Source organism: Pseudomonas sp. Sample_14 (genome assembly GCF_004307515.1).
Lineage (GTDB): Bacteria > Pseudomonadota > Gammaproteobacteria > Pseudomonadales > Pseudomonadaceae > Aquipseudomonas > Aquipseudomonas atacamensis.
Genome location: NZ_RCOC01000093.1, coordinates 123,904 through 180,776 on the forward strand (window position 1 = coordinate 123,904; position 56,873 = coordinate 180,776).

General features: G+C 60.5%; 52 protein-coding genes (2 of these 52 only partly in view). 24 read left to right on the plus strand and 28 right to left on the minus strand.

Going from position 1 to position 56,873, the window contains the following annotated elements; translation table 11 throughout:
• Together betT and epsC are read right to left on the minus strand one after the other, a co-directional pair.
• Positions 1-287 carry the 5' end (the start) of a choline transporter BetT gene (betT, locus tag D8U61_RS22945; protein ID WP_160768576.1) on the minus strand. The gene continues 1,675 nt to the left of window position 1, outside the view, so 287 of the gene's 1,962 nt are visible here — the first part of the coding sequence; the start codon lies at positions 285-287; its stop codon lies beyond the left edge, outside the window.
• A 398-nt stretch (positions 288-685) separates the two neighbouring features.
• A complete protein-coding gene (gene epsC / locus D8U61_RS22950; protein ID WP_130927705.1) occupies positions 686-1,612 on the minus strand; it encodes a serine O-acetyltransferase EpsC in 927 nt (308 codons plus the stop codon).
• Positions 1,613-1,802: 190 nt separating this feature from the next.
• Here epsC and D8U61_RS22955 point away from each other — a divergent pair, with 190 nt between their 5' ends.
• The 13 genes from D8U61_RS22955 to D8U61_RS23015 all read left to right on the plus strand — a co-directional run bounded on the left by D8U61_RS22955 (position 1,803) and on the right by D8U61_RS23015 (position 14,772).
• Positions 1,803-2,801, plus strand: coding sequence for a D-cysteine desulfhydrase (locus tag D8U61_RS22955; protein WP_125925830.1), 999 nt, complete (start codon positions 1,803-1,805; stop codon positions 2,799-2,801).
• A 345-nt stretch (positions 2,802-3,146) separates the two neighbouring features.
• Positions 3,147-3,947, plus strand: coding sequence for a cystine ABC transporter substrate-binding protein (gene tcyJ, locus D8U61_RS22960; protein ID WP_125925831.1), 801 nt, complete (start codon positions 3,147-3,149; stop codon positions 3,945-3,947).
• Positions 3,947-4,612: a cystine ABC transporter permease gene (tcyL, locus tag D8U61_RS22965; protein WP_016772200.1), complete on the plus strand. Its 666-nt coding sequence runs from the start codon at positions 3,947-3,949 to the stop codon at positions 4,610-4,612. Before tcyJ ends, tcyL begins: the two co-directional genes overlap by 1 nt.
• Positions 4,613-4,616: 4 nt before the next feature.
• On the plus strand, positions 4,617-5,366 hold the full coding sequence (tcyN, locus tag D8U61_RS22970) for an L-cystine ABC transporter ATP-binding protein TcyN (protein WP_076565047.1): 750 nt from the start codon (positions 4,617-4,619) through the stop codon (positions 5,364-5,366).
• Between the two features lie 462 nt (positions 5,367-5,828).
• Positions 5,829-6,593 (plus strand): hypothetical protein, encoded by a 765-nt coding sequence (locus tag D8U61_RS22975; protein WP_130927706.1) that lies wholly within the window; start codon positions 5,829-5,831, stop codon positions 6,591-6,593.
• 263 nt (positions 6,594-6,856) lie between these two features.
• On the plus strand, positions 6,857-8,098 hold the full coding sequence (locus tag D8U61_RS22980) for an SfnB family sulfur acquisition oxidoreductase (protein ID WP_125925833.1): 1,242 nt from the start codon (positions 6,857-6,859) through the stop codon (positions 8,096-8,098).
• A 27-nt stretch (positions 8,099-8,125) separates the two neighbouring features.
• Positions 8,126-9,319, plus strand: a complete 1,194-nt coding sequence (locus D8U61_RS22985; RefSeq protein ID WP_125925834.1) for an SfnB family sulfur acquisition oxidoreductase — start codon at positions 8,126-8,128, stop codon at positions 9,317-9,319.
• A complete protein-coding gene (locus tag D8U61_RS22990; RefSeq protein ID WP_125925835.1) occupies positions 9,319-10,677 on the plus strand; it encodes an LLM class flavin-dependent oxidoreductase in 1,359 nt (452 codons plus the stop codon). Before D8U61_RS22985 ends, D8U61_RS22990 begins: the two co-directional genes overlap by 1 nt.
• Positions 10,678-10,802: 125 nt before the next feature.
• On the plus strand, positions 10,803-11,612 hold the full coding sequence (locus D8U61_RS22995; protein ID WP_130927707.1) for a MetQ/NlpA family ABC transporter substrate-binding protein: 810 nt from the start codon (positions 10,803-10,805) through the stop codon (positions 11,610-11,612).
• Between the two features lie 2 nt (positions 11,613-11,614).
• Positions 11,615-12,736, plus strand: a complete 1,122-nt coding sequence (locus D8U61_RS23000) for an ATP-binding cassette domain-containing protein (RefSeq protein ID WP_125925837.1) — start codon at positions 11,615-11,617, stop codon at positions 12,734-12,736.
• Positions 12,726-13,370 carry a methionine ABC transporter permease gene (locus D8U61_RS23005; protein ID WP_083353966.1) on the plus strand — a complete coding sequence of 215 codons (645 nt, stop codon included), beginning with the start codon at positions 12,726-12,728 and terminating at the stop codon, positions 13,368-13,370. Before D8U61_RS23000 ends, D8U61_RS23005 begins: the two co-directional genes overlap by 11 nt.
• A gap of 313 nt (positions 13,371-13,683) precedes the next feature.
• Complete coding sequence (locus D8U61_RS23010) at positions 13,684-14,040, plus strand: hypothetical protein (protein WP_016772210.1); 357 nt, start codon at positions 13,684-13,686, stop codon at positions 14,038-14,040.
• A gap of 105 nt (positions 14,041-14,145) precedes the next feature.
• Positions 14,146-14,772 (plus strand): class I SAM-dependent methyltransferase, encoded by a 627-nt coding sequence (locus D8U61_RS23015; protein WP_016772211.1) that lies wholly within the window; start codon positions 14,146-14,148, stop codon positions 14,770-14,772.
• 1 nt (position 14,773) lies between these two features.
• On the opposite strand, the gene D8U61_RS23020 is transcribed toward D8U61_RS23015, so the two are convergent.
• The 4 genes from D8U61_RS23020 to D8U61_RS23035 form a co-directional block, all read right to left on the minus strand.
• Entirely contained in the window at positions 14,774-17,026 is a 2,253-nt protein-coding gene (locus D8U61_RS23020) for a glycoside hydrolase (RefSeq protein WP_125925838.1), read from the minus strand.
• A gap of 89 nt (positions 17,027-17,115) precedes the next feature.
• Positions 17,116-20,178 (minus strand): efflux RND transporter permease subunit, encoded by a 3,063-nt coding sequence (locus D8U61_RS23025; protein WP_024011164.1) that lies wholly within the window; start codon positions 20,176-20,178, stop codon positions 17,116-17,118.
• The gene (locus tag D8U61_RS23030; RefSeq protein WP_125925839.1) at positions 20,175-21,239 is read right to left on the minus strand and encodes an efflux RND transporter periplasmic adaptor subunit; all 1,065 of its coding nucleotides are present in this window, start codon (positions 21,237-21,239) and stop codon (positions 20,175-20,177) included. Before D8U61_RS23030 ends, D8U61_RS23025 begins: the two co-directional genes overlap by 4 nt.
• On the minus strand, positions 21,236-22,339 hold the full coding sequence (locus D8U61_RS23035) for an efflux RND transporter periplasmic adaptor subunit (RefSeq protein ID WP_024011162.1): 1,104 nt from the start codon (positions 22,337-22,339) through the stop codon (positions 21,236-21,238). The genes D8U61_RS23030 and D8U61_RS23035 overlap by 4 nt, the downstream gene beginning before the upstream one ends.
• Positions 22,340-22,485: 146 nt before the next feature.
• Here D8U61_RS23035 and D8U61_RS23040 point away from each other — a divergent pair, with 146 nt between their 5' ends.
• Entirely contained in the window at positions 22,486-23,646 is a 1,161-nt protein-coding gene (locus tag D8U61_RS23040) for an AAA family ATPase (RefSeq protein ID WP_016772216.1), read from the plus strand.
• A gap of 118 nt (positions 23,647-23,764) precedes the next feature.
• On the opposite strand, the gene D8U61_RS23045 is transcribed toward D8U61_RS23040, so the two are convergent.
• The 11 genes from D8U61_RS23045 to D8U61_RS23095 all read right to left on the minus strand — a co-directional run bounded on the left by D8U61_RS23045 (position 23,765) and on the right by D8U61_RS23095 (position 35,032).
• Positions 23,765-24,637 (minus strand): transporter substrate-binding domain-containing protein, encoded by an 873-nt coding sequence (locus D8U61_RS23045; RefSeq protein ID WP_039756389.1) that lies wholly within the window; start codon positions 24,635-24,637, stop codon positions 23,765-23,767.
• On the minus strand, positions 24,634-25,416 hold the full coding sequence (locus D8U61_RS23050; protein ID WP_130927708.1) for an amino acid ABC transporter ATP-binding protein: 783 nt from the start codon (positions 25,414-25,416) through the stop codon (positions 24,634-24,636). Before D8U61_RS23050 ends, D8U61_RS23045 begins: the two co-directional genes overlap by 4 nt.
• Positions 25,413-26,072 (minus strand): amino acid ABC transporter permease, encoded by a 660-nt coding sequence (locus D8U61_RS23055; protein ID WP_130887587.1) that lies wholly within the window; start codon positions 26,070-26,072, stop codon positions 25,413-25,415. Before D8U61_RS23055 ends, D8U61_RS23050 begins: the two co-directional genes overlap by 4 nt.
• Positions 26,053-26,718, minus strand: a complete 666-nt coding sequence (locus tag D8U61_RS23060) for an amino acid ABC transporter permease (RefSeq protein WP_016772220.1) — start codon at positions 26,716-26,718, stop codon at positions 26,053-26,055. The genes D8U61_RS23055 and D8U61_RS23060 overlap by 20 nt, the downstream gene beginning before the upstream one ends.
• Before the next feature lie 664 nt (positions 26,719-27,382).
• Positions 27,383-28,180 carry a MetQ/NlpA family ABC transporter substrate-binding protein gene (locus tag D8U61_RS23065; RefSeq protein ID WP_016772222.1) on the minus strand — a complete coding sequence of 266 codons (798 nt, stop codon included), beginning with the start codon at positions 28,178-28,180 and terminating at the stop codon, positions 27,383-27,385.
• A gap of 167 nt (positions 28,181-28,347) precedes the next feature.
• Complete coding sequence (locus D8U61_RS23070; protein ID WP_016772223.1) at positions 28,348-29,280, minus strand: sigma 54-interacting transcriptional regulator; 933 nt, start codon at positions 29,278-29,280, stop codon at positions 28,348-28,350.
• A gap of 51 nt (positions 29,281-29,331) precedes the next feature.
• Positions 29,332-29,913, minus strand: coding sequence for an alpha/beta hydrolase (locus D8U61_RS23075; RefSeq protein WP_007918704.1), 582 nt, complete (start codon positions 29,911-29,913; stop codon positions 29,332-29,334).
• A 365-nt stretch (positions 29,914-30,278) separates the two neighbouring features.
• Positions 30,279-30,680: a biopolymer transporter ExbD gene (locus D8U61_RS23080; RefSeq protein WP_007972930.1), complete on the minus strand. Its 402-nt coding sequence runs from the start codon at positions 30,678-30,680 to the stop codon at positions 30,279-30,281.
• A gap of 1 nt (position 30,681) precedes the next feature.
• Positions 30,682-31,407, minus strand: coding sequence for a MotA/TolQ/ExbB proton channel family protein (locus D8U61_RS23085; RefSeq protein ID WP_130927709.1), 726 nt, complete (start codon positions 31,405-31,407; stop codon positions 30,682-30,684).
• A 45-nt stretch (positions 31,408-31,452) separates the two neighbouring features.
• A complete protein-coding gene (locus D8U61_RS23090) occupies positions 31,453-32,262 on the minus strand; it encodes an energy transducer TonB (protein ID WP_016772225.1) in 810 nt (269 codons plus the stop codon).
• Between the two features lie 409 nt (positions 32,263-32,671).
• The gene (locus D8U61_RS23095) at positions 32,672-35,032 is read right to left on the minus strand and encodes a TonB-dependent receptor (RefSeq protein WP_130927710.1); all 2,361 of its coding nucleotides are present in this window, start codon (positions 35,030-35,032) and stop codon (positions 32,672-32,674) included.
• 165 nt (positions 35,033-35,197) lie between these two features.
• Here D8U61_RS23095 and D8U61_RS23100 point away from each other — a divergent pair, with 165 nt between their 5' ends.
• Positions 35,198-36,142, plus strand: a complete 945-nt coding sequence (locus D8U61_RS23100; protein ID WP_130927711.1) for a LysR family transcriptional regulator — start codon at positions 35,198-35,200, stop codon at positions 36,140-36,142.
• 178 nt (positions 36,143-36,320) lie between these two features.
• Complete coding sequence (locus D8U61_RS23105; RefSeq protein WP_130927712.1) at positions 36,321-37,937, plus strand: alkaline phosphatase family protein; 1,617 nt, start codon at positions 36,321-36,323, stop codon at positions 37,935-37,937.
• A 153-nt stretch (positions 37,938-38,090) separates the two neighbouring features.
• Here the strand turns inward: D8U61_RS23105 and D8U61_RS23110 are convergent, their stop codons facing one another.
• A complete protein-coding gene (locus D8U61_RS23110; RefSeq protein WP_024011146.1) occupies positions 38,091-39,011 on the minus strand; it encodes a TauD/TfdA family dioxygenase in 921 nt (306 codons plus the stop codon).
• Positions 39,012-39,193: 182 nt separating this feature from the next.
• Here D8U61_RS23110 and D8U61_RS23115 point away from each other — a divergent pair, with 182 nt between their 5' ends.
• Complete coding sequence (locus D8U61_RS23115; protein ID WP_130927713.1) at positions 39,194-40,114, plus strand: LysR family transcriptional regulator; 921 nt, start codon at positions 39,194-39,196, stop codon at positions 40,112-40,114.
• A 131-nt stretch (positions 40,115-40,245) separates the two neighbouring features.
• Here D8U61_RS23115 and D8U61_RS23125 read toward each other — a convergent pair whose 3' ends face one another.
• Positions 40,246-41,259, minus strand: a complete 1,014-nt coding sequence (locus D8U61_RS23125; protein WP_130887580.1) for an ABC transporter substrate-binding protein — start codon at positions 41,257-41,259, stop codon at positions 40,246-40,248.
• A gap of 396 nt (positions 41,260-41,655) precedes the next feature.
• Between D8U61_RS23125 and D8U61_RS23130 the strand changes: the two genes are divergently transcribed.
• Genes D8U61_RS23130 through D8U61_RS23140 form a run of 3 tightly spaced genes read left to right on the plus strand, consistent with a single transcriptional unit; the run spans position 41,656 to position 45,691 of the window.
• A complete protein-coding gene (locus D8U61_RS23130; RefSeq protein ID WP_130927714.1) occupies positions 41,656-43,254 on the plus strand; it encodes an ABC transporter permease subunit in 1,599 nt (532 codons plus the stop codon).
• On the plus strand, positions 43,251-44,066 hold the full coding sequence (locus D8U61_RS23135; protein WP_130887578.1) for an ABC transporter ATP-binding protein: 816 nt from the start codon (positions 43,251-43,253) through the stop codon (positions 44,064-44,066). The genes D8U61_RS23130 and D8U61_RS23135 overlap by 4 nt, the downstream gene beginning before the upstream one ends.
• 14 nt (positions 44,067-44,080) lie before the next feature.
• Positions 44,081-45,691 carry an arylsulfatase gene (locus tag D8U61_RS23140; protein ID WP_130927715.1) on the plus strand — a complete coding sequence of 537 codons (1,611 nt, stop codon included), beginning with the start codon at positions 44,081-44,083 and terminating at the stop codon, positions 45,689-45,691.
• Between the two features lie 179 nt (positions 45,692-45,870).
• Here the strand turns inward: D8U61_RS23140 and D8U61_RS23145 are convergent, their stop codons facing one another.
• On the minus strand, positions 45,871-46,941 hold the full coding sequence (locus D8U61_RS23145; protein ID WP_130902970.1) for a fatty acid desaturase: 1,071 nt from the start codon (positions 46,939-46,941) through the stop codon (positions 45,871-45,873).
• A 100-nt stretch (positions 46,942-47,041) separates the two neighbouring features.
• On the opposite strand from D8U61_RS23145, the gene D8U61_RS23150 reads away from it, so the two are divergent.
• On the plus strand, positions 47,042-48,046 hold the full coding sequence (locus tag D8U61_RS23150) for an AraC family transcriptional regulator (RefSeq protein WP_125918259.1): 1,005 nt from the start codon (positions 47,042-47,044) through the stop codon (positions 48,044-48,046).
• A 3-nt stretch (positions 48,047-48,049) separates the two neighbouring features.
• Here D8U61_RS23150 and D8U61_RS23155 read toward each other — a convergent pair whose 3' ends face one another.
• From D8U61_RS23155 to D8U61_RS23170, 4 genes are all read right to left on the minus strand, one after another.
• Positions 48,050-49,273, minus strand: a complete 1,224-nt coding sequence (locus tag D8U61_RS23155) for a type II toxin-antitoxin system HipA family toxin (protein ID WP_016772237.1) — start codon at positions 49,271-49,273, stop codon at positions 48,050-48,052.
• Positions 49,266-49,514, minus strand: coding sequence for a helix-turn-helix transcriptional regulator (locus D8U61_RS23160; protein ID WP_016772238.1), 249 nt, complete (start codon positions 49,512-49,514; stop codon positions 49,266-49,268). The genes D8U61_RS23155 and D8U61_RS23160 overlap by 8 nt, the downstream gene beginning before the upstream one ends.
• A 112-nt stretch (positions 49,515-49,626) precedes the next feature.
• Positions 49,627-51,015: a heavy metal sensor histidine kinase gene (locus tag D8U61_RS23165; RefSeq protein ID WP_130902971.1), complete on the minus strand. Its 1,389-nt coding sequence runs from the start codon at positions 51,013-51,015 to the stop codon at positions 49,627-49,629.
• Positions 51,005-51,685: a heavy metal response regulator transcription factor gene (locus D8U61_RS23170; protein ID WP_041477440.1), complete on the minus strand. Its 681-nt coding sequence runs from the start codon at positions 51,683-51,685 to the stop codon at positions 51,005-51,007. The genes D8U61_RS23165 and D8U61_RS23170 overlap by 11 nt, the downstream gene beginning before the upstream one ends.
• A 136-nt stretch (positions 51,686-51,821) precedes the next feature.
• Here D8U61_RS23170 and D8U61_RS23175 point away from each other — a divergent pair, with 136 nt between their 5' ends.
• Complete coding sequence (locus tag D8U61_RS23175; RefSeq protein ID WP_130887573.1) at positions 51,822-52,307, plus strand: heme-binding protein; 486 nt, start codon at positions 51,822-51,824, stop codon at positions 52,305-52,307.
• 11 nt (positions 52,308-52,318) lie between these two features.
• Positions 52,319-52,729: a hydroxyisourate hydrolase gene (gene uraH, locus D8U61_RS23180; protein ID WP_042610175.1), complete on the plus strand. Its 411-nt coding sequence runs from the start codon at positions 52,319-52,321 to the stop codon at positions 52,727-52,729.
• A gap of 159 nt (positions 52,730-52,888) precedes the next feature.
• Here uraH and D8U61_RS23185 read toward each other — a convergent pair whose 3' ends face one another.
• A complete protein-coding gene (locus tag D8U61_RS23185) occupies positions 52,889-53,566 on the minus strand; it encodes a Crp/Fnr family transcriptional regulator (protein ID WP_024011137.1) in 678 nt (225 codons plus the stop codon).
• A gap of 84 nt (positions 53,567-53,650) precedes the next feature.
• On the opposite strand from D8U61_RS23185, the gene D8U61_RS23190 reads away from it, so the two are divergent.
• On the plus strand, positions 53,651-54,175 hold the full coding sequence (locus D8U61_RS23190) for an Mpo1-like protein (protein WP_130927716.1): 525 nt from the start codon (positions 53,651-53,653) through the stop codon (positions 54,173-54,175).
• Positions 54,176-54,257: 82 nt separating this feature from the next.
• On the opposite strand, the gene D8U61_RS23195 is transcribed toward D8U61_RS23190, so the two are convergent.
• The 3 genes in view from D8U61_RS23195 to cysT are tightly spaced (at most 12 nt apart) and all read right to left on the minus strand, a layout consistent with a single transcriptional unit that may run on beyond the window.
• A complete protein-coding gene (locus D8U61_RS23195; protein ID WP_056786991.1) occupies positions 54,258-55,247 on the minus strand; it encodes a sulfate ABC transporter ATP-binding protein in 990 nt (329 codons plus the stop codon).
• 3 nt (positions 55,248-55,250) lie between these two features.
• Entirely contained in the window at positions 55,251-56,123 is an 873-nt protein-coding gene (gene cysW / locus D8U61_RS23200) for a sulfate ABC transporter permease subunit CysW (RefSeq protein WP_041477435.1), read from the minus strand.
• Between the two features lie 12 nt (positions 56,124-56,135).
• Positions 56,136-56,873 carry the 3' portion of a sulfate ABC transporter permease subunit CysT gene (gene cysT / locus D8U61_RS23205; protein WP_016772245.1) on the minus strand. 81 nt of this gene lie beyond the right edge of the window, so only the last 738 of its 819 coding nucleotides appear in the window; its start codon lies off the right edge, out of view; its stop codon occupies positions 56,136-56,138.

Sequence of the window (56,873 nt, forward strand, 5' to 3'; positions counted from 1 at the left end):
GTGATGCTGATCCCGGCGGCGAACAGCATGCCGGCCCAGGACAGGTAACTGAATTCGGGCTCGTCGTGGTCGGCACCGAGTTTTATCTTGCCGTAGCCGGATAAGGCGGTGACCACCACGAAGACCAGATACAGGGTCATCGCGAGCATGTAGTACCAGCCGACCGTGTTGGCCGCCCAGTTCTGCGCTTCCAGCAACCAGGCGCCGGCCTGTTCGGGGATGGCGATGACGACCAGACCAAACAGCAGAATGACCGTCGCGGCGAAGTAGAACACCGGCGGATTCATGCGTACCAGACCGCTGGCGGGGGTAGACGATGCACTCATGAAAGGTGCACCTCGAAGGATTGGAACGTGGCTGAAATGATCGGACTCAGCAAAGGCAAGCCTCCTGTTGTGAGCGGGCAGCGAACCACCGGTTTAACTTGAATGAACGTTCAAGTTAAACATGAATGGGGTGGTAAGGACTAATCGCAGAGCTGGGCGGTAGGTTTCCTACAGCGCCAAAAGAGGGGTATGACGCGGGTTTGGAGGGATTCGTTCACTTATGAATTGGCTGAAGGCCATTACTTCGATCCAGCCTGAAATCTTTCGCGAGCAGGCTCGCTCCCACATATGAAACGCATTCCAATGTGGGAGCGAGTCTGCTCGCGAAGAGGCCCGATACAACAACACAGATTCAAGACTTACTTCTGCGTCCCGTCATCATGCTGCAGATTCGCCTGGGTCAGATTCGCCCCCGCCGGCACGCTGCGTGTCAGCCAGACGTTGCCGCCAATGGTCGAACCCTTGCCGATGGTGATCCGTCCGAGAATCGTCGCCCCGGCGTAAATCACCACGTCATCCTCAACGATCGGGTGACGCGGATGGCCCTTCTGCAACTGGCCGTCCTCATCCGCCGGGAAGCGCTTGGCCCCCAGGGTCACCGCCTGATAAATGCGCACTCGCTCACCAATGATCGCGGTTTCGCCAATCACTACGCCTGTGCCGTGATCGATAAAGAAGCTGCGGCCAATCTGTGCGCCCGGGTGGATATCGATGCCCGTCGCCGAGTGCGCGATTTCCGCGCTGATCCGCGCCAGCAGCGGCAGCCCGGCACGGTATAAATGGTGCGCCAGTCGATGGTGAATAACCGCAAGAATGCCCGGATAGCACAGCAGCACTTCATCAACGCTGCGTGCCGCCGGGTCGCCGTGATAGGCCGCCAGCACATCGGTGTCGAGCAGCGTGCGCAGGCCCGGCAAGGCCAAAGCGAAATTCTGCACGATCTGAATGGCGCGGGTTTCGACTTCACTGTCGTCCTGCGCGCTGTGGCGGGCAACGTAACGCAGCTCCAGGCGCGTCTGCGCCAGCAATGCATTGAGCGCTACATCAAGCGTGTGGCCGACGTAGAAATCTTCACTTTCTTCACGCAGATCGACCGGCCCCAGACGCATCGGGAACAGCGCGCCACACAGCGCCTCGAGGATTTCCGCCATCGCCGCTCGCGATGGCAATTCGCGGCCGCCCTGCTCCCCTGAAGCGCGACCATTCTGTGCGCGCCACTGATCCCGCGCGCTGCGCAGCTGGCTGACGATGGTCTGCAATTGCCAATGGCTGGAACGCTCGCTCACGGTAAAGACTCCTCACGGGCGGCCGGACTGTCTGGCCGCGTCATCGGCGCCTACTTTACGGCATGCCTTTGCCGACGAATTAAGAACCGATAGTGCTGGCCTCAGTCCATTTGGCTATAAGCGATTGGCGGTTGCCCGTGCAAAAACGCGTGCCTATAGTCCTTTCATTCTTCTGCGCCAGTACGGACCCATGATCAAACAACAGCTGCAACGCTTCCCCCGTCTCGAACTGCTGAGCCACCCCACGCCGCTGGAAAAACTCGAGCGCCTGTCCACCTGGCTCGGCCGCGAGGTGTACGTCAAGCGCGATGACCTGACGCCGCTGGCGATGGGCGGCAACAAGCTGCGTAAACTCGAATACCTCGCCGCCGACGCGCTCGCGCAAGGTGCTGACACGCTGATCACGGCCGGTGCGCTGCAATCGAACCACGTGCGCCAAACCGCCGCGCTGGCGGCGAAACTCGGCCTCGGTTGTGTGGCGCTGCTGGAAAACCCGCTGGGCACTGATGACGGAAATTACACCGGCAACGGCAACCGCCTGCTGCTGGATCTGTTCGACACCAAGGTCGAGTTGGTCGACAACCTCGATAATGCCGACGAACAACTGGCCGCCCTCGCCGTGCGCCTGCGCAGCAACGGCAAGAAGCCGTATCTGGTGCCGATCGGCGGCTCCAACGCCCTTGGTGCTCTGGGTTATGTGCGCGCCGGGCTGGAGCTGGCTGAGCAGATCAGGGACAGCGGCCTCGATTTCGCCGCGGTGGTGCTGGCTTCAGGCAGTGCCGGTACTCACAGTGGTCTCGGACTGGCGCTGAGTGAGGCGCTGCCGCAACTGCCGGTGATCGGCGTGACCGTTTCGCGCAGTGAAGAAGACCAGCGGCCGAAGGTTCATGGTTTGGCCGAACGCACCGCTGAGCTGCTGGGTGTCGAGTTGCCGGCCAGCTTCAAGGTCGAGCTGTGGGACGAATATTTCGCCCCGCGTTATGGCGAGCCGAATGCCGGAACGCTGGCGGCGGTGAAACTGTTGGCGGCTCAGGAAGGTCTGTTGCTTGACCCGGTCTACACCGGCAAGGCCATGGCCGGTCTGCTCGACGGGATCGGCCGGCAGCGCTTCGATGACGGCCCGATCATCTTCCTGCACACCGGTGGCGCGCCGGCGTTGTTTGCCTACAAGGATTTTCTGACAAGATGATCACGCCAGATTGCAGTTACCTGTGGCGAGGGGATTTATCCCCGTTGGGTCGCGGAGCGGCCCCTTGCTTTCGCAAGTGAGTACACGTCGCAGAACTTTGCAACTGTTGTGCAGCCGAACGGGGATAAATCCCCTCGCCACAACTGGACGGGCATATTCCAAAAAACTCTAAAAGAAAAATAATCTAGTATTTTCAAGTCTAAAACAGACATCTTATAGTCTCGCCGCAGGCGAATTTCGGGCGAGACGCTTAAGCTGCTTTAAGGCAGGATAGCGCTGTCGTTCAAATCACCAATTTGCCTACATTCCTTAAGCGTCTTCCATAAGAAAACACAGGGGCTTGTCATGAATTTTTCCGCACTACGTCGCACTCTGCTGGTCGGTTCGCTGGGTCTTGCGCTCAGCGCTGGCCTGATCGGTCAGGCAGTGGCCGGTGAGCAGTTGCAACAGATCAAGGACAAAGGCGTGCTCAACGTCGGCCTGGAAGGCACTTACCCACCGTTCAGCTTTGTTGACGAAAACGGCAAGCTGTCCGGTTTCGAAGTGGAGCTGTCCGAAGCGCTGGCGCAAAAGCTCGGCGTCAAAGCCAAGATCCAGCCGACCAAATGGGACGGCATCCTCGCCGCACTTGAATCCAAGCGTCTGGATCTGGTGGTCAACCAAGTGACCATCTCCGACGAGCGCAAGAAGAAGTATGACTTCTCCGAACCGTACACCGTGTCCGGCATCCAGGCCCTCGTGCTGAAAAGCAAAGAGTCGGCGCTGAACATCAAGACTGCCGCTGACCTGTCCGGCAAGAAAGTCGGTGTCGGCCTGGGTACCAACTACGAGCAGTGGGTTCGCGCCAACGTGCCGGGTGCTGACGTGCGCACCTACGATGATGATCCGACCAAGTTCGCCGACCTCAACAACGGTCGTACCGATGCCATCCTGATCGACCGTCTGGCTGCCCTCGAATACGCCAAGAAAGCCCCGAAAACCGTCGCAGCCGGTGAGGCCTTCTCGCGTCAGGAATCCGGTATCGCCCTGCGCAAAGGCGAGCCTGAACTGCTGGCTGCGGTGAACAACGCGCTCGACGAACTGCGTGCTGACGGCACTCTCGAGAAACTGTCGAAGAAATACTTCAACGCAGACGTCACTAAATAATGGAAGAGGCTTTCCAACTCGCGCTGGATTCCGCGCCCTTTCTGTTGAAGGGCGCGTACTACACGGTAGTCCTCAGCCTCGGCGGGATGTTCTTCGGTCTGCTGCTGGGCTTCGGCCTCGCGCTGATGCGCCTGTCGCGCTTCAAATCGGTCAGTTGGCTGGCCCGCATTTACGTGTCGTTCTTTCGCGGCACGCCGTTGCTGGTGCAGCTGTTCGTGATCTATTACGGCTTGCCGCAACTGGGCATGGAGCTTGATCCGCTGCCGGCAGCGCTGATCGGTTTCTCGCTGAACATGGCCGCCTACGCCTGTGAAATCCTCCGTGCCGCGATCGGTTCGATCGAACGCGGTCAGTGGGAAGCTGCTGCGAGTATCGGCATGACCCGCGCGCAGACCCTGCGCCGGGCCATCCTGCCGCAAGCGATGCGCACGGCCTTGCCGCCGCTGGGCAACAGCTTCATTTCGCTGGTCAAGGACACGGCGCTGGCCGCGACCATTCAGGTGCCGGAGCTGTTCCGTCAGGCGCAGCTGATTACCGCCCGGACTTTCGAAGTCTTCACCATGTATCTTGCCGCCGCGCTGATCTACTGGATTCTGGCCACAGTGCTTTCGCACTTGCAGAACAAGTTGGAAGAGCGGGTCAATCGGCACGACCAGGAGTCTTGACGCGATGATTGTCGTGGAAAAACTGACCAAGCAATTCAAGGGTCAGGTCGTGCTCAACGGCATCGACCTTGAGGTAAAGGAAGGCGAAGTCGTCGCGATCATCGGCCCCAGCGGCTCGGGGAAAACGACGTTCCTGCGTTGCCTGAATTTCCTCGAAGAACCCACCAGCGGCCGGATCAAGGTCGGCGATATCGAAATCGATACCAGCCGCCCGCTGAACCAGCAGCAAAGTCTGGTGCGCAACCTGCGCCAGCACGTCGGCTTCGTGTTCCAGAACTTCAACCTGTTCCCCCATCGCACCGCTTTGGAAAACGTCATCGAGGGCCCGATCGTGGTCAAGAAGATGCCGCGCGACCAGGCAGTTGCTCTGGGTAAAAAGCTGCTGACCAAAGTGGGGCTTGCCGGCAAAGAGGACGCCTATCCGCGCCGTCTCTCCGGTGGCCAGCAACAGCGCGTGGCAATCGCCCGGGCGCTGGCGATGGAGCCGGAAGTGATTCTGTTCGACGAACCGACTTCAGCGCTCGACCCGGAACTGGTCGGTGAAGTGCTGGCGACCATTCGCGGTCTTGCCGAAGAAAATCGCACGATGGTGATTGTCACCCACGAAATGGGTTTTGCCCGTGACGTGGCCAATCGCGTGGTGTTTTTCGACAAGGGCGTAATTGTTGAACAGGGTGAAGCCAAGGCACTGTTTGCCAACCCGAAAGAAGAACGCACCAAACAGTTTCTCAGTAAGTTTCTGAATCACGCCTGAGAACTTTCTCAGCAATACCCCTCCACTTCCACGGATGGAAGTTACCTCTCCCCCGGCATTTCAATCTTTTCTACATTTGTTACTAGCGAGCGCAGATATATATTGCGCAACGGTTACGCGCATCTCCGAATCGTCATATTTTCATACGTTTGCCTGCGAACAAACCCGCGCAAAACCCTGCGCAATAGCCATTTATCTGTAGCTGGTTTCGCGCGTACCACTAGGCATATTGCCTAGGTGACGTAGGAGCTTTCTGATTAACTTGTAATTCACGCATTAACTAAGCCGCTCTATTGACACCCCTCTCCGCAGACTTTTATCTAGTCGGCAACCGGCGCCAATTAGTTCAAACAACTCGCACTAAAACCGAACAAATAGTTCTCGCTTTTATTGCCAGTTGATTCGCGTCTTTTTTGTTTTCCAGAAACGGATTTCGCTGCAAGACTTCAAGGAGAGAAACCGATGACCCGCACTTCGCATACACCCGAACTTGCAGCGCCAACGCTGGCATGCGCACAAAAAACCGGCATCAACCAGGCGACAGCGGCCCATCTGCTGATCGATGTACCGCCCTACCGCGACATGGACGTTGGCGATCTGATCGAACTGTTCTGGAACAAATGCTATGTCGCGTCAAAAGTCCTCAGCGCAGACGATGTGGGTGAGTCGGTCAGCCTGCGGGTGCCGGAGAGTTTCATCACCAATGGCACCGCACGCATTCACTACCGCGTGATGCAGGTCGGCCAGGGTCCGGCGCTGTCGGCGGCGACCCGGGTGCAGGTCAAACTCGATTGCCCCGGGGGCCAGCCCACTGGGCAGTGCGAAGACGAAAACCAGCAACTGGCGCCAGTGATCATCCCCGAAGCGATTCGCCGTCAGGGCGTGAATCCCAGCCAGGTCAAACGCGGCGTGCCGCTGACCATCGAGCCTTATCTGAACATGGCAGAATACGACGCCATCACCCTGCGCTGGGGCGATGTGCGTATGGATCTGGCGGTGCTCACTGCGGCCGATGTCGGGCTGCCGATTCAGGTCTGGGTGCCACCGGCGGTCATTGTCGAAGCGGGCGAAGACCTGCGGCTGGACGTGACGTACTGCATCCTCGACCGGGTCGGTAACAACTCGCGCTGGGCACCGCCGCGCACGTTGAAAATCGGTTGCGTGAATCCGTACGTAAAAGTCCCGTTGAAACCCGAATTCAAGGCTGCCGAATCGCGTACCAAGTGATACCTGCCCAAGGTGGGAGGTCAGTCACCTCTCACCCAAAACTCGTTAACCAAGCCGAACATCCTCCCTTCTATGTATATTCCTAAAAGATAGTTTATTTAATTTTTATACACGCTTAGGGTATATGCACCGGACCACCGGACATTCTTTCAATCGCCGCACTTCGCGGCGTTTTTCATGAGATGTGAGGTAGGTATGGTCCGGAACACAATCACCCCAGTGCAGATCGCCAGGGCATTGCGTGCAGCCAGGGAGCGGCACTGATGTCCAGTCTTGCAGATGCGAATCTGCAGTCCGACCTGGACATCGCCCCGCTGTTGTTGCCCGCGCAACTACTGCGCAACGACGCTCAAGCGATCAAGGCCGCCCACGAGCTGGCGCAAGCCGCCCGTGTGCAGGCGGCCAAACGCGACCGGCAGCGCAAGCTGCCGTGGTCGGAAATCGAACAGTTCACCCGCAGCGGTCTGGGCAGTATTGCCATCCCGCGCGAATACGGTGGCCCGCAGGTTTCCTTCGTCACATTGGCCGAAGTATTCGCGATCATTTCTGCCGCCGACCCGGCGCTCGGACAGATCCCGCAGAACCAGTTCGGCATCATCCATCTGCTGCTCGGCACCGCTACCGAAGCGCAGAAAAAGCAGCTGTTCCAGAGTGTTCTGGAAGGCTGGCGCATCGGCAATGCCGGCCCGGAACGTGGCACGAAAAACACCTTGGAACTGAAGGCGCGAATCAGCGCCGACGGCGACGATCACGTGATCAACGGCCAGAAGTTCTATTCCACCGGCGCGCTGTTTGCGCATTGGGTCGCGGTGAAAGCGCTCAACGATGACGGTAAACAGGTGCTGGCCTTCGTCCGTCGCGGCACGCCGGGTCTGCGCATCGTCGATGACTGGTCGGGCTTCGGCCAGCGCACCACGGCGAGCGGCACGATTCTGCTGAACAACGTGCGCGTCGAGTCGAGCCTGGTCATCGACAACTGGAAGATCAACGACAAGCCGAACACCCAAGGCGCAGTGTCGCAGCTGATTCAAGCGGCCATCGACGCCGGCATCGCCCGTGGCGCCATCGACGACGCCATCGACTTCGTCAAAACCCGCGCGCGGCCATGGATCGACGCCAAGGTCGAGCGCGCCAGCGATGACCTCTACGTGATTGCCGATATCGGCAAACTGAAAATCGAACTGCACGCCGCCGAAGCGCTGCTGCGCAAGGCCGGCAAAGTGCTCGATGACGTCCACGCCGCGCCGCTGACTGCCGAATCCGCCGCACGCGCTTCGATCGCCGTGGCCGAAGCAAAAGTGCTGACCACCGAGATTTCGCTGCTGGCCAGCGAAAAGCTCTTCGAACTGGCCGGCAGCCGCGCGACCCTCGCCGAATTCAATCTCGACCGCCACTGGCGCAACGCCCGCGTGCACACCCTGCACGACCCGGTGCGCTGGAAATATCACGCGGTCGGCGCCTATCGCCTGAACGGCACTTTGCCGGCTCGCCATTCCTGGATCTGAGACGACCAGTCATCTGGAGAACCCCCTATGACGCTTTCCCATCACGTCGCGCTCATCACCAGCGATGAGCAAGCCCTGATCGTCGCCAGCGACCTGGCCGAAGATTTCAAACGCGACAGCGCCCTGCGCGACCGTGAACGCCGCCTGCCATTGGCCGAGCTGGAAGTGTTTTCCCGCTCCGGCCTGTGGGGCATCAGCGTGCCGAAAGAATATGGCGGCGCGGGCGTATCCAACGTCACCCTGGCCAAAGTCATCGCACTCATCGCTCAGGCCGACGGCTCGCTCGGGCAGATTCCGCAGAACCATTTCTACGCACTGGAAGTGCTGCGCGTGAATGGCAGCGATGAACAGAAACAGCGCCTGTACGCCGAGGTCCTCGCCGGCCAGCGCTTCGGCAATGCGCTGGCGGAACTGGGCACCAGAACCGCTCACGACCGCGTCACCAGCCTCGAACGCGACGGCGCTGGTTATCGCATCAACGGTCGCAAGTTCTACTCGACCGGGGCGATTTACGCGCAGCGCATCCCGACCTCAGTGGTCGATGAAAATGGCGTGCAGCAACTGGTCTTCGTACCGCGCGAAAGCAAGGGCCTGACGGTAATCGACGACTGGAGCGGCTTCGGCCAGCGCACCACTGGCAGTGGCTCGGTGGTGTTCGAAGATGTGTATGTAGCGGCTGAAGATGTGCTGCCGTTCCAGAGCGCTTTCGAACGCCCGACCACGGTCGGCCCGCTGGCGCAGATTCTCCACGCCGCCATCGACACCGGCATTGCCCGCGCCGCTTACGAAGACGCCTTGCATTTCGTGCGCAGCAAGACCCGTCCGTGGATCGATTCCGGCAACGACACGGCCACCGAAGATCCGCTGACGCTGAAGAGTTTCGGCCACTTGAGCATTCGGCTGCACGCCACCGAAGCCTTGCTCGAACGTGCCGGCGAAATCCTCGATGCCGCGCAAGCCGACACCAACGCGGAAACCGTCGCCGCCGCCTCGATCGCAGTCGCCGAAGCGCGGGCGATCAGCACGGAAATTTCCCTCGCCGCTGGCAGCACCCTGTTCGAACTGGCCGGCAGCCAGGCGACGCTGAGTGAACACGGCCTCGACCGGCACTGGCGCAACGCGCGCGTGCACACCCTGCACGACCCGGTGCGCTGGAAATATCACGCCGTGGGCAATTACTACCTCAACGATGAAAACCCTCCGCTGCGAGGGACGATCTGATGACTGCTGCGAGAAAGAAGATTCTGCTCAACGCGTTCAACATGAACTGCATCGGCCACATCAATCACGGCCTGTGGACGCACCCGCGCGACACCTCGACCCGCTACAACACGATCGAGTACTGGACCGAACTGGCGCAGTTGCTTGAGCGTGGATTGTTCGATGGCTTGTTCATTGCTGACATCGTCGGCGTCTACGACGTCTACCAGAACTCGGTGGACGTCACGCTGAAAGAGTCGATCCAGTTGCCGGTCAACGATCCGCTGCTGCTGGTTTCAGCAATGGCCGCCGTCACCAGAAACCTCGGCTTTGGCCTGACTGCCAATCTCACTTACGAGCCGCCGTATCTGTTCGCCCGACGCATGTCGACGCTCGATCATCTGAGTCGCGGCCGGGTCGGCTGGAACATCGTCACCGGTTACCTGGACAGCGCCGCCAAAGCCATGGGCCTGCGCGAACAGGTCGAACATGACCGCCGCTACGACCAGGCCGAAGAATATCTGCAAGTCTTGTACAAGCTCTGGGAAGGCAGTTGGGAGAACGGCGCGGTGCGCAACGATCGCGAGCAGCGCATCTACGCCAACCCGGACAAAGTGCACAAGGTCGAGCACCAGGGCGAGTTCTATCAGGTCGAGGGTTATCACCTCTGCGAGCCATCACCGCAGCGCACGCCGGTGCTGTTTCAGGCCGGTAGCTCCGACCGCGGCTTGCTGTTTGCCGGGCGCCATGCCGAGTGCGTGTTCATCAGCGGCCAGAACAAACCATCGACCAAAATGCAGGTCGACAAGGTCCGCGCCAGCGCCGTCGAAGCCGGGCGCAATCCTCAGGACATCAAGGTGTTCATGGGCCTCAACGTGATCGTTGGCGCCACAGAAGAAGCGGCGTGGGCCAAGCATGCCGAGTACCTCAGCTATGCCAGCGCCGAAGCCGGCGTGGCGCACTTTTCCGCGTCTACCGGCATCGACTTTGCCCAGTACGAAATCGACGAACCGATCCAGTACGTGAAGAGCAACGCCATTCAATCGGCAACAAAAAACCTGCAGAACAATGACTGGACCCGGCGCAAATTGCTCGACCAGCACGCCCTCGGTGGCCGCTACATCACCGTGGTCGGCTCGCCCGAGCAAGTGGCGGATGAACTCGAATCGTGGATCGCCGAAACCGGTCTGGACGGCTTCAACCTGACCCGCATCGTCACCCCGGAAAGCTATGTCGACTTCATCGAACTGGTGATTCCCGAGTTGCAGCGGCGCGGCTCGTACAAGACTGCGTATGACAGCGGGACCTTACGCGAGAAGTTGTTTCACGGTGAGGCGCAGTTGCCTGAACAACATACCGGCTCTTCGTACCGACGCTAAAAGCATCGCTGGCAAGCGAGCTCCCACAAGGGTCTGCGGCGTACACAAAACCTGTGGGAGCTGGCTTGCCAGCGATGAGGCCACAACAGACACACAAATCTTATGCACTGACTGGAAAACTCATCATGACCAAAAAAACCCTGTCCCACCCAGTCAAAGCACTGGCCTTGGCCTTCGGCCTGTTCAGCTCGGCTATCTTCGCCGCCGACGCCCCGTTGAAAATCGGCACCACCGCCGCTTTCGCCATTCCGCTGGAAGCCGCCGTCGAGGAAGCTTCCAAACAAGGCCTGAAAGTCGAGCTGGTGGAATTCACCGACTGGATCGCGCCCAACGTCAGCCTCGCCGCTGGCGACATTGATGTGAATTATTTCCAGCACATTCCGTTTCTGGAAAACGCCAAAGCCGCGTCCGGTTTCGATCTGGTGCCATTCGCTCCTGGGATCATCAACAACGTGGGCCTGTATTCGAAGAAATACAAAAGCTTCGATGAACTGCCCGAAGGCGCCAGCGTCGCCATCGCCAACGACCCGATCAACAGCGGTCGCGGTCTGCAATTGCTCGCCAAGACCGGGTTGATCACCCTGAAACCGGGCGTCGGCTACAAAGCCACCGAGGACGACATCGTCGCCAATCCGAAGAACATCAGGATTCTGCAGGTCGAAGCCGTGCAACTGGTGCGCGCTTATGACGACGCTGATCTGGTCCAGGGTTATCCAGCCTACATCCGTCTGGCGAAGACCTTCGATGCCGGCTCGGCGCTGCTGTTCGACGGTCTCGATCACAAGGAATACGTGATCCAGTTCGTCATCCAGCCGAAGAGCAAAACCGACCCGCGCCTGATCAAGTTCGTCGACATCTATCAGCATTCACCGGCCGTTCGCGCGGCGCTGGACAAGGCCCACGGCAAGCTCTATCAGGCCGGTTGGGAAAGCTGAACATGACTGCGGCGACCCAACGGCGACTGGAGCTTCCAGAGCCACACAATGCTGAAAAAACCGAGCTGCGCCCCGAGTTGAATCGCGCCCACGTACGCTTTATTGGCGTGGGCAAAACCTACAACGGTCGGCAAGGTCCGGTCGCGGCTTTGCAGGGCATCGACCTGGCGATTCAGCGCGGCGAAGTGTTCGGCATCATCGGCCGCAGCGGCGCCGGCAAGTCGTCGCTGATTCGCACGATCAATCGTCTCGAACAGCCGACTTCAGGACGGGTGCTGATCGATCAGGTCGATATCGGCGAGTTCGATGAAGACCGCCTCGTCGCCCTGCGCCGGCGCATCGGCATGATCTTCCAGCACTTCAATCTGATGTCGGCCAAGACCGTCTGGCAGAACGTCGAGTTGCCGCTGAAAGTCGCCGGCGTGCCGAAGGAGCAGCGCGACAACAAGGTTCGCGAACTACTCGAACTGGTCGGCCTGCACAGCAAGCACAAGGCATACCCGGCGCAACTCTCCGGTGGGCAGAAACAGCGTGTCGGCATCGCCCGTGCGCTGGTGCATGACCCGGACATTCTGCTCTGCGATGAAGCGACATCGGCACTCGATCCGGAGACCACGCAGTCGATCCTCGGCCTGTTGCGCGAGATCAACAAACGCCTCGGCCTGACCATTGTGCTGATTACTCACGAAATGGCAGTGATCCGCGAGATCTGCGATCGCGTCGTCGTGCTCGAGCATGGTCATGTGGTCGAGCAAGGCCCGGTGTGGCAAGTGTTCGGCAATCCGCAACACTTAGTCAGCCAGACCTTGCTCGCACCGCTGCAACACACCTTGCCGGAAGAACTGCAAAGCCGATTGCAGGCGCAATCCACGGCTTCAAATGCAGCGGTGGTGTTGCGTTTGCAGTTCACCGGCAGTGCCGCTGATGAGCCGGATCTGGCCGCGTTGTTTGCGGCGTTGGGTGGGCGAGTGAAGCTGCTTCAGGGCGGCGTCGAACGAATTCAGGGACACGCGCTGGGGCAGCTGTTACTGGCCGTCAGCGGTTCGGCGTTCAGCGCCGAGCAATTGCGCGAGCGCGCCGGGCAGTGGGCGCAACGAGTGGAGGTATTGGGCTATGTGGTTTGATCGCTTGCTGCAGGGTTTTATCGACACCTTCCTGATGGTCGGCGTGTCGTCGCTGATCGCGCTGCTGGCGGGGATTCCCATGGCGGTGATTCTGGTCACCAGTGACAAGGGCGGGATCTATCAGGCGCCGCTGTTGAACCGTGCGCTGGGTGCATTCGTCAATCTGTTCCGCTCGATCCCGTTCCTGATCCTGATGGTTGCGCTGATTCCGTTCACCCGCCTGATCGTCGGCACTACCTATGGCGTGTGGGCCGCTGTGGTGCCGCTGACAATCGCCGCAACGCCGTTCTTCGCGCGGATCGCCGAAGTGAGTCTGCGCGAGGTCGATCATGGTCTGATCGAAGCCGCACAGGCCATGGGTTGCCGGCGCTGGCATATCGTCTGGCATGTGCTGCTGCCCGAGGCGCTGCCGGGGATTGTCGGCGGTTTCACCATCACCCTGGTGACGATGATCAATTCGTCGGCCATGGCTGGGGCAATTGGTGCTGGTGGGCTGGGGGATATCGCTTATCGCTACGGTTATCAGCGCTTCGATAGCCAGATCATGTTGACGGTGATCGTCTTGCTGGTGGCGCTGGTGGCGGTGATTCAGTTGGGTGGCGACAGGCTGGCGCGGGGGCTGAATAAGCGCTAAGGTCGATGGCGGCAGGTGGCCATCAACCAGGCCCATGTGATCGCAGTATTTTGGGCAACGCCCTTCGCAAAAATCAGATGCTTCCTACACCACTTTTGTCGTTTCGCCAGCCTGAAGCACGCGGGTTTGCAGGACGATTCCTAGAATAATTTGCCCGCTTGTACCCGAAATATCCTGTAGCTAATCTCCGGTCGTCACTGTTTTGCGGTGACTGGATTCAGTTGTCCGGCCGGCAACTGATCCGCGTGCAGCCGCCGTCCTGCTCGTTTAGTCGCGAAATGGTTGGCTCCCACTTGAAGTCAGGAGTTTACCCATGGAAAAGAAACTTGCCGATCCGCCACTCAGCCTTACCTCAAGCAAGCGGTTCACCGAGGATTTGCTCAAGGATCGCTCTGCACTGTGCCGCGCCGTCGACTCACATCTGGCCGGCAATCAGGTCACGTTGGCTGGACAGAAACGCGTCTACAGTATCAGCGAAGATGTGACGCTGGAGGACGCCCAACTGTATGTTGCCGATCTGCTGCGCTGCGCTTCGGTGACCGTCCATCAATGCGGTGACCAGCTCGGGGGCGCGGATCGGGCCATGGTGTTCTCGGTCTGGCATCTGCTGGAAATGGCCAAGGCGATGATGGACCGCTCGATCGATTGTCTGGGAGCCAAGCAGCACTGAAGCCTGGCACCCATTGCCGCCTGCACTGGCCCCAGCGCAGGCGGCGTTTTTTTGCCGGTGAAAAAGCTTATAGTCCGCCCTCACACCGCCAATACAGCATCGATCATGAAGCAAACGCCCAGCGACCTCGAACAGATCACCGCCACTACCCTCGGTCACTACAACTCGGTGGCTGAGGATTTCCGCGAAGGCACTCGCGACCACGATGTCAGCCAGAACATCGAGGCCTTGCTGCGCCACATTCACGGTGAAGCACCCTTCTCGATTCTCGATTTCGGCTGCGGTCCGGGCCGGGATTTGCAAACCTTCACGCGCATGGGCCACGTCGCGATCGGCCTTGATGGCTCACAGGAATTCGCGCGCATGGCCCGCCAGGACAGCGGTTGCGAAGTCTGGCAGCAGGACTTTCTCAAGCTTGATCTGCCGGCCGAGCGCTTCGACGGCATCTTCGCCAATGCCGTGCTGTTTCATGTGCCGTTGCAGGTGTTGCCGCAAGTGCTACGGCAACTGCACGGCACCTTGAAACCGGGTGGCGCGCTGTTCAGTTCCAATCCGCGTGGCGACAACCAAGAGGGCTGGAACGGGCCGCGCTATGGCTCGTATCACGATCTCGAGGCCTGGCGCGGGTTGCTGACGGCGGCGGGTTTTGTCGAGCTGGAGCATTATTACCGGCCTGCGGGCTTGCCGCGCGAACAGCAGCCGTGGCTGGCGAGCGTGTGGCGCAAAGTCTGAATCAGGGCGCCGCTTGTACCTGATACTGGCTGTCGCTGCCGTCCGCTAACAGTGCAGTCATGCTGTGTCCCGGTAACGTCCGGCCCTGCCAGTTGCGTGGAGCGGCGTCGAAATTGGCCAGCAGTCGCGTGCCGTCGGCAAACGTCGTCTGCTGGACCAGGCGATTCTCGCTCAACCAGTCAAAAGCGGTCAGCGCTTGCGTCGCCAGACGTTCGTGCAGCGGACGAAAGAATCGATCCTGACGCACGATCAACGGCAAGCGCTGATCAAGGCTGGCCGCACTCAGGTGGTACAGCGGCGGTACGTTGTAGAGCAACTGCGTGAGCTCGTTTTCCACCCGCACGTCGCTCAGTTTCAGGTTATCGAACAACCAGTGATGACTGGTGATGACAGAGCCGTGGAACACCGCCTGATACAACGGTAAACGGCTGACGGGGGCGAAATGAACGCGTCGGTAGTCAGCCTTCAACCGGGTCGGTTTGAAGAACACCGCTGGCTGCTCCGGTGGGTACCATTGGCCGACGAAAAAGTCCGCTGTGCCCGGCTGATGCATGTCGCGATCGCCCCAACCGATCACTGGCGTCTGCATGCCATGTGCGAACAAAACCCCTTGAGCGGTGGCCGCATTGCCATCCTCGGAGCCGCTCGGCAGCTGCAACACTTCGCTGATCCAGCGCGATGCTCCGACGTTGCCCGCGGCATTCTGCGCCTGGGTCATCGGTGCGCCGGGACGATAACTGTCAAAGAGCATCCCAGCGGCATAGGCATCGAGAAACCAGCTGTTGAACCCGGCAACCTTCTGGATTGCATCGATGCGCCGCTCAAGCAACGGTCGCACACATCGCGGATCGGTATAGTGACCGGACTGCTGAAACCCGCTTTTCAGCGCACCGTTTTGCTCCACGATCGCACACTCGGTATTGGCCCGATGGCCGAGGTGCGCGGTGGTCCAGTCCGGATTTTCGTCCTCGCGCAGCGCGGTTTCATAGGAGTCATAGGGGGCAATCAGATACCCCGCAGAGACGGCGGCGCGCACCGCCTCCGGGTGCCAGAGTCCACCTTCCCAGCCCTCGCCGAGCCCAAGCCATAAACGCGAAAGTCCAGCGCTCTGCAAGCGTTCAGTGGTTCGTCGCGACAAGGTGCGCCCCCAGCGCGAAGGATCAGGCGCCAGCGTACCCTTCAGAACATCGGCCAGCTGCTCGCGCACCTCAGCGTACCCGTTGGCCAGCGCCTGCATGTCCGGCACCGCACGCGCCTGCCAGGTTTTGCGCGCCTGAACGTTCAGCGCGCGATTGAGACTGCGCAGCATCACAGTCTGTTGATAGCGATTGAGTACGGTCTCGCTGGCGAGCAACCGCAGCGCTTCAGGATCCATCGCTGCCCGAAGTTCACTGACCAGCACACCCGAGCCGCGCAACCGGGCAATCAGCAGCGGCCAGTTGCGCACATCGTCGGGGCCGAGGAGATCGTTGCCCCACAGATAGACATGCGCGGCACCGATCAGCTTGGCGGCTTGCGGGGTCTTGATCAGCTTGTTCGCCAAGGTTTCATATTGATCGCTTTCGATGAGCCACTGCTTGTAGCGCTTGGCCCCGGCCAAGGGATCGACATCGCCGAGAAACAGGCTGAAGGTCAGCGGTTTTGAGGGTTCAAGCGATGTGAATCGATGCCGGGCCGACAGCCCCAGTGCATCACCATTGGTCTTGAAGCGCAGTTGGTTGTTGTAAGGGTTGGTCAGCAGCCAGTGCAGGCTGAAATTCTCGTACTCCATCCCCCAAAGCGGCAGGCTCAAGTCCTGGGTGGTATCGAGCGCGCCCTGCGCGAGCAGGAACTTCTGCCACACCCGGTCACCGCGCGGCACGTAGCGCCCTTCGGCAAGCGGCCAGATCAGCGCCTGGCCCATTGCACTGGCGGGCTGATGAATAAACTCGATTTGCGAGGGCGAGTTAGCCGTAATCGAAAACGTCAGGTCACGCTGGTCCAGGTCAACACTGAGCAACCAGCGCCCATCGTCCCATTGCCAATCGATGCGATTGCCGCGCCTGACCATGTCGCTGACCTTGTGCCGCAGCACACCGGCCGAGGCCTGCACCGGCGCAGCGCCGGCAGCTTCAACGCGCACCGCCAGCTTCGCAGGATCGACCTGCACCCGCCAAAGCTGGTTTTCCAGCAGCACTTCGGCCAGTACTGCCGGCGACAGGCTTAAGCCAGCGAGCAGCAACCATCCGCGTAACCAGCCGGAAACAGTCGACATGGCACGTCCCTCTTCGAATGAAGAAGGGACGTTAGCGCAGTCCGCTCACCCTGTAAGTCAGACCTTTCCCAAAGATCGCAGGGGCTAGCTCACTGCGCCGGCTTTTCATCCTTCTGCGGTTCGCGAATCTTGTACCAGGCCACATAAAGCGCCGGCAGAAACAACAGCGTCAGCAGCGTCGCCACGACGATGCCACCAATCATTGCGTAAGCCATCGGCCCCCAGAACACTTCGCGGGCGATCGGGATCATGCCCATGCTCGCTGCCGCTGCGGTCAGCAGAATCGGCCGACGCCGGTGTTCGGTGGCTTCGACCACCGCGTCCCACGGCGCATAGCCTTTCTGCTCGAACTCATCGATCTGCGTCACCAGAATCACCGAGTTGCGGATGATGATGCCGATCAGCGCGAGGATCCCGAGGATCGCCACGAAGCCCATCGGCGTGCCGGTCGGCACCAACGCCAGGACCACACCGATCAATCCCAGCGGCGCCACACTGGCGACCAGGAACATCTTCTGCACGCTGTGCAACTGAATCATCAGGAACGTCGCCATGAGGAACAGCATCAGCGGCAGCACCTTGGCAATCGGCCCCTGGGCCTTGCCGCTTTCCTCGACCGTACCGCCGGTAGCAACTTTGTAGCCGACCGGCAGTTTCGAGGCAAAAGCATCGATCGACGGCTTGAGCAGTTTCACCAGATCGGTCGGCTGAATCTCGTCACGCACCGAGGCCTTGATGGTGATGGTCGGCAAGCGGTCACGACGCCACACCAGCGGCTGCTCCAGTTCATAGCGCACGGTGGCGAACGCCAGCAGCGGAATCGAGGTGCCGCTCGGCGTGACGATCTGCAGGTTCTGCAGGGTTTCCGGCGTGCCGCGTTCGGAATCCACCGCGCGACCGACCACGTTGATCAGGTAGATATCGTCATCGACCTGGGTCAACGGCGAGCCGCTGACAATGCTGTTCATCAAGTTGGCCACATCTTCTGAGGACAGCCCGAGTTGCCGCGCCTTGTCCTGGGCGATGTCGATGCGCAGGACTTTGCCCGGCTCGTTCCAGTCGTAAATGATTTCGCCGATGTGCGGGTTCTTGTCCAGTTCAGTGGCCAGGTCGATGGCATGTTTGCGCACCTGATCGACATCTTTGCCGCTGACTCGATACTGAATCGGACGCCCCACCGGCGGGCCCATTTCCAGAGCCTGCACGTAGCTGCCGATGCCGACGAAGTCTTTGTGCAGCCGCTCACGCAAGCGCTGGCTGAGTGCCTCGCGGGCTTCGAAGTCCTTGCTGACGATCACCAGCTGCGCGTAGTACGGGTTCTGCAATTGCTGATCAAGGGGCAGGTAGAAACGGATCGCGCCCTGACCGATGTAAGTGCTCCAGCGCACGATGTCCGGGTCGCCCTTGAGCGTCGCTTCGAGCTTGTCCACCGCTTTGCGGGTTTCGTCGATCGAGGCGTTTTGCGGCAGGTTCAGGTCGACGAGAATTTCCGGGCGGTCGGAAGCGGGGAAGAACTGGTTCTGCACGAAGCGCATGCAGAACACCGCCAGCACGAACAACAGCACGGTGACGCCGATCGCCCACCAACGATTGCGCATGGCCCACAACAGACCACCGTTGAAGGCGCGACCGACGCGACCCGGCTCGGCATCGTGGGCTTTCACCTTGTCGCTGAGGATGTGCACGCCGATCACTGGTGCGAAGAACACCGCGACCACCCACGAGACGATCATCGCCACCGCGATCACCGCGAACAGCGTGAACGTATATTCACCCGCAGAACTGGCGTTGAGGCCGATGGGCACAAAACCGGCGACAGTCACCAGCGTACCGGTAAGCATCGGGAATGCCGTCGAGGTGTAGGCGAACGTCGCCGCCTGCTCCTTGCTCTCGCCCATTTCCAGCCGCGTAACCATCATTTCCACGGTGATCATCGCGTCGTCCACCAGCAGGCCGAGGGCAATGATCAGCGCGCCGAGGGAAATCCGCTGCATAGTGATGCCGCTGTATTCCATGAACACGAAGACCATGGCCAGCACCAGCGGAATCGAGCAGGCCACCACCAGACCGGCGCGCACGCCGAGGCTGATGAAACTCACCACCAGCACGATGATGACCGCTTCGAACAGCGCGCTGGTGAAACCGCCGACGGCCTCTTCCACCACCACCGCCTGATCGGAAACGGTGTGCACGCCGACGCCGACAGGCAAGTCAGCGGTGAGCTGGTCGATGCGCTCGTGCAGCGCCTTTCCGAATTCCTGAACGTTGCCGCCCTTCTGCATGGCAATCGCCAGGCCGATCGCCGGTTTGCCGTCGAAGCGGAATTCCGGTGTCGCCGGATCGACGTAGCCACGGCTGATCTCGGCGATGTCGGCCAGACGATAGAAGCGATCGTTGAGTTTGAGATTGACCTCGGCCAGATCCTTCTCCGACTCGAACTGGCCCGAGGTGCGCACGGAGATCCGCTCCGGCCCCGCCTCGATCACCCCGGCCGGAGTCACTGCGTTCTGCGATTGCAGGCTCTGCACCACTTGGCGCTGGTCGATACCCAGTGCGGCGAGTTTGCGCGTGGAGAAGTTCAGGTAGATCGTTTCGTCCTGCTGGCCGACCATTTCGATCTTGCCCAGCCCCGGCACGCTGCGGATTTCGGCGCGCGCCTGTTCCACGTAATCGCGCAACTGGCGCATGGTCAGGCCATCGGCGGTGAAGGCGTAGACCGAGCCGTACACGTCACCGAACTCGTCGTTGAATCCCGGCCCCTGAATGCCCTGGGGAAACTGGCCGCGAATATCGTCGATCTTCTTGCGCACTTGGTACCAGATTTGCGGAATGTCCTCAGCGCTGGTGGTGTCGCGCAGGTACACGTACACCGTCGATTCGCCGGGGCGGGTGTAGCTTTTCACATAGTCGAGAGAATCGAGCTCTTCGAGTTTTTTCTCGATGCGGTCGGTGACCTGCTTGAGGGTTTCTTCCTGGGTCGCGCCGGGCCATTTGGTCTGGATCACCATGGTCTTGATGGTGAAGGACGGGTCTTCTTCGCGGCCGAGATTGAAGTACGAGAACACCCCCATCAGCAGCCCGACGAACATCAGGTACCACACGAAAGACTGGTGCTTGAGGGCCCATTCGGAGAGGTTGAAAGAGCCTTTCATTGACTGTCCTCGTCAAGTTTTACCGATTGTCCGGGTTTGAGACTGTTGACGCCGGCGCTGACCACGCGCTCGCCATTCTGCACGCCACCGGCCAGCACCACGCTGTTGTCGCCACGGCTGACTACGCTGACGTCGCGCGGGTTGACGGTTTTGTTCTGCGTGTCGATCACCCAGATGCGGGTTTTGCCGTCGATTTCCTGCAACGCCGTCAGCGGCAGTTCGATGCGCGGCTTGATCGCCGAGCTGAGGGTCACGCTGATCGCGGTGCCGAGGCGGAAACCGTCCGGCGTTTCCGACAGCGTCAGGCGTGCGCGGCGGGTGCGCGTGGCGCTTTGTGCCTGGGGCTCGATCTCGCGGATGATCGCCGTGGTGTTGATGCTCGGGTCGAGTTGCGCAGCCACCGAGAACACCACGTCGCTGGGCAACTGATCGACCAGCGTATCGGGCAGATCGATCACCGCTTCCTTGATGTCCGGTTGCGCCAGCGTCACCACTTGTTGCCCAGCGGTCACCACTTGCCCGGCTTCGGCGTTCCACGCGGTGACCACGGCTTTGTGATCGGAGCGCAGCTCGGTGTAGCTCAGTTGATCCTTGCTCTGGCTGACCGCCGCGCGCGCCTGATCAAGCGAGGCCTGAGTGGTTTTCAGATCGGTGTTGGCAACGTCCAGTTGTGCCTGCGCACCGACGCCGCGATCAAACAGCGCTTGCTGACGACGTGCGTTGGCCTGGGCGTTGATCAACTGCGCCTGGATCCTCGCCAGATCACCCTGGGCCGAGCGCAGTTGGTTCTGCTGGTCGGACGGATCGAGGGTGGCGAGCAAGGTGCCCTTCTGCACCTCGGCGCCGACATCGACGTTGCGACTGGCGATGCGTCCACCGACGCGGAAACCGGTGTTGCTCTCGTAACGCGCCTGAATGCTCCCGGCAAAGCGCCCGAGGCTTTCTTCGTTGAGCGCTTTGACCGTGACCGACAGTACCGGGCGTACCGGTTCCGGCGGGGTTTCCTTTTCCGAGCAGGCGCCCAGCAGCAACACCATGCACAACAGGCCGAGGCGCTTCATGGCTGCGCTCCCGGTTGCAGATCCTTGTAGGTGTTTTCGGCAATCTCGACTTTCATGCCGGGGTGCAACAGTTGCCCGCCGGCGACAATGACTTTCTCGCCGCCCTTGAGGCCTTCGCTGATGATCACTTTGCCGGTCAGGTAGCGACCGACCGTGACCGTATGCAACTGCGCTTCGCCTTTGTCATCGACCAGCCACACCGCCGGGTCGCTGATGTTTTTCGTCAGCGCCGACCAGGGCAGTTCCACCGCCGATTTGCCGGTGCCTTTGGCGGTGGCACTGACCACCGAACCGAGCTGCATGCCCGGCGGCAGCTTGTCGAGGCTGACCTTGACCTGCACGGTGCCCGATTGCGCCGACACCGATGGCGTGATCTCACGCACGGTGCCGGTGGTTTTGATCTCGGGGTTGTCGAGCAGGCTGACTACGATCGAGCGATCGGACGGCCGCTCGGCCAGCAGCGATTCATAGACATTGAACACCGCGTCGCGGTCGCCATCGCGGGCGAGGCTGAAAATCGGCGCGGTGGCCTGCACCACTTGGCCGACTTCGGCCTGGCGCTCGGTGATCACCCCGGGTGCATCGGCGATCAGCGCGGTGTAGCTGAGCTGGTCCTTGGCGTTGGCCAGCTGCGCCTGCGCCGCGCTCAATGCGCTCTGGCTGCTGCGCAGCGCGGCTTGTGCCGAATCGTATTCGCTCTGGCTGGTGTAGCCCTTGGGCAGAAGTTTTTGCTGACGCACGAAAGCGGCTGCCGCTTGCTTCACGCGGGCCTGTTCGGCGACGACCTGGGCCTGAGCGGAATCGACGTTGGTCTGCAGATCTTTCGGATCGAGTTTGGCCAGCACCTGCTTGGCCGTGACGCGGTCGCCGACATCGACCATGCGCTGGATGATCTTGCCGCCGACGCGGAATGACAGCTGGGTCTGCACCCGCGCCTGCACATCACCGGTTAGGGTCACCGCGGCGGCGTAGTTGGCCGGTTCGACCTCTTGCACAAAGACCCGTGGCAAGTATTCCTGAGCAGGTTTCTTGTCGCCGCATGCGGTGAGCAACGCCATGGCGCTCACGGCCATCAGCACTTTCAATCCGGGACCCGCCATGCACACTCCTTGGCCTTAAATGCTGCTGTCGAGACGATACGACTTCAGAGCTTAGAACAGGGTTCCACGGTTGCGGGCGCCAACACCAGATTTATCTCATTAAAGGTATGCTGCCCGCGTATCGCAGTGACCCGGAGAAGGATTTCATGCTCAACACCCTGGCGGTGGCCAATTACCGCTCGATCAACAAACTGGTGATTCCGCTCGGGCGCCTGAACCTGATTACCGGGCCCAACGGCAGCGGCAAGTCCAACCTCTATCGCGCCTTGCGCCTGCTGGCGGAAACCGCCCAGGGCGGCGTGGTCAATGCGCTGGCGCGTGAAGGCGGGCTGGACTCGACGTTCTGGGCCGGACCGGAAACCATCAGTCGACGCATGCGCAACGGTGAGGTGGCGATCGAGCCGACGGTGCGCCACGGCGTGAAAAGGTTGCGACTGGGATTCGCCGGCGAGGATTTCAGCTACGCCATCGGCCTGGGCCTGCCGGAGCCAAGCACTTCATGCTTTGCCCTCGACCCGGAGATCAAGCGTGAGTGCATCTGGGCCGGCCCGGTGTTTCGCCCGGCGAGCCTGCTGGTCGATCGCAACGGTCCGATGATCCGCGCCCGCGAAGGTCGCGCCTGGGATGTGCTGGCGCAACATACGCCGAACTTCGACAGCCTGTTCGACCAGGTCGGCAATCTGCGCAGCTCGCCAGAAGTATTCCAGATGCGCGAATTCATCCGCCGCTGGCGCTTTTATGATCACTTTCGCAGCGATGCCGACGCGCCGGTGCGTCAGCCGCAACTGGGCACTCGCACGCCGGTGCTGCACCACGACGGCCGCGATCTGGCGGCGGCCTTGCAGACGATTATCGAGATTGGCGATCCGCAGGCGTTAACAGCGGCGATCAGCGATGCGTTTCCCGGCGCGCGACTGAAAATCGCGCCGTTGGCCGGTGGACGCTTCGCTATCGAGTTTTATCAGGAAGGCTTGTTGCGGCCATTGTCGGCGGCGGAATTGTCAGACGGGACCTTGCGCTATCTGCTGCTGGTTGCGGCGTTGCTGACACCGCGACCGCCGACACTAATGGTGCTCAACGAACCGGAAACCAGCCTGCACCCGGACCTGCTGCCGGCGCTGGCAAGGCTGATCATTCGCGCTTCGGAGCAGTGTCAGGTGTGGGTGGTGTCACATGCACGGCGACTGATCTCGGCGTTGCAGGAAGACCCGGAATGCAATTGCATCGTGCTGGAGAAGACGCTGGGACAGACCGGGATTGTCGGGCAGCGGGTGCTGGATGAGCCGGCGTGGCATTGGCCAGACTAGCCCATTCGATCGTTCCCACGCTCTGCGTGGGAATGCAGCCCGTGACGCTCTGCGTCACTGGACGCGGAGCGTCCCTGGAGGCATTCCCACGCAGAGCGTGGGAACGATCAACAGGCAATCACCCCTGCCACTTGCCCCCTTCAACAATCACACTCTCGGGCCGGGTGTCATCACTCAGTTCTTTGCGCACATATTGGTCATATAGCTTGAGGAGGTACTTCTCCTCACCCAATTTGGCCAATTCGCTGTTGACCCAATCACGCAACTCGAGATTGCCCTTTTTCACTGCCGGCGCAATCGGCGCCTCGGCTCCGAGCTTTTCCTCGAGCACGCGATAGCCCGGGTTCTGCTTGGCCCAGCTGAACAGCACCAGATTGTCCTGCGCGTAAGCATCGCCACGACCATTGGCCAGGGCTTGCAGCGACTCGGAGTTTTTCTCGAACTTGAGCAGTTTCCAGTCCGGGTGGTTTTTGGTCAGCCAGATATCCGCGGTGGTGCCGGTGGTGACAATCGTGGTGCGCGTCGCCAGATCATCCAGTTTTTTCACTGAACTGCCCTGCGGCACCAGCGCCTGCACGGCCACCTTGAGGTTCGGGTTGGTGAATTCCACCGCTTCCTTGCGTTCCGGGGTGACGGTCATGTTGGCGAGGATCAGGTCGACCTTGTCGCTCTGCAAAAATGGAATGCGACTGGCCGGCTCGACGGCGACGAACTCGACCTTGTTTTCGTCGCCGAGCAGATCCTTGGCGAAGCGCCGGCCAATGTCGGTGTCGAAGCCGACGTAGCGCCCGGCCTCATCGACGAAACCGAACGGGGGCTTGTCGGTAAATACACCAACGATCAATTTGTCGCGGGCCTTGATCTTGTCCAGATAACCGGCCGGCGCGGCGCTTTCGCTGGCGACTTTCGGCTTTGGTGGCTCTTCGGTCTTACCGCAACCGGCAAGCAAGGCGAGGCTGAGCAGGGGCAGTAACAAAGCGGCAGTTTTCATAGCAGTTCCAGTTCCTTTTTCGGATTCGTTTCTGGCGATGTGGCAACGAAGGAGAACTTCTCAAGAAACTGCTGCGCGCGTGCGGTTTGCGGGTTCGTAAAGAAAATCTCGGGGGGGGATTGTTCGAGGATGCGCCCGGCATCCATGAACACGATGCGGTCGGCCACCGCGCGGGCGAAGGCCATTTCGTGAGTGACGATCAGCAGGGTCATGCCTTCGCGAGCCAGACCCTGAATGACTTGCAGCACTTCCTTGACCATTTCCGGGTCGAGGGCGGCGGTGACTTCGTCGAAGAGCATGACCCGTGGATTCATGCACAGCGAGCGAACAATGGCGATGCGTTGCTGCTGGCCGCCGGAGAGCTGACGCGGGAAAGCATCGCGCTTGTCCAGCAGGCCGACACGCTCAAGCAAGGCTTCGGCCTGCTGCTGCGCTTCGCGACGCTGACGCTTCTGCACCTTGAGCGGGCCGAGCAGCAGATTGTCGAGCACGCTCATATGCGGGAACAGGTGATAACTCTGGAACACCATGCCGATCTGCTGGCGAATTTCGCGCCAGTCAGTGGCCTTGTCCAACAGCTCTCGGTCGAGGAATTTCAGGCTGCCGCTGTGGGCCTCTTCCAGACCATTGAGGCACCGCAGCAAAGTACTTTTGCCGCAACCGCTGGGTCCGAGAATGACCACCACTTCGCCGCTCTGCACTTGCAGGTCGATGCCATCGAGCACCTGCTGCGCGCCATAGAATTTGTTGAACCCGTGATACTCGATCAGTGCGCTCATACTTGCGTCCAGCGCCGCTCCAGCACGCGCGAAGCGGCCGAGAGCGGGTAGCAGATGAAAAAGAAAAACAGGAACAGCGCACCGTAAATCAGTACCGATTCGTAGGTGCGCTCGATGATCTGCTGACCGACCTTGATCACATCTACGACGCCGATCAGGACCGCCAGGGAACTGGTCTTGATGATCCGCGTATAAACATTGATGGTCGGCGGCGTCATGCGCTTGAGCGCTTGCGGCAGCAGCACGTAGCCATAGAGTTGGGCCGCATTGAGGCCGATCGACAGCCCCGCTTCACGCTGTCCGCGCGGCAACGAATGCAGCGCACCGCGCGCTACCTCGCCAACTTCGCTGGCGCCCCACAGCGACAGCACCAGCACCGCGCACCAGAAGCTCGGCAGGCTCAGACCGAAGAAAATCGGCAGACCGAAGAACAGCAGATACAACCAGACCAGCACCGGAATTGCCCGGAACAGCTCCAGATAGATACGCAAAACCGCGTTCAACCACGTTACGTTCAAAGTGCGCAGAACACCGTAGAGCACACCGCCGATCGTGCTGATGGCGATGCTCAGAAACGAGATCGACAACGTTTGCCCGGCGCCTTTTGCCAGTTGCGGCAACGACACCCAGAGCAGTTCAAGACCCGAACTGGCCATGCTGGAGCCTCCTTTCCAGACGGCTGAGCAACAGCGACAGCGGCAAGAACAGCAGCACGCAGATCAGCGTCAGCACGGCGAGCATTTCGTAGGTTTTGTAGTAGAGCGCGATGTAGCTCTTGGTGGTGTAGAGGATTTCCGGCACCGCCACGGCCGAAACCACGGTGGTTTCCTTGAGCAGGAAGATGAAATTGGCGAACAGCGACGGCAAGCTGAGGATGCCCGCCTGCGGCAGGATCACATAGCGCAGCAACTGGCCGTGGGACAGGCCAATCGACCGCCCGGATTCCAGTTGCGCCTGGGGCACCGCATCGATGCCGGCGCGCAGCACTTCGGTGAGATAGGCGCCACCAAGGAAGGTCATGGTGATGATTGCCGCAGTGAAACCGGAAACCTGGATCCCCACCGCCGGCAACGCGAAGTAGACGAAGAACAGCTGAATCAGCAACGGCGTGTTGCGCGCCAGCTCTACGTAGAGGCCGACCAGTTTTTGCAGGTATGGCGTGCGAAACACCAGAATCGTCGCGTTGAGCAGCGCCACCAGCAGCGAAGTGGCGATCGCAATCAAACCGACCTGCAGAGTCACGCCGACGGCTTTGAGAAAAGCCGGCAGAGTGCTGAGGATAAAGGCGTAGTCGAAAGTCATGAAGCGTCCTGACGCTGCTTGGTAAGCGGCGATGATGCAATTCATGGACGGCGGATGGCCGTCCGGCAGGCACTGACTTTATAGGTATAAAAACCATAATTTAAATACCTTTAAAGCATATTGATATCACCCAAAAAACTATCCTGTGGATTTGCCGGGAAGGAATAAGACGGCTATTTTTCTTTGCGCTGTAGGACGGATCTTTTTTCCACGAAAGACCTCCAAGGAACCACAGCTTTTGGCCAGACTCTCCGGCCCATTCACCACAAGGAAGAACAACATGGACGTAAAAGTGCCGCAGCGGCTGGATCCGCAGGACATCGTGAAATTGCTGGTGGCGTTGAGACGGGCGTTGAAGACCACAGCGTAAATCAAAAGCCCCTCACCCCAGCCCTCTCCCGGAGGGAGAGGGGGCCGACCGAGGTGTCTCGCGTTGTACATCGACCTGGAAGATCTTGGCGATTATGGCTTGGCTGGGCTTCAGCGATGCTGGATTCAGAGCGATACGTTCAGGTCGGCGTATCTCTCGAATATCCCCGTATCGGTTCCCTCTCCCTCTGGGAGAGGGTTAGGGTGAGGGGCTTTTTAACGCACACACAAAAACGCCGATGACCATCAAGGCCATCGGCGTTTTTGCATCTGAAGCAGATTCACTCAAGTCAGATCAGAACGCCGGCAACACCGCGCCGCTGTACTTCTTCTCGATGAACGCTTTGACTTCCGGGCTGGTCAGGGCCTTGGCCAGTTTCTGGATCGCGTCGCTGTTCTTGTTGTCCTCACGGGCAACCAGGAAGTTCACGTACGGCGAGTCAGCACCTTCGATCACCAGCGCGTCTTTCTGCGGATTCAGCTTGGCTTCCAGCGCGTAGTTGGTGTTGATCATGTCCAGATCAACTTCCTTCAGCACGCGCGGCAGCAGGGCCGATTCCAGTTCCTTGAACTTGAAGTTGTGCGGGTTCTTGGCGATGTCTTTCGGCGTTGCCAGAGCGTTTTTCGGATCTTTCAGTTCAATCAGGCCGGCCTTCTGCAGCAGGATCAGGGCGCGGCCGCTGTTGCTGCCTTCGTTGGGGATGGCGATGGTCGCGCCGTCCGGCAGTTCAGCCAGAGTCTTGTACTTGCTCGAGTAACCACCGAACGGTTCAACGTGAACGCCCTGCACGGTCACCAGGTACTTGGATTTGTCATCCTTGTATTTACCCTGGTTGAAGCTGTTCAGGTACGGCAGGGTCTGGAAGTAGTTGGCGTCCAGACGCTTCTCGCCGACCTGTACGTTCGGTTGCACATAGTCGGTGAAAACCTTGATTTCCAGATCCACGCCCTCTTTGGCCAGGGTCGGTTTGATCAGCTCAAGGATTTCAGCGTGGGGCACCGGCGTTGCGGCAACTACCAGTTTCTCGCCGGCGTTGGCGAAAGAAGCCGTCAGAGCAGCCGCCAATGCGGTAAACAACAGAACCTTTTTCATGCAGTGTCCTTATCGAAAATCACGGTCGTCATCGACGACGGCATTTAATACGTGTGCCAGTGAAGTGATATCGCTGGCGTGAGGCGGACAATACCCGGATTTTTTATTCCCGGACAATAACGTTTATTCAGCTTCATATTCCATTTTGTTCATGTTGAAGAAAACGCTCACACCGCCTCGCTCAAGCGAATCAGCCAGTCTTTCAAGGCCTTACGCTCTGCACTGCTACCACCTATATGGGTCTGCCTGACCAGACGTTCGATCTGAACCTGCGGCGCAGACGCGTCAGGCAGGTTCAGATGTTCCGGCAGGATTTCGTCGCCGGTGCTGACCAGCAGGGCAAAGTGGATGACGTTTTCCAGTTCGCGAGTGTTGCCCGGCCAGCTGTGTTGTTCGAGCACATGTTGCGCGGCTTCGCTGATCAGCGGCACGGGCAAGTCGAGACGCTGGCTGTAGATGCCAAGGAAATACTCGGCCAGCGAGAGGATGTCGCCGGTGCGCGCGCGCAACGCCGGCAGCTCCAGATGACCCTCGCTGAGGTAGTGATAGAGCCGCTCGTGGAATTTTCCGGCGTCCACGGCCTGGGCCAGATCGATGCTGGTCGCCGCAACCAGGCGCACATCCACCGGGCTCGGCTGATGCGCACCGACGCGGGTGACTTCGTGGTTTTCCAATGCCGCGAGCAACTTGATCTGGATGGGCAGCGGCAGATCGCCGATCTCATCCAGGTACAAGGTGCCGCCGTTGGCCGAACCGAACCAGCCGGCGCGGCTGCTGGCCGAACCGCTGTAGCTGCCGGCGGCGTAGCCGAACAGCTCGGCGTCGGCGTAAGTCGGGCTGATCGCGCCGCAGTTCACCGAAACGAACAGCCCGCTGCGATCACTGGCGCGGTGGATATGCCGGGCGAGCAGCTCTTTACCGGTGCCAGTCTCACCGCGAATCAACACTGAAATCGCACGTGGAGCCAGCTGCTCCAACTCCTCGCGCAATTGCCGCGAACGCGGGTCGACAAACACCAGCGCCTTGGCGCGAATGCTCAGGGGGCTTTTTTCCGCATCGGGAAAGGTCAGCAAGGGCTGACCGAAGGTTTCGAGACTCATGGCAGGCTCCCGCCCAAAACCGCCAGCCGACGGGGGCGTTGAATAGTAAGGTCAGGCGCGACGGCGGGCGTGATGTTCCAGACGGTTTTGCAGGCGATAGAGATAGGCAAATCCCTGCTCCCAACGCTGATGCCCGGACTTGACGTTGATGTGCCCGGCCCCGGCGAGAATCCCCGCCTCCGCGCCCCAGTTGCGCGCCAGTTCCAATGCGCGCGGCGCACTGACGGCGGCGTCGTTGTCGGAGCTGACGACCTGACTGGGAAACGGCAAAAGATCGGTCGGAATCGGTGCGAAGTTGCGCAGTGCCGGCGCACAGGCAGGACGCTCGACGTCGGCCGGCGCAACCAGCAATGCCCCACGCACCTGACGCAGGTATTGCAAGGGCGCTGTCGCCGCCCAGTGGGCAACGGTGATGCAACCGAGGCTGTGAGCGATGAGAATGACCGGCGTGCTGTCGGCGGCAATCGCTTCGGCCAGCGCGGCGACCCAGTCCTCACGGCGCGGCGTCAGCCAATCGGCCTGCTCGACCCGCGCGCTGTTTGGCAGGCTGTTCTGCCAATGGCTTTGCCAATGATCTTCTGGCGATCCTTGCCAGCCCGGCACAATCAGGTAGCGGATTGATTCGTTGCGCATGGGGAGCTCTCCTGCGTCGTGTCTGTTCCGGGTCGAGTATAGGGAGCGGAGTTATATTGGTTAAGGAATAAGAAGCTATTTATTAAGACCTGTATCGAATATGTGATTTGTGTAGGGCATAAGATTCCTCCCCCTCACCCCAACCCTCTCCCCCAAGGGGGCGAGGGGGGAAAGGGAGCCGATCTTCAGGTTCTTCAAATCTTGAGTTCGATTGGATTTCTCATATCGATGTATAGCCGCCAGACACCCCGGTCAGTCCCCTCTCCCTCCGGGAGAGGGCTAGGGTGAGGGGCTTTTTCAAAAACCGAACGCAAAAAAAGGGCCGCACCCTGCCAAGGAGACGGCCCCGGAAAAACGAAAATCTGTTACCGCGCAGTAATCACCGACAACTTGGTAATCCCCGCCCGTTCGATCGAAGCCATGGCTCGCGCCACTTCGCCGTAATTCACCCCATCATCGGCCTGCAATTGCACGCGCACCTCCGGGTCCTTGGCTTTGGCCGACTTGAGGTTGAATTCGAGTAAGTCGGGCTGAATCTCGTCCTTGTTGATAAACAGCTTGCCGGCGCCGTCGATGCTCACCACCAGCGGATCCTTCTGCTCGACCGGTGCCACCGCTTCGGTCTTCGGCAGGTTGATCGGGATCGCGTTGGTCAGCAGCGGCGCGGTGACGATAAACACCACCAGCAGCACCAGCATCACGTCTACCAGCGGCGTCACGTTGATTTCGCTGAGCACCTCATCCGTGTCTTGCGTGGAGAAGGCCATATCAGGAGGCCTCCTTCACTTTTGCCGCGTTGCCCGACGTTGCCACTTTGTGTGCGGTCGAGTGGATCAGCACGCGGAACGCGCTCTTCTGCGCCAGGCTGTAGAAGTCGTGGGCGAAGTCATCGAGATCCGCCGCGGTCAATTTCAGACGGCGCAGAAAGTAGTTGTAAACCAGCACCGCCGGCACCGCGACGGCGATACCCACGCCGGTCGCGACGAGTGCCGCACCAATCGGCCCGGCCACGGTTTCCAGGCTCGCCGAACCGGCGGCGCTGATGCCTTTCAAGGCCTCCATGATTCCCCACACCGTGCCAAACAGACCAATGAACGGCGAGGTGCTGCCGATACTCGCGACAACCGCCAGACCGGTTTCCAGCGAACGCCGTTCGCGGACGATCTGCTGGCGCAAGGCACGCTCGAGGCGATCCTGATGGTTGATCGCCTGGCTCAGATCATTCGCCTGCGGCGCCTCGCCCACCTGGATCGCTGCATAGCCAGCCTGCGCCACTCGCGCTGCGGCGCCGGGCTGGGTTTCGCTCAACTCGGCGGCGGCATCCAGGCTCGACGCCGCCCAGAAACGCTTATGAAAGCGCCGATCCTGCGCTTTCAAACGACCGAACTGCACAGCCTTGAGCAACGCCAGGCCCCAAGTGGCGACGGAAAAACCCACCAGCAGCCAGATCACCGCGCTTTCGATGGATTCCAGTGGAGATGCCAGTAACGTCATGATGTGTTCCCTCGTATAAACATTTCGCGCGAATTTGGTTTCGGTTTAATGAATCTTGAAATCGATGGGCACGCTGACCCAGCCGTCCTGGGCGACATCACCCTGCTTGGCCGGGACGAAACTCCAGCGCTTGACGGCATTCAGCGCCGCATCGTCGAGCTGTTGCCGACCACTGCTTTTGGCAATCTGAATCTCGCCCGGTTTGCCGCTGGCCAACACATGCACCCGTAACAACACCGTGCCTTCCCAACCGCGCCGCTGGGCCAGCGACGGATATTCCGGCGCCGGGTTTTTCAGGTATGCCGCATTGGCTGAAGCCGGGGTAACGGGCGCAGGTGCCGGTGGCGCGGGGGGCGCTGGCGCTGCGACCGGGGCTGCCGGTTTCGTTGGCGCTGGCGGCTGCTCTACCGGCTTCGGCGCGGGTTTGGGCGGCAGTTTCACCACCGGTTTGGGTTTGGCGATCGGCTTGGGCGGCGGCGGTTTCACCGCCAACTCGTCCTCCACTGGCGGTGGTGGCTCGACCACGTGCGCCGGTGGTGGCGGCGCAACAACCGGCGGCGCGGGCGGAGCCGGGCGTGAAAACTCGATGGTCATCGGCGGAATTTCCGGCGGTACCACCGGCAGCACCGGCGTCGGTTTCTGGCTGACCCAATAAATCACTGCACCGTGCACGATCAACGCGAGCACACCGAGCAGAAGGGTTTCGCGCCGACTCAAAATGCCCTTGGGCGCACGCTGCAAACGCAACTGTCCCAACGGCACACGGTGCGGCCGGCCAAGATCGACCAGTTCGCCACTCGGCGTGTGCCGCCACAACAATTCCCCTGCGCTGGCGGCGGTCTGGACATTGCCCATTGTTCAACTCCCTGCGGTCTCTTTCGTTCTACGAGCCAAAGCGATCGACCCGCCATTCTTGAAGCCCCCACGGCGTAGTCGATGGGGCAATCATTGGCTGTGGACGCTTATCACCGAAAGCAATCTTTAACGTTAAGCATAGGCCTTCAAGGAATATACAAATCATCCGTTTTTACCGAAGCCGCGCACTACAAGGGCTGCAGCGATCTGCCATAAACGCCATGCTTTTACGGCATGAAAAGTATTCGGCTACGGCATCCGTTAACGCCTTGAAAGGCTGTTTTTGGTTCGCTGATTGCCGACGTCATGCGCCATTGCCGTCGTCGCTGTCGATCAGCTGCGTCTGCTTGCCGGCGCCGCTGAGGACTGGTTGAACGGCCATGTCCAGATCAGCGCCTTGATAGCCCGATCAGAAGTCGTAGCGTCCTGTAACACCCAGGGTCCGTGGCGTGCCGAGCAGGCCTTCATAGCCGCCGTTACCGCCGGTCCACAGGGTCGTGTAGTAGGTTTTGTCGAAGGCGTTTTTCAGCCACAGCGAGACATCCCACTGGCCCTGATTGAAATCGCCGCGCAGGCCGGTGGAAAGGTTGACCACCGCGTAACTGGGGATCTGCCCGTAATCGGAATCCTCGACCGTGCCCACCGCTTTGGAGCGGAACGCGTAGCTGCCGGTGACGTAGGGTTCGAAGCCGTTAGCCAGATTCCATTTGTATTCGCCGTTGGCGTTGCCGATCCATTTCGACGCGCCGACGACTTGATGGCCGCTGAGATCGCAGGAGGCCGGTGCACCCGGGGCCTGGCTGACTTCCGGCGGGCACGGTGCATCCTTGTACGAGAGGTAGCTGACGTCGTTGTACGAACCGTTGAAGTTCAGCGTCAGGCCACGCAACGGCACCACGGTGCTTTCGAACTCGATGCCGCGCGAGCGCACCGAGCCTGCGTTGGTCAGGTATTGCACGCGGTTGGCGGCGTCGTAGGCATTGGTCTGGTAGGCGTTGACCTGGGTCCAGAATACGTTGGCGTTGAGTTGCAGGCGGCGATCCCACAGGGTGCTTTTGAAACCGAGTTCGGCGTTGTTGGCGCGCTCGGTGCCGATCAATAACGAGTCGGCGCCAGCGGTAGGTGCGGAGCCGACCGCGAGGTTGACCCCGCCGGATTTCTCGCCGTGGGACAGCGTGGCGTAACCGAGCACGTCGTCGGTGATGCGATAGCTCAGGTTGAGCAGTCCCGAGGGGCTGGAGCTGTACTGATTCAAGTCTCCGGAATCGTAGACGCCGGCACGCCCCCGACGCGCATTGGCTGCCGCACCCGCCACCGCCACGCCACCGAGCGGCGCGTTGCGGCTGACCGAGGCGTTTTTTTCCTCGTAGGTGCCACGCACCCCGGCGGTGAAATCCAGGCGTTCGCTCAGGTGCCAGGTGCCTTGGGCAAACAGGGCGAAACTGTCGGTCTGGATATGGCCGTTGCCGACGCTGGTGACGTTGGCCAGGCTGCCCGCCGGTGTGCCATTCCAGATGTCGGCCTGCGGGCCGTAATAGGAGAAGGATTTGTTGTCCAGATCCGAGCCGAAATAGTAGGCGCCGACCACATAATCGAAGAACTCATCCTTGGGCGAGGCCAGGCGAAATTCCTGTGAGTACTGTTTGTCTTCCACCGACACGCCGGCGTTGTAGCTGGCCGGCACGTTGAGGCCATCGTCGTTGCGCGGGGTGAAATTCCAGAAACGATAAGAGCTGACCGACGTCAGGGTGAAGTCGCTCGGCAACGTCCAGTTGGCTTCCACTGAAGTGCCACCCTGATGCACGGTGACGTGCTGGTCGTTATCGAGATTGACCTTGCGATGCCGGCCGTTGACCAGCGTCGCCCCGGCCGCACTGGCCCGCGATTCATACAGATTGACGCCGTTGATGGTCGGCCCGGTGTTGTACAACACGCGGGTGCCGGCGCTGGAATCTTCTTCGTTGTAATCGCCGATCCAGCGCAGATTGAAATCTTCATTGGGCTTGAACAACAGCTGCGCGCGGAAGCCCTCGCGCGAACCACCGTTGAGGTCGTGGCCGTCGTATTCGTTCTTGATGTCACCGTCGCTGCGCGTGCGATACGCCGAGAAGCGCCCGGCCAGTTGATCGTTGAGCGGCCCGGAAATCGTGCCCTTGGTCTGGAAGTAACCGTCTTCGCCGACCGAGGTTTCGATACTGCGTTCCGGTGTGAAACTGGGGGCGCGGGTGCTGATGTTGATGACCCCGGCGGTGGTGTTCTTGCCGAACAGCGTGCCCTGCGGACCGCGCAAGACCTCGAGCTGTTCGATGTCCATCAGGTCGAACACCGCCATCCCCGGACGGCCCAGATAAACGTTGTCGATGTACAGGCCAACGCTGCCTTCCAGGCCATCACTGGCCGGGTTGTTACCGAGGCCACGGATCGACACGCTGGACTGGCGCGCATGCATGTAAGCGACGTTGACGCTGGGCACCAGTTGCTGCAAGTCCTGAATCCGGTAAACCCGTTGCGTCTCCAGATTCTGCCCACTGACCACGCTCATTGGCGTCGGCACGTCTTGCGAACTTTCTTCGCGGCGGCGGGTGGTGACGGTCACGGTTTCCAGCTGCGAACCGTTGGCCGCCGCTGTGCCTGCGGGGACGGGCGGAGGGGTTTCGGCTTCGGCGGCATAGCCGTGAGTCCAGCTGGCGCTGCCTGCCAGCAACAGCGCCAAAGGCAGGCGTTTGAGCCGTCGGGGAGATGGGGGTAACGCGAGATTCAACGGACTCATGGCGCGGCTCCTGGTCAAAAAACACACAGACATATTCACTGCTGCATATTCTTTTCGGTTATTTATTTATGGATTTACAAATATTTACTGCATAAGAGATTGCCTTTATAAGGAGTCGACCTAATGCATATCCAATGCATTTCCCGGATATTTTTTATGTGAAAAATGCATATCGACTTGCGCCAATTGCGTCACTTCATCGCTCTGGTTGAGCAACGCAGCTTTGTCGCTGGCGCGCAGGCGGTGAACCTGTCGCAGTCGGCATTCAGCCGCAGCATCCAAGCACTGGAACACAGCGTCGGCTGCCAGTTGGTCGACCGTGGGCGCAAGGAATTGCCGCCGACCAAACAGGGCCATGTGCTGCTCGAACATGCGCGGCGACTGGTCAGCGGTGCGCAGCAGATGGCCAATGAGATCAGCCAGTTCAATGGCCTCGAGGCCGGGGAATTGCGCTTTGGTTGCGGGCCGGCGCCAGCCGCCGGATTGATCCCGCGCGCGATCGGCGCATTCATCGGTCGCTACCCGAAAGCGCGCGTACAGTTTCTGGTCGATGACTGGCAGAGCCTGAGCAAACGCCTGCTCAGCGAAGAGTTCGAATTCTTCGTCGCCGATACCCGACAATTCGAGGCCGACCCGGATTACCTGACCCACCGCCTGCGAGCGCGCAAATGGCATTTCTGCTGCCGCGCCGGGCATCCGCTGACGGCGTTCGAACGCATCACCGCCGAGCAATTGCTGAGTTATCCACTGGCGGCCAGCATCCGCCCGCCGAACCTGCGCAAGGTCATCGTCGACCTCAGCGGTCGTCCGGATTTCACCCCGAATGTGGAATGTGAAAACGGTTCGACGCTGTTGAGCGTGGTGCTGCGTTCGGAGGCGATCGGAATTGTCGGCGCGTATTCCGATGCGCTGCATCTGGCCAAGGGTGAGCTGGTCTGTTTGAAGATCGAAGGCCTGGCCGATGATCTGGAGGAGCTGTACACCCGCTACGGCATTGTCAGCCGCGCCGGGTATCGGCTGTCGCCGCTGGCCGAAGCGATGATTGAGCAGATCAAAGTGGTTGATGCGGAGGATGAGGAGGTGTGTTCGCTGGAGAATTTTGCTGTCTGAGCTGGCCCCTTCGCGAGCAGGCTCGCTCCCACAGGAATACGCATTTCAAATGTGGGAGCGAGCCTGCTCGCGAAGAGGCTGATGCAATCGCTGCATAAAAACCATTCCCCAAATGCGCTTGCCGAACACCCTCACCGACAGCGAAAACCCTCACCTGTCCCACTGACCGGTGAACTCCATGCCCACCCCATCCAACCCCGTGCGCAACGTGCTGTACATCATGTGCGATCAACTGCGCCGCGATTACCTGTCCTGCTACGGCCACCCGCATCTGCATACACCGAATATCGATCGCCTCGCCGCTCAAGGGGTGCGTTTCAGCCGTGCCTATACCCAAGGCACGATTTGCGGTCCTTCAAGGATGTCGGCCTACACCGGGCGCTATGTCAGCAGCCATCAAGTGGCCTGGAACGCGGTGCCGTTGCCGCTGGATGAATTGACGATCGGCGATTACCTGCGACCTCACGGCATCCGCACCGCGCTGGTCGGCAAGACCCATGCGACGGCCAATGTCGACGCCTTGCAGCGTCTGGCGATCAACCCGCAAAGCGCGCAAGCCGAGTTGCTCAATGAGGTCGGCTTCGAACCGTACCTGCGCCACGACGGTATCTACCCCGACGATCCGTCATTCGACGACAAGCGCGAATCCGCGCCCTATACCCAATACCTGCGCGCGCAGGGCTTCGATGGCAAGAATCCCTGGCACGACTGGGCGAATGCCGCCGAAGGCGAGAACGGTGAAATCCTCAGCGGCTGGAAAATGCGTCATGCGAATTTGCCAGCACGAATTCCCGAGCAACACTCAGAGACTGTCTACACTACAAATCGCGCCATCGACTTCATCACCGAGCAAGGCGAGAAATCCTGGTGTTTACACCTCTCGTACATCAAACCGCATTGGCCTTACATCGTACCGGCACCGTACCACGCCTCGTACAGTACGAAATCGATTCTTCAACCGGTCCGCGCGGCGCCCTCCGTAGCCAGCAAACACCCCGTATACATTGCCTTTCGCCAGCATGAGGAAAGCCTCAACTTTTCCCGCGATTCAGTACGATTGACTGTCATCCCCACGTACATGGGCCTGATCAAGCAAGTGGATGATCAGTTGGGGCGGCTGTTCGATTTTCTGCAGAACAACGGCCGTTGGGATGACACGTTGATCGTGTTCACTAGCGATCACGGCGATTTCCTTGGCGATCATTGGCTCGGTGAGAAGGAGTTTTTGCTCGAGCAGGCGGTGGGCGTGCCGTTGATCGTGCGCGACCCTCGGGCGGCGGCGGATGTCACTCGTGGTACTGTCGATGAGCGGCTGGCGGAAACCATCGATGCGCTGCCGACGTTTCTTCAAGCGTTGGGATTAGCGGGCGCGGAACACCGGCTGGAAGGGCGTTCATTGATCCCGCTGCTGCACGGGGAAAATCCCGATTGGCGCCGCTATGCAATCAGCGAATACGACTACGCCTTTCAGTCCCCGGCACGCGAGCGACTCGGCCAGCCGATCGACCGGTGCCGCATGACCATGGTCCGCAGCGAGCGCTGGAAATACGTGGCGTACGACGGGTTTAGACCGCAGTTGTTTGATCTGTTGAATGATCCGCAGGAGCTGAATGATCTGGGTGAGGACCCGGCGTACGCGGCGGTGCGCGAGGAGCATGCGGGGTATCTGTTTGAGTGGATGCGTGGATTGAAGCGGCGGACGACGATCAGCCATCCGGAGATCGATTTGCGCGGGCAGCGGTTTCGTTATGGTGAGCCGGAAACCGAGAAGGTTGTTCAGATTGGTGTGTGGTAGCTGTGATCAAATGATCATTCCCACGCTCCGCGTGGGAACGCAGCCCGGGACGCTCCGCGTCCCAAAACCGGACGCAGAGCGTCCGTTGAGGCATTCCCACGCAGAGCGTGGGAACGATCAATGTGGGAGCGAGCCTGCTCGCGAAGAGGCCAATCAGACGCCGACGATATCCGGACCTTTGATGGTCTGACTTCGCTGCCCACTCACCCCCACTGGCACCTCGCCCTTGAGCGTCACCCGGCGCACCACGCGATCCTGGGTGCCGTAATCATCAATCGCGTAATGCTGCGTCGAGCGGTTGTCCCAGATCGCCACATCTCCAGCCTGCCAGCGCCAGCGCACGGTGTTTTCCTGGCGGATCACATGGCTCTGCAGCAAACCGAACAGGTGTGCCGAATCTGCCTGTGAATAACCTTTGATGCGTTTGACGAAATGCCCCAGCAGCAAGCTCTTCTCGCCGCTGATCGGGTGCACGCGCACCACCGGGTGCTCGGTTTCGTAGACAGTCGAGGTGAAGACTTTGCGATAGCGCTCCAGCTTCTCTGCCGAGACGTCCGGCTTCGCACCGGCGTAGTCGTACTCGTTGCTGTGCACAGCGGTCAGTTTGTCGGCCAGCTCACGCAGCTCGCTCGGCAAGCCGCTGTATGCCGTTGCGGTGTTGGCCCACAGCGTATCGCCGCCGAAGGCCGGGGCGACCACCGAGCGCAGGATCGAGGCTTTCGGGTAAGCGTCGACGAAAGTCACGTCGGTGTGCCAGGAGTTGGCGCGCTGACCTTCGGCGCCGTCCAGCTCGAGCAGGTAACGGGTGCCTTCGCGCGATGGCACGGTCGGGTGTGCCACCGGTTCGCCAAGCAGATGGGCGAAGGCTTCCTGACGCTGATCGTCGAGTTGCGTCTGCTCGCGGAAGAACAGCACTTTGTATTCGACCAAGGCTTGCTGGATGGCTTCGACAGTGGCGGCGTCCAGCTCACCGGACAGATGCACGCCGCGGATTTCGGCACCGATACGACCGGCTACCGGGTGAATTTCCAGCGCGTGAGAAACGGGTTTTACGGCGAGTGCAGCATTGCTCATGGGAAGACCCTCATCGACGGTTTGCGGTTTTGGCGGCAGCGAAACAACGCTCTATCTATATTCCATTTATATCTAATAGGTATTCACATGCTTCGTTGACGGAATAAGAGCTTGCATTTAAAACCTCAAGCAACCCTCGTCGCAAATGCCTTCGAGCTATTTTTAGGATGCCGGAAAAGCATATGGATCTTCGCCAGTTGCGCTACTTCATCGCCCTCAACGAACACCGCAGTTTTGTCCGTGCGGCCGACGCCATGGGCATCACTCAACCGGCGTTCAGCCGCAGCATTCAGGGGCTGGAGCAGGAGTTCGGTTGCGTGCTGGTCGATCGCGGCAACAAGGATCTGCGCCCCACGCCCGAGGGCCAGGTGGTGCTGCAACACGCCTTGAGCCTGGTGCAGGGCGCAGCGTTGCTCAGCGCTGAAGTGACGCAAATGACCAAGCTCGACGCCGGCGAAGTGCATTTTGGTTGCGGGCCGGCGCCGGCGGTGAAACTGGTGCCGGACGCGGTGGCGCAATTCATCAATGCGCACCCGAAAGTGCGCACCTGTTTTCAGGTTGATAACTGGGAAAAACTGAGCCGCGCGCTGAGCCGCGAAGAGATCGAATTCTTCATCGCCGACATCCGTCATTTCGAGTCCGATCCGAATTTCCAGACGCAACCGCTGACGCCCAAGCGCGGGGTATTTTTCTGCCGGCCGGGGCATCCGTTGCTGGCCAAGGAAAGCCTGTCGACCAACGACATGTTCGACTACCCGCTGGCCGCCACCCTGATCCCGCCGGGCATTCGCAAGCTGCTGGCGAATCTCAGCGGGCGCATCGATTTCTCGCCGACCATCGAGATCGAGCACTTTCCGGCACTGGTCAAAGTGGTGCTGCAATCCAATGCAATCGGCGTCGGCACGGAGGAGGCGTTTATTGAGGATGTCGCCAAGGGTTCGCTGGTGCTGTTGCACTGGCGCAACCTGCCGCAGAACCTCGAAAGCATGAACGCCCGCTGCGGCATCGTCAGCCGCACCGGATTCCGGTTGTCGCCGGCGGCGAGGGCAATGATCGAGACGTTGGTCGCGGTGGATAGGCAGGACGTCAGCGTCGCTGTCTGAAAAACCTTCGTGGCACACGCCGATCGTTCCCACGCTCTGCGTGGGAATGAATCCCGTGACGCTCTGCGTCACAAAGGACGCGGAGCGTCCTCGGCTGCATTCCCACGCGGAGCGTGGGAACGATCTGGAAGCTAAAGCCTGGCTGCAGAAAGCTCTGGCGCCACCCAATCGCTGACCTTGAACGGCTTGCGAATCAGCTTCTGCTGCGCCGCCAGGTCGACCTTGTCCTGCAGGCCGCTCAAGAACACCGGATCCAGTGTCGACGGGAAAATCTCGCTGAGATTCTGATCCTTCAGATCCTGAGCCAGAATCACCGGCGGATAACTGGCCAGCCCTGATACCAGCTGCACATACGCATCCTTGTTGCTGTCCTGCGTCAGCCACTCGACCGCTTGCTGCTGCGCCTTGAGCAGTTTCGCAATGACCTCAGGATGGGCGTCGACAAACTTGCCATTACCCAGCAACACCGCCTGCACGCTGCCAGCGCCGCCAAGGTCCTTGGTATTGAGCGGCAATTCCGCCAGGCCTTTGGCTTGCAAGGCACTCAGCGCGGAGCTGCCCCACGAGGCATCGATCTGCTTGGCCGCGAGCGCCGAGACCGCCGCGTTGAAATCCAGATTGATGACCTTCAGATCCTTCTCGCTCAGGCCCTGACTGGCCAGCGCCGCATCGAACGACAGTTGCGTTGCCGTTCCGCGAAAGATCGCCACGCGTTTGCCCTTGAGATCCTGCAGGGTCTTGATTCCCGAGCCGGGCACCACGCCGAGGTATTGCTTGACCCCACGCGCCGTGGCGCTGAGCAGGCGCGTGTCCAGACCATTGGATTTGCCGATGATCGCGGCGAGATCGCCGAGATAGGCCAGATCAACCTGGCCATTGGCAAACGCCTCATTGATCACCGGCCCGGCGCCCTTGAAGAAACTCCACTGGATCTTGATGCCCTGCTCGGCGAAGGCCTTTTCGAAGATCCGCTGATCGCGCAGCACATCGACGATGCCGCCGCCGCTGTGTTGAGTGCCGGCGCTGAGGTCGGGCACGGCGATGCGGATTTCCTTGAGTTCTTCGGCTTGGGCGCCAAGCGCAAGAAAGCCTGCAAGCGCCGGGGCGGCCAGCAGGCTGATGATTCGTTTGAAGGGAAGGTTCATGGGTGCGGCTCCTTGATCGCTGAGGAGCCGAAAGTAGGCTGGATGCATACCTTCACTTAAATACTATAAATGCACATTTTTATATCCATATGACCTAAGTGAGGGCGTGTGCGGCTTGCAGCGCGATATGCATTAACAGCATCGAAAATATTCTTCGAATGCATTGGATGCGCGCAAGCAGGCAAGCCTTAAATGGATTCGCTTATCTCCCGATAGCATCTAACGCAAGTTTGTTAGATCAGTTTCATATATGACGAAACCCAGCGTGGGAGCGAGCCTGCTCGCGAAGAGGCAATGCCAGCCGCCATCAATGCTGTCTTAAACAGCCATTTCGCGAGCAGGCTCGCTGCCACATGAAAAGCGGTTCGCCATGCAACCCGACAACGGAGGTCACCCATGGCCCGTCAATCTCTGCTCAGCCTGCCGCTGGCCGCGCCGCCGCTGAAAAGCCGTCGCACCTGGCCGAGCCTGAATCAACGCCTGTTGCCCTGGCTGTTGCCCGTCAGCCTGTTCGTCCTGTGGTGGCTGGCCGCGCGCAATCAGTGGATGAGCGAGCAGATCCTGCCGGCGCCATCGCTGGTGTGGAGCAGCGCTGTGGAACTGGCCCAAGGCGAGTTGTGGAGTCATTTGTGGATCAGCCTGCAACGGTTGTTCTGGGGCTTGTTGGCAGGCGTTTCGACCGGCGCGGTGCTTGGCGCCGCACTGGGCTTCAGTCGACGTCTGGAGCGCCTGGTTTTTCCGACATTCGCCGGATTGGCGCAGGTGCCGACGCTGGCGTGGATTCCGCTGTTCATGGTGTTTTTCGGCATCGGCGAACTGCTGAAACTGATGGTGCTGATCAAGGCCATTGTGGTGCCGGTGACCTTGCACACACTGGTTGGTGTGCGCGATGCACAACCGAAACTGCGCGAAGCCGCCGCCGTGTTGCGCCTGCCGCCGCGCTTGCTGATTTGGCGCTTGGTGCTTCCCGCTGCGCTGCCGGCGTTCATGGCCGGCGTGCGCTTGGCACTCGCTGCCGGCTGGACCTCGTTGCTGGCGGTCGAGCTGCTGGCCTCCAGCGAAGGCATCGGCTATCTGATGGTCTGGGCGCGGCAGTTGTTCATGCTCGACATCGTGTTCGTGTGCATCGTGGTCATCGGTCTGATCGGCGTGGCGATGGATCGCGGCATCGGCCTGCTCGACCGCAAACTGGTGCACTGGCCGCACCCGGCCACCGCGCACATCACACGCGGCCCGCGCTATCAGGGCTGGCAACGCCTGCAACCGTGGCTGTTGCCGCTGGGCTTGTTGGCGCTCTGGCAACACGCCAATGATCAGCACTGGGTCGACGCGAATATTCTGATCAGCCCTGCGGCTGTGCTGAGCACGACATGGGACGGACTGCTCGACGGTACGCTGGTCAACGGCATGGCGCTGAGCCTGAGCCGCACCCTGGGCGGCTTGCTGATCGGTGGCGGCCTCGGTTTCGCCCTGGGCTTGCTCCTCGGCCTGTCACGTCTCAGCGACCGCCTGCTCGGCCCGACACTCGCCGCACTGCGCCAGATTGCGATTTTCGCCTGGGTGCCGCTGCTCACCGCGTGGTTCGGTCTCGGCGAACTGGCCAAGTGGGTGTTCGTCGCTCTCGCCGCCTTCTTCCCGCTGTTCATCGCCACCCAGCGCACCGTCGCCAACCTCTCGCCGCAACTCAACGAAGCCGCGCAAGTGCTGCGCCTCGGCCTCGGCCAGCGCCTGCGTCGACTGGTCCTGCCCGGTGCTGCGCCGGGGATCTTCGCCGGGCTGCGATTGAGCCTGATCTACGCCTGGCTCGGCACCATCGGCGCTGAATATTTCATGCCGTCCAATGGCGGCATCGGCAGCCAGATGATCGGCGCACAACAGCTGCTGCGCATGGATCTGATCATGGCCGGCATGCTGCTGGTCGGCCTCACCGGCGCCCTGCTCAACCTGATCGGCCAACGCCTGGAAATTCGCGCGACCCGCTGGAGACACGCATGAACGCACCAATTGTCAGCTTCAACCACGTAGGCAAATCCTTCGCCGTCAACGGTTTCGAACTGGAGGCGATTCGCGAATTCAACCTGGACATTGCCGAGGGCGAATTCGTCGCCATCGTCGGCTCCAGCGGCTGCGGCAAATCCACATTGCTGCGTTTGCTGGTCGGCCTCGACACCGAGTTTCGCGGGCACATCAGTGTCGATGGCAAGGCCGTCAGCGGCATCGGCGGCGAGCGCGGCATCGTCTTTCAGGAACATCGTCTGTTCCCGTGGCTGACAGTCGCCGACAACATCGGCCTGGGCCTGGTCAATGAACCGCTGAGCGGGGCGCAGAAACAACAACGCATCAAGGATTTCATCGAACTGGTCGGCCTCAGTGATTTCACCGAGGCCTATCCGCATCAACTCTCCGGCGGCATGGCGCAGCGCGTGGCGATTGCTCGCGGTCTCGTCGCCAGCCCGCGAATCCTGTTGCTCGACGAACCCTTCGGCGCCCTCGACGCACTGACCCGCCAGCAAATGCAGGACGAGCTGCTGGCGATCCGCGAGCGGGCACAGATCACCACGATTCTGGTGACCCACGATGTCGAGGAAGCGATTTTTCTGGCCGACCGCGTGGTGGTGATGGAGCCGCGTCCGGGGCGGATCAAGCAAGTGGTCGACATCGCCCTGCCGCACCCGCGCCAGCGCAGCAGTTATGACTTCCATCAACTGCGTGAAGAACTGCTGCACGAGCTGACCAGTGATGACCATTACCAACCGAGCGCACCGGTGCAGATCCGCGATCTGCCGCTGACGTTCATTGCCTGCTGAACAGGAGTTTCGCTATGCCGCAACGTCCCAACTTTCTAGTGATTCTGGCCGACGACCTGGGCTTTTCCGACATCGGTGCGTTCGGCGGCGAAATCGCTACGCCGAACCTCGATGCGCTGGCCGAGAACGGCCTGCGCCTGACCGATTTCCACACCGCACCGACCTGCTCGCCGACGCGCTCGATGCTGCTGACCGGCACCGATCACCACATCGCCGGTATTGGCACCATGGCCGAAGCGTTGACCCCGGAACTGATCGGCAAACCCGGTTACGAGGGCTACCTCAACGACCGCGTCGTCGCGCTGCCTGAGCTGCTGCGTGAGGCTGGTTACCAAACTTTGATGAGTGGTAAATGGCATCTCGGTCTTAAGGCCGAACTGGCGCCCCATGCGCGCGGTTTCGAGCGCTCGTTTTCACTGTTGCCGGGCGCTGCCAACCACTATGGTTTCGAGCCGACCTACGATGAGCAAACGCCGGGCCTGCTGAAATCCACCCCGGCGCTGTACATCGAGGACGATCAGTTTGTTGACGAGTTGCCGAAGGATTTCTATTCCTCCGATGCCTTCGGCGACAAGCTGCTGCAGTACCTCAAGGAACGCGATCAGACCCGGCCGTTCTTCGCTTACCTGCCCTTCTCCGCGCCGCACTGGCCGCTGCAGGCACCGGCCGAGATCGTCGAGAAATACCGTGGCCGTTATGACGCCGGCCCGCAAGTGCTGCGCCTCGAACGCCTGGAAAAACTCAAGGCGCTGGGCCTGATCGACGCGGACGTCGAGCCGCACCCGCTGATTCAGCTCAGCGCGCAGTGGGACGCGTTGAGCGATGAACAAAAGCAGATTTCCGCACGAGCCATGGAGGTCTACGCGGCGATGGTCGAGCGCATGGACTGGAACATCGGCTGGGTCATCGATTACCTGCGCCAGCAAGGCCAGCTCGACAACACCTTCATCCTGTTCATGTCCGACAACGGTGCCGAAGGCGCGCTGCTGGAAGCGTTCCCCAAGTTCGGCCCGGAGCTGATGACCTACCTCAACCAGCATTACGACAACAGCCTAGACAACATCGGCCGGGCCAATTCCTACGTCTGGTACGGGCCGAACTGGGCGCAAGTGGCAACCGCGCCGTCACGCTTGTTCAAGGCTTTCACCACCGAGGGCGGGATCCGCGTGCCGGCGCTGCTGCACTATCCACAATTGCCGCTCAAAGGGCAGATCAGCCATGGTTTCGGCACGGTGATGGACATCACCCCGACCATTCTCGATCTGGCTGGCGTGCGGCATCCGGGCAAACAGTGGAAAGGCAAAGCGGTGGCGCCACTGCGCGGCAAGTCGTGGCTGGGCTTCCTGTCCGGCGAGACCGCGCAGGTGCATGACGAGCATACGGTCACCGGTTGGGAATTGTTCGGACGCCGGGCGATTCGCCAAGGGTCGTGGAAGGCGGTGTGGATTCCCGGACCGGTCGGGCCAGCGACCTGGCAGCTTTATGATCTGGCGAGCGATCCAGGGGAGATTCATGATCTGGCGTTGAGTCAGCCGCAGAAACTCACTGACTTGATCGGGCATTGGCAGCGGTATGTGGAAGAGACCGGGGTGATCCTCAGTGCTTCGCCGTTTCAGCCGGATTGAACCAAGATCAAAAGCCCCCCTCACCCCAGCCCTCTCCCCGAGGGAGAGGGGGAAAGGGAGCAGATCTTCATGCTTTTCCAACCTGAGGTCGGCTCGAAATTTCAGGTCGATGTATCCAGCATAAACAGCTAGATCAGTCCCCTCTCCCCTGGGGAGAGGGTTAGGGTGAGGGGCATCTGTCAGGCCTCCACCGCCTCCCCGGACACCACTTCCTCATCTCCGCGCACAAACCGGTTCGCCCGGCCAAACGTGCCGAAATCATTGAACCGCACACCCATCTCGCGCATGACCTTGTGCGCCACCGGCACAGTCATCTGACGAATGTAAAACGGCTCCTTGACCACGAAATGATGAATCCCGTGACTGCTGCCGAAGTTGAAGCAGAACGCTTGCAACGGCCACAGCCACCAAGGGTTCAGCACCTGGCATTGCTGCAGCACATTGCCCGGTTCGACGTCGCCGTAGTAATGCATGTTCGAGCTGATGAAGTGCAGGCAAAAAGTGCGCAGCACATTCGGGCCGATGATCACCACGGCGGCGATATCGATTACCTGCATCACCGACAGCGTGGTGGCCGACCATTCGATGGACGAGCCGAGCAAATGCGCGATGCCATTGGCTGCGTGAAAGCCGAGAAACACATACCACGCGCCCCAATGCAGCAGCGCCAGCGGTGCGTAGACCTTGAGCACGCGTTTGCCGATGCTCCACTTGTGTGCCCAGGTCCTGGCGCGGAGCAGGCGGATAAACGCCGACATGACGTTATCGCCAACCATCAGCAGACGGGCAAATCCCCACGGCTCGCCGTTGGTGATTGCGCGCTCTTCCATGTCGGCTTCAGTGCCGGAAACCTTGTGATGGTTGAGGTGCAGATGACGACGGATCCACGGGTTGATTGTGCTCGGCCGCGCCAGCCAGACCAGGCCCATCATCAGGTTGTGCGGCACGCGTTGTTTGCGGAAGTACATGCTGTGGATCAGGTCGTGTTCCAGCTCATGGGTCAGCGAGGCGAAAAAAGCATTGAGCAGCAGGCACACCCACCAAGCCATATGGCCAGTGATGTACAGCGCCGCCGAGCCGATCATCCCGGCCAGCGCGAACGCCAGAATCCCCGCACCAAGGGCATCCTGATGCTGAAGAATCGGGTAGCGCTCACGCAATTGCGCACCTTTTGCCAACACCACTTGGCGAATATGTGCCGAGCGCTGCGCCGCATTCAGTCGTTCAGGGCTTGCAGAAGTACCGTCCATGCTTCCATCCTCGGGTCTAAGATGAATGCATCGTGCCTTGCCGGGGTTCGATCCGCGCTAGCCAAGAACGCCAACCTGTTGACCGGACGCGCCAATCCGCATGAAGGAACCGACCTCCCTCGCCAGCTGGACCCGCGCCTTGCGCAAACAACTCGACGCGCTCGGGCTGGACAGTCTTGCCTTGTGCCAACAGGCCGGGCTCGACCCAGCGCTGATGGACGACCCCAATGCGCGCTATCCGCTGTCCGGTACCACGCGCCTGTGGGCACTCGCCGTGCAGGCCAGCGGCGACCCGGCGCTGGGCTTGCGCGTGTCGCGTTTCGTCAGCCCGACCACCTTCCACGCGCTCGGTTATGCACTGGTGGCCAGCGGCAGCTTGCGCGAGGTGTTCGAGCGCATCGTGCGCTATCACCCAGTGGTCAGCGATGCGCTGGAACTGGAGCTGAGCCGCAGCGAAGACCGTTATCAATTCCGCCTGAAAATCCCGCCCGGCAACCCGGCGCCGGCCGTCGAAGCCATCGACGCCTTCGCGGCGATCTACGTGCGCACCTGTCGTAATCGCCTCGGCCGTGACTACGCACCATTGGCGGTGTACTTGCGCCGCCCCGAACCGAGCGACGCCCAGCAATGGCACAAAGTCTTCCGCGCGCCGGTGCATTTTTGCGCCGCCGAAGACCGCCTGGAATTCGCCCTCGGCGACTTCGACAGCCACCTCGACGACGCCAACCCGGAACTGGCCGAACACAACGAAGCCGTACTCAAACGCACCCTCGCCCAGCTCAAACCGCTGACCTGGGAGCGCAAGGTGCGCGATGCCATTGAAGAACAATTGCCCGAAGGCGAACCCAGCGCCGAACGCATCGCCCAGGCCTTGCACCTGAGCCTGCGCAGCCTGCAGCGGCATCTGGCGGATGAGGGCTGTCGCTTCGACACCCTGCTCAACGAAAGCCGTGAAAACCTCGCGCTGCTGCACCTGCGTGACCCGCAGTGCTCGTTGAGTGAAGTCAGCTATCTGCTGGGGTTCGCCGACACCAGCAGCTTCAGCCGCGCGTTCAAGCGCTGGACAGGAATGACGCCGGGGCAGTTTCGGGATCAGTTGCGCTGAGTTTCAACTGTTGCGCAGGCTGCGCGCCAGACCGGCCGACCATTGTTCGATCATTGCAGCGCCCACCTCCGCGAAGGCAGGATGATTTGCGCTGTACTCCGCCATTTCGCCCATCGCTTCCTGCACACCGTGCGCGACCATATGCAGTAACTGGTTACAACGCGCTTCACTCAGATTGCAGGCCGTACGACCAAACCTGGTAAGCATTTTATGCTTGGGCCACGCCTTCGAACCGCCCAACAGCAGTGCCATGCTATCGCTCTTGATGTACACCGACGTGGTGATGATGTCGTATGCCGGAGCCAGCCTGATCAATGAGTGCTCGCCACAATCCTCATAGAGCACGCCAAAGTTTTTCAGGTGGGCATCGCCGTTTTTCAATGCCGCCGATAAAGCGACAATCTTGAAGAAAGCTTCCAGTGCGTGCTTGAGCAATGAGGGCGAAACAAACGCCTTGATCTGCCGTGCGACTCCTTCGTAAGAGCCGTCGTATTTGGCCTTCGACGGCCAGCCGTTGAGCACGCAAAAGTCTTCGAAACCGAGGTATCCGGTGTCGCTCAAGTCAAAACGCTCGATGACGAGAAATTTGCCATGCTCGCTGAGTTCGAAATGCGGCACGTCGAGGCCACAAAGTTGCGCAGCGCGCATGCAGAAAAATTCGTTGGTTGCCAGCTCGGGATACTCTTCGGCACGAAAGGCTTTGACCAGATGAGTCGAGCCTCGGTGCGTCAGTCGGTCTATTGCAGCGGCACTGTCACGCACCAATACTTTGGGCTGCACGCCTGAAACCCCGGAATACTGCCCGTAAGTCTGCAAAAGATCTTCGAACAAACCTTGCGCACCATCATGAACCAATAACTCAGCGAGCGAGGTTTCAGGCGGACGATCAATTGTCGATGCGCTCGTGATCGAAAGACGTCCGAGTTGATGCGGGCCGACGATACCTAGCAAAGCGAAGTCATCGAAGCCGCGCACGGCTTTGCTGAACCGCCGCATCAACTCATCGCGCAACGCACCCTCAGGCAGGTTCATCTCGAATATCGGATGGATGCCGCGTTCACAACCATAACTTTCCAGGCGTGTCGGCATGGTCAGCGAAACGGCATTTTCATCAATCGCATCGTCCCGATAGCTGAACACGCTGTCGACACCTGCGTTCCCGCGCCCCAATCTTCCAACCTCGTGGCCGCCGACGCAGACTTGCAAGCGGTCCAATACCTCAGTCATGGAAGTTCACCTTGCGCAGCGTGTCGAGTGTCGGACGTCGAGAGGCGCGGGGGATTGCGGCCAATTCGTAGCCGAATCCGTTAAGAATGGCTTCGACTTTGCGCAAACCGATTTCCGAGATTGTGTTGTTTTCAATCCCCGAGATTGTTGCGCGGCTCATGCCGTATTGCTGCGCCAAAGCTTGTTGGGACAGCTTTTCAGCCTTACGCAAGCTTCTGATCAACTCGCCAATTTTCTCCATCACCGCCCCAAATGCATTTTTTACAATGCAAATCCACCAGAAAGAATTTAATTGCATTATAAACAATGCAATTAAATGAGCTTAGCGTAGATGGTCAGCCATCGCTAACGTCTTAACAGCGCCCCACAAACCCCAGCTCAAAAACAGTGCCGTCGGCGTCACTCCTCACCCGCACCCGCCCGCCATGCAATTGCATGATCGACTGCACGATCGCCAACCCCAGCCCGCCCGAGTCTCCCGGTTCCGCACGTGAAGGATCGACGCGGTAGAAACGGTCGAACAGTTTGCCCAGATGCTCAGGCGCGATGACCGGGCCGTGGTTGTGCACTTGCAGCCAGCACATACCCGGTTCATCGAACCGTTGCAGGCTGATCAGGGTGCCGGGGTCGGCGTGGCGTACGGCGTTGGCCAGCAGGTTGCCGAGGGCGCGTTGCAGCAGTTGCTGGTCGGCGAGCAGTTCGCCGTGCATGCGGTTTTGCAGTTGAAGATCGCGATCATCGGCCAGGGCTTCGAAGTAATCGCAGAGTTCGTCGCCGACGTTGCGCAAGTCCAGCGTGTGCAGATTGAGCGCACGTTCGGCCTGTTCGGCGCGGGCGAGGAACATCAGGTTCTCGGCCATGCGCTTGAGCCGTTCGAACTCTTCCATGTTCGAGGCCAACACTTCCTGATATTCGGCCGTGCTGCGCGGATGGTTCAGGGCCTGGCCGTTGCTGGCGAGCAAGGTGTGCAGCGGCGTGCGGATTTCGTGGGCGAGGTCGGCGGAGAATTGCGACAGGCGCTGCACGCTGTCGTCCAGCCGCGCCAGCATGGTGTTGAGCGCGTGCACCGGCTCGCGCAGTTCGGTCGGTGTGCCCTCGGTGGGCAGGCGTCGATCGAGGCTGCGCAGATCGATGCTGCGCACCGCTTCGCTCAACTGATGCAAAGGCCGCAAGCCACGCCGCAGCAATAACAGGCCCAGAGCAAACGCGAGCACCGCGCCGAGGCCGACGGACAGGTACAGACGCAGGCGATAACTGCCGAGCATCTGCTCGCGCTCGCTGAGCACTTTGCCGGCGATCACCGTCAGGGTTTCACCGTTGGGGCCTTGGGCCTGGCCGGACAGCAAGGCCAGCTCCGCGCCGTCACTGGCCTGCCAGGTGAGCACGTCACGGCGCTGCGGCATTTGCTCTCGCGCTAATGCATTGAGCGCCGGCAATTCACGCTGGCGCGGGTTGATTGTGATCACGCTGGAGCCGTCGGCCCGGCGCACCAGCAGCAGACTGTCGAGATTACCGAGCATGTTCTGATACAACCGTGGCCGCGCCTGCAAGGCGTCGAGGCTGTCGCTGTCGGCGAGCAAGGCGCGTACTTGCTCGAGGCGACCGAGCAGGGCCATGTCGTCACGAAAGGCCAATTCCGAGGCCAGCGAGCGGTAGAGAAACACGCCGATTGCGCTCAGCACCAGCGCGCAGACCATGGCGAAGGCCAGCGCCAATCGCCAGGCGATCGACTTACTCCACATCGTCCGGCGCTTCCAGTTGATAACCGACGCCACGCACGGTGTGGATAAGTTTCGGCATGTACGGGTCATCGACCTTGGCACGCAGGCGACGCACGGCGACCTCGACCATGTTGGTGTCGCTGTCAAAATTCAGGTTCCACACCTGCGAGGCGATCAGCGTGCGCGAAAGCACTTCGCCCTGGCGGCTGGCGAGCAACTGCAACAGGGCGAACTCCTTGTTGGTCAGGGCAATGCGCTGGCCACCGCGACTGACCCGGCGGCGCAGCACGTCGATTTCCAGGTCGGCGATGCTGTACGACTCGGCTTCACGCATCGGCCCACGTCGCAGCAGCGTACGTACGCGCGCGAGCAGTTCGGCGAAGGCGAAGGGTTTGAGCAGGTAGTCATCGGCGCCCAGCTCAAGACCACGGACGCGGTCTTCAATGGCGTCCTTGGCGGTGAGAAACAGCACCGGTGTGGCGCCGCGCTGGCGGATCAGTTGCAGCAATTGCCAGCCGTTGAGGCCGGGCAGCATCACGTCGAGGATGATCAGGTCGTATTCCTGCTGCTCGATAAAATAGCGGCCGTCGAGGCCATTGAGCGCCACATCCACGGCGAAACCCGACTCGCCCAGGCCCTTGGCGAGGAAATTCGCGGTTTTGGCTTCATCTTCTACGACCAGCAAACGCATGGCACACCTCGATTGATCAGGTACACAGGCTAGGCGTGTTCGCCGCCGTTGCCCATTACAAACTTGTAATCCGCCTGACGGGGTTCTGACGAAGTGCGCCGGTTAAGGTGCTGACCTTCCCAACCGGAGCCTGCACATGACCGTCAAATACCTTGTCGCCAGCCTGATCCTCGGCCTCAGCGGCGCCGCGAGCGCCACACCAGAACTGCCGCGCCACGCCGATCTCGACCTGAAAACCGCACGCTGGCTGGCGGACAAGGCGATGAGCAGTTGCACCGGCACGGTGTCGGTACTCGACCGTGGCGGCAGCCTGCTGGTGACTCTGCGTGGTGACGGCGTTGGCCCGCACAACACCGCCGCCAGCCAGCGCAAGGCCTACACCGCGCTGTCGACCAAGACGCCGACGCGGCTGTTCGCCGAGCGCGCCCGCAGCAATCCGGAAACCGCCAACCTCAACACCCTCGATGAATTGCTCTTGCTCGGCGGCGGCATTCCGCTGTTCGCCGGCAGCGAACTGGTCGGCGCCATGGGCGTGGCCGGTTCCGGCGGCGGTGAACAAGACGAAAACTGCGCCCGCGCCGCCGCCGACAAAGCCGGCCTGACCATCACCCGTTCCCATTAAGGAGATCCACCATGACCACCCTGCGCATGACTCTCGCCGCCCTCGGCCTGAGTGCTGTTTCCAGCCTGGCGCTGGCCGCCGGCAATCCGTTGAGCGTGCACGTGCTCAACCTGGAAAACGGCCTGCCGTCACCAGGCATCAACGTCACCCTGGAAAAACACGTCGGCGAAAACTGGCAGCCACTGGCCCAAGGCACCACCAACGAACAAGGGCGGATCGCCGAGCTGTTCCCGGCCAAACAGCCATTCGAAGCCGGTGAATACCGCGTGGTGTTCAAGACCGGCGAGTATTACCAGAAGATCAAGCATGAGACGTTCTTCCCGGAAATTCCGGTGATCTTTCAGGTCAAGCAGACCGATCAGCACTACCACATCCCGCTGCTGCTGAGCCCGTACGGTTTCTCGACCTATCGCGGTTCGTAATCCAAACGCAGATCCTTTGTAGGAGTGAGCCTTTGTGGTGAGGGGATTTATCCCCGCTGGAGTGCGCAGCAGTCCCTTTTTCAGGGCCGCTGCGCGCCCCAGCGGGGATAAATCCCCTCGCCACAGGTGCCAGTTCCGACATTGGATCGGCGTGAGTTTTTAGATCGTGGCCAGGGCACGCAGTCTTGCGGCATCGAGGATTTCGATTTCGCCGTAAGCCAACCCGATAATCCCCTGCCCCTGCAGATCCTTGAGGATCTGATTGGTGGTCTGCCGCGACAGTGACAGCATTGCGGCCAATTGCTCCTGCGGCAGTTGCAGCACCCGACGCGGCGCGTCGAGTTCGCCGTAGCCTTCGGCGATCATCAGCAAGCGATGCGCCAGACGTGCCGGGGCGGGCAGCAGGCTCAGCTGTTCGAGGTTGATGAAGGCCAGGCGCAATTTGTGGCTCATCAACAGCGCCAGATGCCGCCAGTACTGCGGCTGTTCGTCGAGCAATTTGAGCATCGTCGCCTGGGGAATATTCAGCAAGGTACACGGCCCGACCGCATAGGCGTCATGGGTGCGTGGCTGACCATCGAACAGGCAGATTTCGCCGAACCAGTGCGGCGCCTCAACCAGACTCAACAACGCCTCCTTGCCTTGCTCGCTCACCGCGCCGATACGCACTGCGCCATCGAGCACCGCGTACAGACCGCACGGCGCATCGCCACGCTGGAACAGTCGTTGTCCCGCCGTCAGCCGCCGCTCCCGGGCCAGCGCCAGCAGGCTATCCTGAAAAGATGCAGGCAGATGACTGAACCACTGGCCGCTGAGCAACCGTGCACGAATTTGCATAACCACTCCTGGAGTGTCGCCTGCCCGACAGAGCGAACGCGGATCCCGAGGGATGATGCATTCAACCCCACTGGAGGAACAACAATGAAAAGCCTCGTCGACCACCTCAGTCAATACGCCGCCTACCACCGCGACCCGCGCAACATCGCCAGCCACTTTATCGGCATTCCGCTGATCGTGGTGGCGGTGGCTGTCCTGCTGTCTCGGCCGCAGTGGGAGCAGGGCGGGCTGTGGATATCTCCAGCCGTTTTAGTGGCGCTGGCCTCGGCGTGGTTTTACCTGCGCCTGGAGTTGAAGCTCGGCGTGTTGATGACGGTACTGATGGGCCTGTCGGTGTGGGCCGGGCATGCGCTGGCGCAGCAGAGCACCATGGTCTGGCTGAGCAGCGGCCTGGCGATGTTCGTGATCGGCTGGGTGATCCAGTTTGTCGGGCATCACTATGAAGGGCGCAAACCGGCATTTGTCGATGACATCAGCGGACTGATTGTCGGGCCGTTGTTTGTCGTGGCCGAGCTGGCGTTCATGCTCGGGATGCGGCAGGAATTGAAACAAGAGATCGAGTTGCGGGCGGGGGTGGTGCGGGTCAATCCGAATCGCGCTGCTGTCTAGATCGTATTCGCGAGCAGGCTCGCTCCCACATTTGGAATGAGTTTTCCCTGTGGGAGCGAGCCTGCTCGCGAAGCTTTTGCCTTTAAATATTGGCGACTTTCTGCCAGACCTTCGGCTTGAAGAACAAGGTCTCACCCTTGGCCAGGCCGATCAGGCTGTCGTGATCCTTGACCACTTCCGCTTCGATCAGATCGGTCTGCCCCTCCACTTTCAAGGTCACCCGGGTAGTCGCGCCCAGCGGGCGGATATCGCGCACTTCAGCGGCGTGGTGATCTTCCAGCTCATGCTTGGACAACGATACTTCGTGCGGGCGGAACAGCACATGGTTGTCATCGCTCAGCAGCAAGCGGTTCGAGTCGCCGAGGAAGTGATAAACGAAGTCGCTGGCCGGGTTTTCGTAGACGTCGCCCGGTGAGCCGATCTGCTCGATCACACCCTTGTTCATCACCACGATGCGGTCGGCGACTTCCATCGCTTCTTCCTGGTCGTGGGTCACGAACACCGAAGTCAGGTTGATATCTTCGTGCAGCCGCGCCAACCAGCGCCGCAGTTCCTTGCGCACCTTGGCATCGAGGGCGCCGAACGGTTCATCCAGCAGCAGCACTTTCGGCTCCACCGCCAAAGCACGGGCCAACGCGATACGCTGACGCTGGCCTCCGGACAACTGCTCCGGGTAGCGATCCGACAACCAGTCCAGTTGCACCATGTTCAGCAGTTCGTGAACCTTGGTGGCGATCTGGCTTTCGCTCGGGCGCTGGTTTTTCGGTTTCATGCGCAGGCCGAACGCGACGTTGTCGAACACCGTCATGTGGCGGAACAAGGCGTAATGCTGGAACACGAAACCGACGTTGCGATCACGCACGTCGTGGCCGGAAACGTCTTCGCCGTGAAAAACGATGTTGCCCTGATCCGGGGTTTCCAGACCGGCAATAATGCGCAGCAAGGTGGTTTTGCCGCAGCCCGACGGACCAAGCAGCGCGACCAGCTCACCGCTGTGGATATCCAGGCTGATGTTGTCCAGCGCCTTGAACGCGTTGAAATTCTTGCTGACGTTACGCACTTCGATCGACATGAATTATTCCTCCGCGGCGCTGGCGCGCAGGCGGTTGATACGGTTTTCGCTCCACTGCTTGAGCAGCAGGATGAAGAGCGCCAGGATCAGCAACAGGCTCGCCACGGCGAACGCGGCAACGTGGTTGTATTCGTTGTAGAGGATCTCGACGTGCAGCGGCAAGGTGTTGGTCACCCCGCGAATGTGCCCGGAAACCACCGACACCGCACCGAACTCGCCCATAGCCCGCGCGGTACACAGCACCACGCCGTAAATCAGGCCCCACTTGATGTTGGGCACGGTGACGTGCCAGAACATCTGCCAGCCATTGGCGCCGAGCAGACGCGCGGCTTCTTCCTCTTGGGTGCCTTGTTCCTGCATTAGCGGGATCAGTTCACGGGCCACGAACGGCACGGTGACAAAAATCGTCGCCAGCACGATGCCCGGCAGGGCGAAGACGATCTGGATGTCGTGATCCTGCAACCACGGCCCGAACAGGCCCTGCGCACCGAACATCAGCACGTAGACCAGACCGGCAATCACCGGCGACACCGAGAACGGCAGGTCGATCAGCGTCACCAGCATGCTCTTGCCACGGAACGAGTATTTGCTCACGCACCATGCCGCACTGACGCCGAATACCAGGTTCAGCGGCACCGAAATCAGCACCGCGAATACGGTGAGTTTCAGTGCCGAAAGCGCGTCCGGCTCAAAGATCGCGGTGAAGAACGCACCGAGACCGTTTTTCAGACCTTGCGATACGACGATGAACAACGGCAGCAGCAGAAACAGGAAAAAAATCAGCCAGCCAAGACCGATCAGGACTCTGCGCGAAGTGGCACTGCCACGGCGTGCAGCGTTGGCCGAAGAGGCGGCCGCAATGGACGATTGGGACATGTTCGCGCCTCCTTATGGGGTTTCGATGCGCCGCTGCAGCAAGTTGATCAGCAGCAACAAGATGAAGGAAACCACCAGCATCAGTACGCCGATGGCGGTAGCGCCGGTGTAATCGTACTGGTCGAGTTTGACCATGATCAGCAGCGGCAGGATCTCGGTTTTCATCGGCATGTTGCCGGCAATGAAAATCACCGAACCGTACTCACCGACGCCACGCGCGAACGCCAGCGCAAAACCGGTCAGCCAGGCGGGCAGCAGTGCCGGAACCAGAATGTGGCGAAATACCTGCCATGGCTTCGCACCCAGGCAAGCGGCTGCTTCTTCGACCTCACGGGGAATATCGGCCAGCACCGGTTGCACCGTGCGCACCACGAACGGCAGCGTGACGAAGGTCAGCGCGAGGGTGATGCCCAGCGGGGTGTAGGCGATCTTGAAACCGAGGTCAGCGGCAAATTGCCCGACCAGCCCGGCCGGCGCGTACAGCGCGGTCAGCGCGATACCGGCCACAGCGGTCGGCAGGGCGAACGGCAGATCGATCATCGCGTCGATCACCTTGCGCCCGGGGAAGGTGTAGCGCACCAGCACCCAGGCCAGCAACGTGCCGATGATGCCGTTGATGATCGCCGCGCACAGCGCGGTGCCGAAGCTCAGCTTCAAAGCGGCCAGCACACGCGGCGCGGAGATGATCGTCCAGAACTGATCCCAGGTCAGCTGGGCGGCGTGGACGAACATCGCCGCCAGCGGGATAAG

Bases quoted from the DNA above. Each gene is read 5' to 3' on its own strand.
- tcyJ (WP_125925831.1), top strand. From the start codon at position 3,147: ATGAATTTTTCCGCACTACGTCGCACTCTGCTGGTCGGTTCGCTGGGT.
- D8U61_RS23160 (WP_016772238.1), bottom strand. From the start codon at position 49,514: ATGGAGAAAATTGGCGAGTTGATCAGAAGCTTGCGTAAGGCTGAAAAG.
- D8U61_RS23075 (WP_007918704.1), bottom strand. From the start codon at position 29,913: ATGCGCAACGAATCAATCCGCTACCTGATTGTGCCGGGCTGGCAAGGA.
- D8U61_RS22990 (WP_125925835.1), top strand. From the start codon at position 9,319: ATGACTGCTGCGAGAAAGAAGATTCTGCTCAACGCGTTCAACATGAAC.
- D8U61_RS22980 (WP_125925833.1), top strand. From the start codon at position 6,857: ATGTCCAGTCTTGCAGATGCGAATCTGCAGTCCGACCTGGACATCGCC.
- D8U61_RS23020 (WP_125925838.1), bottom strand. From the start codon at position 17,026: ATGTCGACTGTTTCCGGCTGGTTACGCGGATGGTTGCTGCTCGCTGGC.
- D8U61_RS23005 (WP_083353966.1), top strand. From the start codon at position 12,726: ATGTGGTTTGATCGCTTGCTGCAGGGTTTTATCGACACCTTCCTGATG.
- D8U61_RS23030 (WP_125925839.1), bottom strand. From the start codon at position 21,239: ATGAAGCGCCTCGGCCTGTTGTGCATGGTGTTGCTGCTGGGCGCCTGC.
- D8U61_RS23195 (WP_056786991.1), bottom strand. From the start codon at position 55,247: ATGTCGATCGAAGTGCGTAACGTCAGCAAGAATTTCAACGCGTTCAAG.
- D8U61_RS23060 (WP_016772220.1), bottom strand. From the start codon at position 26,718: ATGACTTTCGACTACGCCTTTATCCTCAGCACTCTGCCGGCTTTTCTC.
- D8U61_RS23055 (WP_130887587.1), bottom strand. From the start codon at position 26,072: ATGGCCAGTTCGGGTCTTGAACTGCTCTGGGTGTCGTTGCCGCAACTG.
- D8U61_RS23080 (WP_007972930.1), bottom strand. From the start codon at position 30,680: ATGGCCTTCTCCACGCAAGACACGGATGAGGTGCTCAGCGAAATCAAC.
- D8U61_RS23125 (WP_130887580.1), bottom strand. From the start codon at position 41,259: ATGAACCTTCCCTTCAAACGAATCATCAGCCTGCTGGCCGCCCCGGCG.
- uraH (WP_042610175.1), top strand. From the start codon at position 52,319: ATGACCACCCTGCGCATGACTCTCGCCGCCCTCGGCCTGAGTGCTGTT.
- D8U61_RS23155 (WP_016772237.1), bottom strand. From the start codon at position 49,273: ATGACTGAGGTATTGGACCGCTTGCAAGTCTGCGTCGGCGGCCACGAG.
- D8U61_RS23130 (WP_130927714.1), top strand. From the start codon at position 41,656: ATGGCCCGTCAATCTCTGCTCAGCCTGCCGCTGGCCGCGCCGCCGCTG.
- D8U61_RS23095 (WP_130927710.1), bottom strand. From the start codon at position 35,032: ATGAGTCCGTTGAATCTCGCGTTACCCCCATCTCCCCGACGGCTCAAA.
- D8U61_RS23145 (WP_130902970.1), bottom strand. From the start codon at position 46,941: ATGGACGGTACTTCTGCAAGCCCTGAACGACTGAATGCGGCGCAGCGC.
- D8U61_RS23035 (WP_024011162.1), bottom strand. From the start codon at position 22,339: ATGGCGGGTCCCGGATTGAAAGTGCTGATGGCCGTGAGCGCCATGGCG.
- D8U61_RS23045 (WP_039756389.1), bottom strand. From the start codon at position 24,637: ATGAAAACTGCCGCTTTGTTACTGCCCCTGCTCAGCCTCGCCTTGCTT.
- D8U61_RS23015 (WP_016772211.1), top strand. From the start codon at position 14,146: ATGAAGCAAACGCCCAGCGACCTCGAACAGATCACCGCCACTACCCTC.
- D8U61_RS23025 (WP_024011164.1), bottom strand. From the start codon at position 20,178: ATGAAAGGCTCTTTCAACCTCTCCGAATGGGCCCTCAAGCACCAGTCT.
- D8U61_RS23100 (WP_130927711.1), top strand. From the start codon at position 35,198: ATGCATATCGACTTGCGCCAATTGCGTCACTTCATCGCTCTGGTTGAG.
- D8U61_RS23150 (WP_125918259.1), top strand. From the start codon at position 47,042: ATGAAGGAACCGACCTCCCTCGCCAGCTGGACCCGCGCCTTGCGCAAA.
- D8U61_RS23110 (WP_024011146.1), bottom strand. From the start codon at position 39,011: ATGAGCAATGCTGCACTCGCCGTAAAACCCGTTTCTCACGCGCTGGAA.
- D8U61_RS23085 (WP_130927709.1), bottom strand. From the start codon at position 31,407: ATGACGTTACTGGCATCTCCACTGGAATCCATCGAAAGCGCGGTGATC.
- D8U61_RS23185 (WP_024011137.1), bottom strand. From the start codon at position 53,566: ATGCAAATTCGTGCACGGTTGCTCAGCGGCCAGTGGTTCAGTCATCTG.
- D8U61_RS23115 (WP_130927713.1), top strand. From the start codon at position 39,194: ATGGATCTTCGCCAGTTGCGCTACTTCATCGCCCTCAACGAACACCGC.
- D8U61_RS22975 (WP_130927706.1), top strand. From the start codon at position 5,829: ATGACCCGCACTTCGCATACACCCGAACTTGCAGCGCCAACGCTGGCA.
- D8U61_RS22995 (WP_130927707.1), top strand. From the start codon at position 10,803: ATGACCAAAAAAACCCTGTCCCACCCAGTCAAAGCACTGGCCTTGGCC.
- D8U61_RS23175 (WP_130887573.1), top strand. From the start codon at position 51,822: ATGACCGTCAAATACCTTGTCGCCAGCCTGATCCTCGGCCTCAGCGGC.
- D8U61_RS22985 (WP_125925834.1), top strand. From the start codon at position 8,126: ATGACGCTTTCCCATCACGTCGCGCTCATCACCAGCGATGAGCAAGCC.
- D8U61_RS23065 (WP_016772222.1), bottom strand. From the start codon at position 28,180: ATGAAAAAGGTTCTGTTGTTTACCGCATTGGCGGCTGCTCTGACGGCT.
- D8U61_RS23000 (WP_125925837.1), top strand. From the start codon at position 11,615: ATGACTGCGGCGACCCAACGGCGACTGGAGCTTCCAGAGCCACACAAT.
- D8U61_RS23090 (WP_016772225.1), bottom strand. From the start codon at position 32,262: ATGGGCAATGTCCAGACCGCCGCCAGCGCAGGGGAATTGTTGTGGCGG.
- D8U61_RS23190 (WP_130927716.1), top strand. From the start codon at position 53,651: ATGAAAAGCCTCGTCGACCACCTCAGTCAATACGCCGCCTACCACCGC.
- D8U61_RS23050 (WP_130927708.1), bottom strand. From the start codon at position 25,416: ATGAGCGCACTGATCGAGTATCACGGGTTCAACAAATTCTATGGCGCG.
- tcyL (WP_016772200.1), top strand. From the start codon at position 3,947: ATGGAAGAGGCTTTCCAACTCGCGCTGGATTCCGCGCCCTTTCTGTTG.
- D8U61_RS23165 (WP_130902971.1), bottom strand. From the start codon at position 51,015: ATGTGGAGTAAGTCGATCGCCTGGCGATTGGCGCTGGCCTTCGCCATG.
- tcyN (WP_076565047.1), top strand. From the start codon at position 4,617: ATGATTGTCGTGGAAAAACTGACCAAGCAATTCAAGGGTCAGGTCGTG.
- D8U61_RS23140 (WP_130927715.1), top strand. From the start codon at position 44,081: ATGCCGCAACGTCCCAACTTTCTAGTGATTCTGGCCGACGACCTGGGC.
- D8U61_RS23170 (WP_041477440.1), bottom strand. From the start codon at position 51,685: ATGCGTTTGCTGGTCGTAGAAGATGAAGCCAAAACCGCGAATTTCCTC.
- cysW (WP_041477435.1), bottom strand. From the start codon at position 56,123: ATGTCCCAATCGTCCATTGCGGCCGCCTCTTCGGCCAACGCTGCACGC.
- D8U61_RS23135 (WP_130887578.1), top strand. From the start codon at position 43,251: ATGAACGCACCAATTGTCAGCTTCAACCACGTAGGCAAATCCTTCGCC.
- D8U61_RS22955 (WP_125925830.1), top strand. From the start codon at position 1,803: ATGATCAAACAACAGCTGCAACGCTTCCCCCGTCTCGAACTGCTGAGC.
- D8U61_RS23070 (WP_016772223.1), bottom strand. From the start codon at position 29,280: ATGAGTCTCGAAACCTTCGGTCAGCCCTTGCTGACCTTTCCCGATGCG.
- D8U61_RS23010 (WP_016772210.1), top strand. From the start codon at position 13,684: ATGGAAAAGAAACTTGCCGATCCGCCACTCAGCCTTACCTCAAGCAAG.
- D8U61_RS23040 (WP_016772216.1), top strand. From the start codon at position 22,486: ATGCTCAACACCCTGGCGGTGGCCAATTACCGCTCGATCAACAAACTG.
- D8U61_RS23105 (WP_130927712.1), top strand. From the start codon at position 36,321: ATGCCCACCCCATCCAACCCCGTGCGCAACGTGCTGTACATCATGTGC.